Source organism: Parviterribacter multiflagellatus, assembly GCF_056863265.1.
The window spans coordinates 1-55,059 of sequence record NZ_JBXPIZ010000012.1 but is presented as its reverse complement, the minus strand read 5'-3'; the positions used below and the strand labels follow the sequence as shown (position 1 = coordinate 55,059).

Sequence of the window (55,059 nt, the reverse complement as noted above, 5' to 3'; positions counted from 1 at the left end):
CCCCACATGCCCGGCCAGTCCCGCCTCATCTTCGTCAACCTCCCCGTCGCCGACGTCAAGGCGTCGCAGGCGTACTTCGGGGAGCTCGGCTTCACGTTCAACGAGCAGTTCACGGACGAGTCGTGCGCGTGCATGGTCGTCAGCGACCAGGCGTACGTGATGCTGATCGACAAGGAGCGGTTCGCGGACTTCACGACGAAGCCGGTCGCCGACGCGACGAGCGCGACCGAGGCGATCCTCTGCGTGAGCGCCGAGTCGCGCGAGGGCGTCGACGCGTTCGCGGAGGCCGGCCTCGCCGCCGGCGGCTCGCCCGCGAACGAGCCGATGGACCACGGCTTCATGTACGGCCGCTCGTTCCACGACCTCGACGGCCACCTGTGGGAGGTCATGTGGATGAGCCAGGAGGCGGTCGAGAACGGCCCGGCCGACATGGTGGAGGGCGCCGCCTGATGGGCGTACGATGCGCCACGTGCTGACGACTCCTGACAAGACGATCGAGCAGGAGCTCGAGTCCCACCGTCGCGCCCTCACGGGCTACTGCTACCGCATGCTCGGCTCGGGCTCCGAGGCCGAGGATGCGGTGCAGGAGACGATGATCCGCGCCTGGCGCAACCTCGACAAGCTCGAGGCGCGCGGGGCGCTCAAGTCGTGGCTGTACCGGATCGCGAGCAACGTGTGCTTCGACCAGCTGCAGTCGTCGCAGCGGCGCGCGACCCCGATGGACATGGGCCCGGCGTCCGCGGCCGACGCGGCGCTGGGCGCCGGCCTGCCCGAGACGACGTTCATCCAGCCGATCGCCGACGCGCGCGTGCTGGGCGACGCGGACACGGCCGACCCGGCCGCGCTGGCGGATGCGCGGGAATCGCTCAAGCTCGCGTTCGTCGCCGCGCTCCAGCACCTGCCGCCCAAGCAGCGCGCGGTGCTGATCCTCCGCGAGGTCCTCAAGTGGCAGGCGAGCGAGGTCGCGGAGCTGCTCGAGACCTCCGTCGCGTCCGTCAACAGCGCCCTCCAGCGCGCCCGGGCGACGATCGAGCAGCTCGACCTCGACAGCGCCGACGCACGGCCGGCGGTCGACGACGCCGAGCAGCAGGAGTTGCTCACCAAGTACGTCGCCGCGTTCGAGGCGTACGACATCGCGTCGCTCGTCCAGCTCCTCCACGACGACGCGGCGTTCTCGATGCCGCCGTTCTCGCTGTGGGTGGAGGGCCCGGACGCGATCCACGACTTCATGCTCGGGACGGGCGCGAAGTGCGAGGGCTCGCGGGTCCTCGCCACCAGCGCCAACGGCGGCCCGGCGGTCGGCATCTACAACCCGACCCCCGACGGTGGCTACGCGCCGTGGGCGATCGTGGTGCTGGAGATGTCAGCCGGCCGCATCGCGGGGCTCCACCACTTCATCTACCCCGAGCTCTTCGCGGAGTTCGGGCTCCCGGCGCGCCTCGAGGCCTGAGGGGAGCCTGGCAGGACGTCTCGCCGTCCGTGAGGGACGCCTCGCGGACGTGGGCACCACGCGGTTCCTCACCGATCCAACCAGGATCGGCTTCGAAACCCCGCGGCGCCCACGACCACGATGCGGGCCTCACGGACGACGATCCGGTTCCTCCCAGACTCCCAGCGTCTCGGCGAGTCCGGCGACCTCCAGCAGGCCGCGGAGCTCGTCGGACACGTCGCGCAGCCGCAGCCGCCCGCCGCGCCGCCGCGCCTGCAGGTGGAAGCGCAGGAGCGTGTCGACGCACCGCATGTCGCAGAACGGGCCGACGCGGTCGATCACGGTCTCGCTCCCGTCCTCGGCGACGAGGACCACGGTGGCGTGGGGGGCGTCTGGAGCAGGCACGTCCCAGCCAAGACGGGCCTCACGCGGCAAACTCATCGGGACATGCGTACCCGGAGGATCGGAGACCGGACGGTCGGCGCGATCGGGCTCGGCGCGATGCCGCTGTCCCACGCGCCCGTGCCGCCCGAGGAGCGGGCCATCGCCACCATCCACGCCGCGCTCGACGCGGGCGTGACGCTGATCGACACCGCCGACGCCTACGCCGTGCGCGCCGCGGACATGGGGCACGGGGAGGAGCTGATCGCGCGTGCGCTGCGCGCGTACCCCGACCAGGCGGTCGCGCGCGACGTGCTCGTCGCGACGAAGGGCGGCCACACGCGCACGTCGCCCGGCGACGGGTGGGGCCTCGACGGCTCGCCGGCCTACCTGAAGGCCGCCGCCGAGGCGAGCGCGCGGCGGCTCGGCGTCGACGCGATCGGCCTGTACCAGTACCACCGCCCGGATCCGCGGACGCCGTGGGAGGAGTCGATCGGCGCGCTGCGCGCGCTGGTGGACGACGGTCTCGTCGTGCGCGCGGGCATCTCGAACGCGAACCCCGAGCAGATCCGCAGCGCCCACGCGATCCTCGGCGACGCGCTCGTCAGCGTGCAGAACGAGCTGTCGCCGCAGTTCCGCACGTCGCTGCCGGAGGTCGACGTGTGCGCGGAGCTGGGGCTCGCGTTCCTGCCGTGGTCGCCGTTCGGCGGCCTCGCGGACTTCCCGGCCTTCGGGGAGGTCGCGGCCGCGCGCGGCGTGTCCCCGCAGCAGGTCGTGCTCGCGTGGCTGCTCTCGCTCGCCGACGTCGTCATCCCGATCCCCGGCTCCTCCCGCCCGGAGACGATCCGCGACTCCGCGGCGGCGGCCGACCTCACGCTCACCGCCGACGAGCTCGCGCGGGTGAGCGCGATCTGACCCTAGGTGTCGGGACCCCGCCCGGCGGGGTCCCGTTCCCAGGGCATGAACATCTCCCGGAAGCTCCTCACCACCACCGCCATCGCGACCGTCGGCCTGAGCGGCGTCGCCGCCGCCGCGGACGCCCCGATCGTCTCCGAGCAGCAGTTCATCGCCGGCCACGCGCCCGTCACCATCCCCGGGACGGGCGTGCAGAAGGGCGAGTGGATGGGCGCGAAGGCGCGCTTCGTCTACCGCGACGTGACGCTCGAGGGCGAGCAGCAGACGCGCCTGACGTTGACCGCCCCGAAGGGCAAGACGATCCGCGGCCTCGCCGTCCCGGAGGGCTCGAAGGTCGGGTTCGCCGCCGCCGACCGCGACTACGTCGGCAAGCGCAAGGTCACCGTGCGCGTGTTCCTCGCCAGCAAGAGCGGCGCGGAGCAGACGGGCCGGGTCGGGGCGCTCGTCCGCTGAGCCGCTACCGCCCGGGCAGCGCGCCCGTGAGCACGTACCGGAGGAGGTCGACCACCTGCTCGGGCTCGCGCGCCGTCGCGAGCGCGGCGCGGTCGACCTCCTTCAGCGCGTGGTCGTGCTGCTCGGGGTGGAGCGTGATCAGCGGCTTGCCCAGCGCGGCCGCGTAGCCGGCGTCGAACGCCGCGTTCCACTGCTTGTACTGGTCGCCGAACCGCACGACCACGACGTCGGCCTGCTCGATCAGCGTCCGCGTGCGGATCGCGTTGACGCCGGCCCCCAGGTGGTCGCGCCAGAACGGCTCGGCGGGCTCGCCGAGGATCGCGGCGCCGCAGTCGTCGGACGCGGAGTGGTCGGTCACCGGCGCGCCGAAGACGACGTCGAGGTCCGCGTCGCGGACACCCTGCGCGATGCGCTCGCGCCAGTCGGTGTGGATCTCGCCGGACAGGTAGACGCTGAGGGGCATGCGTCGATCGTACGCACGCCTGGGTAGCGCCAAGGACCATGAAGGCACTCGCCTGGCACGGCAACCACGACGTCCGGGTCGACACCGTCCCCGACCCCACCATCGAGCACCCGACCGACGCGATCATCAAGGTGACGTCGAGCGGGCTGTGCGGCTCCGACCTCCACCTGTACGAGGTCCTCGGCGCCTTCATCGACGCCGGCGACATCCTCGGCCACGAGCCGATGGGGATCGTCCAGGAGGTCGGCTCCGAGGTGACGCACATCGCGCCCGGCGACCGGGTCGTGATCCCGTTCAACATCTCCTGCGGCTCGTGCTTCATGTGCGACAAGGGCCTGCAGACGCAGTGCGAGACGACGCAGAACCACGAGTGGGGGACCGGCGCGTCGCTCCTGGGCTACACGAAGCTCTACGGCCAGGTCGCGGGCGGCCAGGCCGAGTACCTGCGCGTCCCGCAGGCGCACTACGGGCCGATCAAGGTGCCCGAGGGCCCGCCGGACGACCGGTTCCTCTTCCTCTCCGACGTCCTGCCGACCGCGTGGCAGGCGGTCGAGTACGCCGACGTGCCCGACGGCGGCACGGTGCTCGTCCTGGGTCTCGGGCCGATCGGCGAGATGTGCACGCGCATCGCGCAGCACCGCGGCTACGAGGTGATCGGCGTCGACCTCGTGCCCGACCGGCTGGAGCGCTCGCGCGCACACGGCGTGACGACGATCGACCTCGAGGAGCACTCCGGCGACGCGCTCGTCGGCCAGGTGCAGGAGCTGACCGGTGGCCGCGGGCCCGACAGCGTGATCGACGCGGTGGGGATGGAGGCGCACGGCTCGCCGATCGGGCAGATCGCGCACAAGCTCACCGGCCTGCTGCCCGACGTGGTCGCGAAGAAGGTGATGCAGACGGCGGGGATCGACCGGCTCGCCGCGCTCCACACCGCGATCGAGCTCGTCCAGCGCGGCGGCACGGTCTCCCTTTCCGGCGTCTACGGCGGCGCGGCGAGCCCGATGCCGCTCCTGCAGATGTTCGACAAGCAGATCAACCTGCGGATGGGCCAGGCGAACGTCAAGCGGTGGATCCCGGACATCATGCCGCTGCTCACCGGCGACGGCGACCCGCTGGGCGTCGACGACTTCGCGACGCACCACGTCCCCCTCGAGGAAGCGCCCGCGGCGTACGAGCGCTTCCAGAAGAAGGAGGACGGGACGTTCAAGGTCGTCTTCAAGCCGTAGCGGGCGCTACCGCCTCGGCCGCGCGGCGGCGCTCAGCCGCCGCGCCTTCGCCTTCCCCTTGGGGTCGAACGTGACCGTCACGCGCACGGTGCGGCCGGCCCGCGCGGCGCGCCGCCCGGCCTGCGTGAGCGCCGGCCGGATGGTCGCCACCGACGCGCCCGCGATCGTCCGGCTCGTGCGCCGCACGCCCGGGCCCGAGACCGTCAGCCGCCCGGCCCCGAGGCCGCCGACCTTGATCGCCATCCGGCCGTCCGCGACCGCCGACGACACGATCCGCAGCGCGCAGTCGGTGCCGATGCGGATCGCGCGCTCGACGACGCCGCCGTTCTGACCGGTGAACACGGCCTCGGCGCCCTGCTGGGCGTCGCAGATCCGGCCGCCCGTTCCGGTCGCGCCCAGGATGCCGCGCTTGCCGCCGTTGATCTTGAGGCGGAACGAGCTGATCGGCGCGTCCGGGACGGAGCCGAACGTCGTGACGAGCTTGTCGTCCACGACGCTCGAGTCGGCCAGCAGGTCGAGGCTCACCTGCCCGCGCAGCGTCACGAGGAGCTTGGGCAGCGTCCGGCGCGTCGCGCCCGTCGCCGTCTTGCGCAGGCCCTCCACGAAGTAGACCGGCCCGGACAGCGGCTGGTCGAGGATCGGGGTGACCGCGGTCGCCGTGCCGACGATCGACGTCGCCGGGCACTGGCGCGCCTCGGCCTGCGCGGGCGTGCACAGCCCCTGCGCGTTGTCGGCCTCCAGCGCGATCGACAGCGGCAGCGTCACCGCGACCTTGTCGAGGTTCGCCTGGCGCGGGCCGCCCGGCATCGTCACCGTCGCGTCGAGCCCCGGGTGCCCGCCGGTCCGCAGCTCCTTGCGGCCGGTCAGCTTCAGCGCGAGCTTCGGCTTGAGCGGGAGCGACGCGCACTCGCCGACCTGGAAGCGGTCCTGCACCGCGATCGTCTGTCCGGCCGCGGAGCCCAGGCCGCCCGAGATGACCTTCGGCGCGCACGACGTCGGGTTCAGCATGAACCCGGGCTTGTCGATCGCGACCTCCAGCCGCTGGAGCTGCACCGGGACGCCGGAGACGATCGTCGGCAGCGGGTCGCTGACGATCGTCACGTGCGCGTCGTGCGGGTCGACGTAGATCTTCTGCCGCACCACGACCGTGCCGAGGTCGAACGGGCCGGCGACGACCGGCACCGCGACCCGGAGGGAGAACGGCGCGTCGCCGTACGCGCCCTCCAGGAAGACCGGCCCGGTGAGCCAGAACGGGCTCGCGCCCGCGCCCGACGCGATCCGCGCCGTGCCGACCTGCGTGCCGACGTTGCCCTTCAGCCGGGCGAGGAGGCCCTCGGGCAGCTCCAGCCGCAGGCCGGTCAGGTCGCTGTTGCCGTCGGGCTTGGCGACCTTCAGGACGAACGGCGAGAACGCCCCCGCGACCGGCGCGCTCGTGCCGGCGGCGAACGTCGGCGCGAACGCCCCGAGGTTCGGGGCGCAGTCGATGCGGAACGACGACGCCTGGTCGGCGCGCTGCCCCGACCACGCCGTGAACGCGGCGGTCGCCGTCTTCGTGCCGCACGTCGCCGGGGTGGTGAGCGGCGCGCGCGGGCCGCCCTTGAAGCGCAGCCGCAGCTCGGAGAACGGCAGCTGGGGGAGCGCGTCGAACGTCGTCGTCAGCTGGCCCGTGACCGGGTCCGGGACGATCGCGCCCGGGAGCTTGACGCGGACACCCGAGCCCTCGGCGACGAGGAAGAGGCGGAACAGCCGCCCCGACGCGGGGTCGGGCGACGCCTGCGTGCCGAGGTAGATCGAGCCGGTCATCGGCTCGTGCAGCAGCGGCGTGTCGATCGCGACGGTGCCGATCTTCGAGGTCTCCGGACACGCCGGCGCCGCGTCGCTGTCGACGCCGACCTGCGCGTCCGAGCAGCCCTGCAGGCCGTCGGCCGCGCCCGGCGAGATCGCGACGCCCTCGGGCATCGTCACGACCGTGCGCTTCACCGGCGGGGTTGCGAGGTCGTTCGGCCCGGTCGTCTGGGGCACCTTGACGTCGACCGCGAAGCCGGCGGGGGTGGCGGGCGCTGTGGTGTCGGGCCGCACCGAGACGCTCGGCGTGAAGCGCAGGTCCTCGCAGCCGGTGACCCGCATCGGCAGGTCGTTCGCGTCGTGGTCGAACGACGTCCGGACGTACTGGTCGCTGCCCCACGGGCGCGCGGCGACGCGGGTCGTCAGCGGCTCCTCGGTGCAGTTGGCCGGGAGCGTGAGGAACGGGCGGCGCTCGGTGGCGACCGGGCACACGTCGCTCGTCGACGGGCCGGTGAACCCGTCGAGGCACGCACCGCGCTCGGTGTCGTGCTCGGAGGCGGCCGGCACGCCCCAGAACGTGACGCGCACGCCGCTGACCGTGAGGCTGCTCGGGATGTTCTGGGCGGTCATCCGCAGGCCGTAGTCGCCGCCGGAGCGCACCGTGGCGCGCATCATCACGGTCGCCGCCGGGCCGCCGCCCCAGATGCGGCCGCCGAAGCGGGCCGGCTCACCCGGCATCGGGCTGAGGTTGTAGAGCCGGACGTACAGCGGCGCTGTGTTGATGCCGCTGCGCTCGACCACGGCCATCCCGACCTGCGTGTCGTCGGGGCAGACGCCGACCTCGACGCCCTCCTCGAAGGCGATGTCCGGACAGCGCGGGACGGCGGTGGGGTCGCCGACCAGGCCGGGCGGGAGGTCGACGACGATGTCCTTGACCTGCTGGTCGGGGACCGGCACGCCGAACACGTCCGACATCACGGTCTTGAACCGCAGCGTCGTCGTGTGGTCGAACGGGTGAGACCCCGCCTGCGTGGCGGGCGCGCTCGACCCGTCGGCGCGGATCTCGGCGGTCGCCGTCTCGAAGCCGAAGTCGGCGTGCGCGACGCTCGCCCCGGCGAGCAGCGCGACCAGCGCGGCGGCCGTCAATGCCGCGGTCCTCACAGCCCTCATCGCTGCTCCTTCATGGTGACGGCGACGGTCGTCGACGACGCCCTGCCGGTCGTGGGGGTGAACGCCACCCTCGCGCTGACGCGCAGGCGGCCGTTGCGCGTGAGCCGGCGCGCGGCCTTCGCGGTGAGGCGCACCGACACGGTCACGCTCTGCGCCTGGCGGACCGTCTTCCGCGTCGTCCGCAGCGACGCCCCGCTGACCGTCACGCGGCCGGCGCCTGGCGCCTGGATCCGCACGCGCACCCGCATGCCGCGGGCCGTCGCGCCGGCGCGCACCTTCTTGGTCGTCGCGCGCTTCTTCGCCGGCGCCGGGACGTTGCCCGGGCCGCTGAAGCTGCGCGTGGCCGGGTCGGCGAGCGTCGGCCCGCCGCCGGCCGGGCGGCCCTGGCAGGCGTCGCCCTCGCACGGCGCGGGCGACGGGGCAGCCTCGAAGCCGCCGTCAATGCGCGCGTCGTACAGGTCGACCAGGTCGTCGACGTCGCTGTCGACGAGCCGCTCGCGCGTGCTGAAGAACACGTCACGACCGCTCCGGCTGAGCCCCGCGAAGGTCGACAGGTCGCCGTCGGCGCCGGTGGAGACCAGCCGCGGTCCCGACTCCCCGAAGACGTAGACGTCGCGCACGCCGTTGCGATCGGTGGGCAGCAGCGCCTGCTCGGTCTGGAAGCCGACGTCACCGTGGTCGGACACCACCCGGAAGGCCTCTGTGCGTTCGATCTGGCGGAAGCCCGCGTCGCCCGAGGACGGGCTGCCGTCGGGGGCGCAGGACGCGCAGGCGAGCGTGCCCGCGTCCGCGTCGTGGAGGTAGACCTGCACCGTGCCAGCCGTGTCGTGCTCGGTCAGCGGCTGCGCCGAGAGGAGCGCGAGGAACCGCCCGTCACCTGAGACGGCCACGGGTGGGACCGCGTGCGAGCCGGTGGCCCAGTTCGCGGTGTCCCACGCGGTCGCCTCGGCGACGGTGCCGAGCGTCGCCACGTACCAGAGCTGGCCCTCCGGCGTGCCGTCGTCGTACCAGCCGTAGACGTTCACCTGGCCGGCCGTGCCGGCGTCGGGGTCGAGCTTCGCGGTCGCCGCGAAGTAGACCGTGGACGCGTCGTCGGAGGCGCCGATGACGCCGAGCACGCCCGCGGCCTGGCCGGTCGCGGTCACGTCGAGCAGCTCGCCGGTCTCGACGTCGTACCGGTAGAGGTCGGGCGCCGCGGTGGTTGCCTCGGAGTCGTCGGTCAGCTTCTCCTCGCTGGTGAAGAAGACGGCGTCGCCGTGCGCGCTCTCCGCCGTCCAGTAGGTCGCGGGAAGCGGGCCGTCCGGGTCAGGCGTCGTTCGCTGCGAGGCCGAGACGTGCGTCGTGTGCTCGCCGTCCTCGCGCAGGTAGAGCTGGCCGCCTGAGGCGAAGAAGACCCGGCGGCCGTCAGCGGAGAGCGTGCGCTGCGAGAGCGAGTTCGAGGGATCGGAGCCCTGACCCGCTGCCGCGCCGGCCGGCAGCGGCTGGTCGTCCGGACCGATGCCGACCAGGCGCAGCTGCCCGTGCGGCGTCCCGGTGTCGGTCCACTCGTAGAGGTTCGGGACGCCCGGCTGCGCGTCCGCGGTGTACGTCTCGAGGGAGGTCACGAGGACCTTGCGCAGATCGGCCGTGGCCCCCATCACCCGCGGGCCGGTGAGTGGCTCGCCCCCGCCGTAGGTCAGACCCGTGATCAGGCGCCGCTCGCGCGTCTCGTTGTCCTGGAGGTAGAGGTTGCCCTCCAGGCACATCGTCTGCAGCTCCACGCAGGGCCAGGCGCCCTCGACGAGCGCGGCCGGCGACATGACGATCGAGCGCGAGCCGTCCTCCGAGATGCCCTGGTTCCACGTCGCCGCCAGCAGCGCGGGGGCGGGCGGGCCGAACGGGCCGTTGACCGGAACGGAGGACCAGCCGGAGCTGCCGCGCAGCGCGCGGTAGGCGATGCCGAGCCCGTCCTGGCCTGCCGGATCGCCGACGGCGCCGCCCGCGATGTAGGAGTACCCGTCGCCGTCGCGCAGCACGGCCGAGGCGTAGGGGTAGCTGCCGTTGCCGTAGTTGGCCCCGTTCGCCGTCGTGATGCTGAAGCCGGCCTTGTCGACCGGCGACACCATCTCGTAGGCGCGGCAGTCGGGCAGGTCGGCGTGCTGCGCCGCGCGGATGGCGGCGTTGGGACAGCTGTCGGCGGCGTGCGCCGGCGGCGCTCCGGCCGCCAGCGCGCACGCAGCGGCCAAGGCGGCGCTCGGCGCGCCGCCCCAGACCCTCGATCTCATGGGAAAGGTGACTCCTCCGTGTTCGCCGCGACCTACGCACCACACACGTCTCTCGCGGAGAAATGGACCCTAGCCGTACCTTTTCCTTTCGTCAATACACGCGGGCGTACCCCGTCCCTAGATGGGCTCGATCGCCACCTCGGGGAGCGGCTGGTCGCGGCGCGTCCCGCTCACCGCCAGGGCGGAGAGCACGAGCGCGACGACCGCGAACGCGGTGGCCGCGACGAACGCGTCGGCCATCCCGCTCGCGAGCTGGTCGTTCGACGGCGTCGCGGCGCCGTCGGTCGCGGTGCCGAACACCGTCACCAGGATCGCGAGGCCGAGCGTGCCGCCGACCTGCTGCATCGCGTTGAGCAGCCCGGACGCGGCGCCGGAGTCCTCGGTCCGCGCGGCGCCGAGGATGATCGCGCTGAGCGGCATGAACGCCATGCCGGCGCCCGCGCCGAACAGGAGCATCGGGCCGAGCAGGCCGCTCACGTAGCCGGTGTCCGCCGAGACCTGCGTCAGCCACGCCATGCCGGCGACGATCAGCGCCATGCCGCCGAGCAGGAACGGCCGCGGCCCGTGCTTGGGCAGCAGCGCCGGCACGACCTGCGAGATGCCGAACAGCAGCGCCGTCAGCGGCAGGAACGCGAGGCCGGTGGTGAGCGCGCTGAAGTCGTCGACCTGCTGCAGGAACTGCGTCAGGAAGAAGAACATGCCCATCATCGCGGCGGGCAGCGCGAGCATCGCGGCGTAGCCCGAGGCGGCCGGCCGGCTCGCCAGCAGGCGGAGCGGGAGGAGCGGCTGGCGCTGGCGCGCCTCGTGGGCGACGAACCCGGCGAGCACGACGACCGCGACCGCGAACGAGACGAGCGCGACGGTGTCGCCCCAGCCGTCCTCGGCGACGCGGATGAAGCCGTAGACCAGCGCGCCCGCGCCGAGCGTCGAGCTGATCGCGCCGGCGACGTCGAAGCGGCCGGTGGTGCGCTCGCTCTCCTCGAGGAAGCGGTGGGCGAGCGGCGCGATCGCGAGGCCGATCGGCACGTTGATGAAGAGCGTCCAGCGCCACGAGGCCCAGGTCGTGAGCATGCCGCCGACGATCAGGCCGACCGACGCGCCCGCGGCGGACACGGCGGTGACGACGCCGAGCGCGCGGTTGCGCGAGGTGCCCTCGGGGAAGTTCGTCATGACGAGCGCGAAGACCGACGGCGCGGCGATCGCGGCGCCGATGCCCTGGATCGCGCGGGCGATCAGCAGCCACTCGCCGGAGGTCGCAAGACCACCGGCCAGCGAGGCGAGCGTGAAGAGGCTGACGCCGCCGATGAACACGCGGCGGCGACCGAGGATGTCGCCCATCCGGCCGCCGAGCAGGAGCAGGCCGCCGAACGTGAGCGTGTACGCGTTGAGCACCCACGAGAGCTCCGCGGAGGAGTAGTCGAGGTCGCGCTGGATCTCCGGGAGCGCGACGTTCACGACGGTCGCGTCGAGGATGATCATCAGCTGGACGGTCGCGATGATCGCGAGGGCGATGGACGCGCGGTGTCCTCCGCCGTGGGAGGTGGTCATGGACTGCTCCTTCGAGAGGTGGTGGCGAAACCGGGGACGCTCCCCGTTTCGCGAGACAGTACCATAGGCGGAGGCAGTCCCCGGTTCTAAGTGGAGATCATCCCCGTTTTCGATGGCGCCCGCAACCCGCCCCTCACCTGACCGCCCGATGCGCGCCGACGCACGGCGCAACTACGAGCGCCTCGTCGCCACCGCGCGCGAGGCGTTCCTGTGCCACGGCGCGGACGCGTCGCTCGACGACATCGCCAAGGCGGCGGGCGTCGGCAGCGGCACGCTCTACCGCCACTTCCCGACCCGTGACGCGCTGCTCGCGGCGGTCGTAGGGGAGGCCGCGCGCGAGGTCGCCGAGCGCGCCGACGCGCTGCTCGGCGAGTACGAGCCGGCCGACGCCCTGCGGTACTGGCTGCGCTCGCTGGTCGACTACTCGACCGCCGTCGCCGGCCTGCCGAAGACGCTGCTCGGCTGCTACCGCGACCCCGAGTCGGAGCTCAACCCGCCGTGCGTGCAGCTGTTCGCGGCGATGGGGAAGCTGCTCGCCGCCGCGCAGGCCGCGGGCACGATCCGCGCGGACCTGACGCCGGACGACGTCGGGATGCTCGCGCACGGCATCTCGGTCGCGACCGAGCAGAGCGAGGTGCCGGACATCGCCGACCGCCTGCTCGGCCTCGCGTTCGACGGCATGCGGCCACGCTCGTGAGCGACGCGCCGCCCACGATCTACGCCTGGGCCGGCGGGCGGGAGGCGTTCGCGCGCTGGCTCAACGCGTTCTACGACCTCGTCGAGGCCGACGAGCTGCTCGGCCCGGTGTTCGGCGGCGTGGTGAGCGAGGAGCATCGCGAGCACGTCACCGACTGGTGGTGCGAGGTGATGGGCGGGCCGCCCGTCTACACCGAGCAGCACGGCGGCTACGAGCACATGCTCGCCAAGCATCGCGGGCTGGGCATCGACGGCGAGCGGCGGCTGCGGTTCGTGACGCTGCTCTCACGCGCGGCGGACGCCGCGGGGCTGCCCGCCGACCCCGAGTTCCGCGCGGCGATCATGGGCTACGCGGAGTGGGGGACGCGCCTGGCGGTCGAGAACTCCGCGCCCGGCGCGACGCCGGTCGAGCACGCACCGGTCCCGCGCTGGGGCTGGGGCGTCGCGCCGCCCTACCAGCCCTAGCCCGCCACGAGCGAGTCGCCCAGCGCGGTGCGCGCGTAGAGGACCGTCCGCCGCTCCCGCCGCGCGCGCAGCAGGCCCGCTTCGTGGAGCACGCGCAGGTGCTGGGAGACGCCCCCGGCGGTGACGCCCAGCCGCGCGGCCAGGTCGGTCGTCGTGGCCGGCGCCTCGCAGGCGACCAGGATCCGCGCGCGCGTGGCGCCGACCAGGCGGGCGAGCGCGTCCGGGCCGGCGGCCGCGGGCGCGTCCCACAACGTCCCGATCCCGCGCGCGGGGTAGATCAGCGCCGGCTGCCACGGGCGGCGGGTGATCGTGTGGGCGCGGTGCCACGCGAAGGCGGAGGGGACGAGCAGGAGGCCGCGACCGTTGAGCCGCACGGTCGCCTCGTAGCGCTGGTCGACGTGGAGCCGGTCGCCGGCCCAGCGGACCGCGGGGTGCAGGTCGGCGAGCATCGCGGCCGGGCCGTCCTCCGCGAGGCGCCGCGCGCGGTGGTCGACGTCGGCCTGCAGCAGCGCGGCGACCTGCGGCCAGTCCGGCGCCAGCGCGCGGGTGAACGCGGTCGCCATCGCCGCGGCCAGCGCAGCCGGGTCGGGGAGGCGCGCGCCGGCGGGAGGCGGGTCGTCCATCCGCGCGAGCTCGGCCCGCACCTGCCGCGGCGTCGTCGCCTCGACGCGCGCGAGGTCCTCGTCGATCGTCGCCAGCGGCCCGCTCGGTGGGGGCGTCAGGAAGTCCGGGATGTACCCGTTCGGCGGCAGGATCGCGAGCACCGCGTCGAGGCCGGCGACACCGCGCAGCGCCTCGCGTGCCCGCGCGAGCCAGCCCAGGTGCAGACCCGCGCGGGGTGGGTCGCGGACGAGTCGCAGCGCGCTCGCCAGCTCCCACGACGGTGAGACCGCGAAGCGCAGCGCGGCCAGGTCGTCGACGGTGAAGAGGTACGTGACGATTCGCGGCACGCTAAATCGTTGGCGCCGAATGGGCAATGTCGCGAGGCTGCGGCCCATGATCACGACCTACGCGCTCGACGACTTCGCCATCAACGAGACCGCCTTCCGGTTCGAAGGGAGCCAGGCGGCGGACGGGGCCGACATCGGCTGGTTCGTCACGCGGACGCTGCCGGGCAAGGGCGCGACGCTCCACGTCCACCCGTACGCGGAGGTCTTCTGCCTCCTCGCGGGCACCGCCGCCTACACGGCCGGCGACGAGACGGTCACGGTGGAGGCCGGCACGGTCGTCGTGATCCCGCCGAACACGCCGCACCGGTTCGAGAACGTCGGCGACGAGCCGCTCCTCCAGTTCTCCGTCCACGAGCGCGGCGCGATCGTGCAGCACGAGGTGTAGGGAAACCCAACGATCACGCGGTACCGTCGATGGGTGTCCCCGACGCCCCCGACCACCACGACCGCGACCGCGCCGGCCGCGGAGGCGCTGCGCTTCGCCGGCGTCACCGTCTGGCGCGCGGCCGGGACGGAGCGCACGGTGCTCCTCGACGCGGTCGACTGGACGGTCCGGGCGGGCGAGCACTGGGTCGTGCTCGGGCCCAACGGCGCCGGCAAGTCGACGATGATGAACGTCGCCGCGGCGGTCGACCGGCCGTCGGAGGGCACGGTCCACGTCCTCGGCGAGCGGCTCGGCGGGACGGACATGCGCGCGCTGCGCGAGCGGCTCGGCCTCGTCGACGCGCGGCTGGCCCGCAGCCTGCGCGGCGCGATGCCGGCGCACCTCGTCGTGCTCACGGGCGCGCACGGCTCGATCGCGCTCCAGCGCCAGCGGCTCACCGCCGCCCACGAGGAGGAGGCCCGCGCGCTGCTCGCGCTCGTGGGCGCCGCCCACCTCGCCGAGCGCCGCTACGAGCTGTGCTCGCAGGGCGAGCGCCAGCGCATCCTGCTCGCCCGCGCGCTCATGGGGCGGCCCGAGCTTCTGCTGCTCGACGAGCCCGCGAGCGGCCTCGACCTCCCGTCGCGCGAGCGGCTGATCGAGGCGATGGTCGCCACCGCGCGCACCCGGCCCGAGCTGCCGACCGTCACGGTCACGCACCACCTCGAGGAGATCCCGCCGTCGACGACCCATGCGCTGCTGCTGTCGCACGGGCGGGTGCTGGCGCAGGGGCCGATCGCCGCGACGCTCACGAGCGCCAACGTCTCGGCCTGCTTCGGGATCGCCGTCGACGTCGGCGAGCGGCGCGGCCGGTGGACCGCGGCGGTCCGCGACGCCGCGTGACCCGGACGGACGCTCGTGCTCTCTAGCCTGCAAGCCATGGACGGACAGCTCGCCTGGTACGTCGCCGGGCCCGTGCTCGGGTTGTGCGTGGTCGCGTGCCGGGCGCTCTTCAACGGGCGCCTCGGCGTCACCGGCGGGTTCTCGGAGCTCGTCACCCAGCTGGCGCGCGGCAGCGTGCGGTTCGACTGGCGGGGCTGGTTCGCGCTGGGCATCGTCGCCGGCGGGCTGCTCTTCGCCGTGGTCCGCGGCGGCACCGACATCGACGGCTACGGCTGGCTGACGCGGACGTTCGACGGCGCCGGCGGCGCGCTGGCGACCGCCGCGATCCTGCTCGTCGCCGGGGTCGCGATCGGGTTCGGCGCGAAGACCGCCGGCGGCTGCACGTCGGGCAACGGGCTGGCCGGCACGTCGCTCCGCTCGCCCGCGGCGCTGGTCGCGACGGGGACGTTCTTCGCCACCGCGATCATCGTCACGACCCTGATCGAGGCGCTGCTGTGAGCCGCGTCGCCGGGCTCCTCGTCGGGATCGTCTTCGGGGTGACGCTCTCGTGGAGCGGGATGGCCGACCCGGACGTGATCCGCGACGCGCTGCTGTTCCACGAGGCGTACCTGTTCCTCATGTTCGGCTCCGCCGTGCTGACCGCGACGGCCGGCCTGTGGGTGCTGCGCCGGGTGCGCACGCGCGCGGTGCTCGCGCCGGAGCCGCTCACCTACGCCACCGACCGCCCCGAGCGCCGCCACGTGGTCGGCGCGCTGCTGTTCGGAACCGGCTGGGGCGTCGCGAACGTCTGCCCCGGGCCGGTCGCGGCGCAGCTCGGCCAGGGCGTGGGGTGGGCGGCGGTGACCGCGGTCGGCGTGCTGGCCGGGGTCGCGCTCCACCTGTGGCGCGACGGGCGCGAGACCGAGCCCGCGCTCGGCTGACGCTAGGCCACCGCGACCGCGACGCGCGACACCGGGATCATGTGGTCCCGCAGGCGCGCGGCGTTCACGAGCGCGCCGAAGAGCCGCATGTGGGTCGGGTCGTCGACCAGGCACTCCGCGTGCCACTGGACGCCGACGACCATGTCGCGCTCGGGGTCCTCGATCGCCTCGACGAGCCCGTCCTCCGACCGCCCCGCGACGCGCAGCCCGGTCCCCAGCCGGGCCACCGCCTGGTGGTGGAACGAGTTCACGTCCAGCTCGGTCGGCCCGCCGAGCAGCGACGACGTGGTCGAGCGCTGCTGGAGGCGGACGCGGTGCGTGGTGACGTCGCCCGCCTCCTCCTGCCGGTGCCCGGGAAGGTGCTGGTGGAGCGTTCCCCCGCGCGCCACGTTGAGCACCTGCGCCCCGCGGCAGATCCCGAGCACCGGCATCCGCCGTGCGTCCGCGCGCCGCACGAGCGACAGCTCGAAGCGGTCGAGGTCCGGCTCGGTCGGCCCCAGCTCCGGGTGGGGCTCGTGGCCGTACGCCGACGGGTGGAGGTCCGGGCCGCCGCTGAGGACGATGCCGGACAGGCGGTCGAGCAGCGCGTCCAGCGCCTGCGGCGCGATCGGCGCCAGGATGACCGGCACCCCGCCGGCCCGGTCGACGGCGTCCAGGTACTTCAGCCCGAGCGCGAGCTCGCGGCGCTGCGGGTCGCCGTGCTCCTCGTGATCTCGCTGCGGCGAGCGCCGCAGCTCCGAGGTCGAGATGCCGATGAGCGGACGGGTTGCTGACACGATCCGCACTCTGCCCGCCGACCGCGCGATGCACGTCGTCCACACGGTCCGAACATCGCGCGCGGCGTTTCACCCGGATGTCGGACCGGGCCCGCGCCGCAGGCGCTACCCGCTCACGTCAGCGGCGGCGGGTCCGACCGGCCCGCCGCCCCGGCGCTGCAGCAGGCGCAGGACCTGGTAGGCGACGATCGCGGCGACCGTGCCGAGCGCGATGCCCGCGAACGTGTAGTCGCCCCAGACGAGGCTGTAGTCGCCCGCGCCGACGATCAGCGCCACCGCCGCGGTGGTCAGGTTCACCGGGTCGCGGAAGTCCACGCCGGCCTCGATCCACACGCGCGCGCCGAGGACGGCGATCAGGCCGAACAGCGCGGTCACCGCGCCGCCGAGGACGCCGATCGGCATCGCGCTGATGATCGCGCCGAACTTCGGCAGCAGCGCCAGCGCGATCGCGCACAGCCCCGCGACGATGTAGGCGAGCGTCGAGTACACCCGCGTCAGGCCCATCACGCCGATGTTCTCCGCGTAGGTCGTGGTGCCCGAGCCGCCGAACAGGCCCGCCAGCGCCGTGCCCGCGCCGTCGCCCATCAGCGAGCGGCCGATCTCCGGATCGAGGTTGCGCTGGGTCATCGTCCCGACGGCCTTGACGTGGCCGGCGTTCTCCGCGATCAGCACGAGCAGCACCGCGGGGACGATGAGGAGGATCGCGTCGAGCTGGAAGCTCGGCGTCGTGAACTCCGGCCAGCCGACCCAGTCGGCCTCCTCCACGGCGGTCCAGTCGACCTTGCCGAGGATCGCGGCGAAGACGTAGCCGGCGGCGACGCCGAGGAAGACCGACAGCTGCGCCGCGATCCCGCGCAGGCCGACGGTGAACGCGAGGATCGCGACGAGCGTGAAGAGCGCCACGCCGGCCTGCTGCTCGAACTGGTCCTTCGCGACCGGCGCGAGGTTGAGGCCGATCAGCGCGACGATCGCGCCCGTCACGACCGGCGGCAGCAGCACCTCGATCACGCGGTAGCCGACGCGGTCGACCAGCAGGCCGACGAGGAAGAGCGCGACGCCCGCGGCCACGATGCCGCCGAGCGCCGCGGGGATGCCGCCGTCGGCCTTGGCCGCGATCACCGGCGCGATGAACGCGAACGACGAGCCGGTGTACGACGGGACGCGGTTGCGCGTGATCAGGACGAACAGCAGCGTCGCGATTCCGCTGAACAGGAGCGTGGTCGTGACCGGGAACCCGGTCAGCACCGGCACGAGCGCGGTCGAGCCGAACATCGCCAGCACGTGCTGGCCGCCCAGCCCGATCATCGCGTGCCAGGCGAGCCGCTCCTCCGGCAGGACCACCTCGCCGTCGCGCACGCCGCGCCCGTCGTCGCCGTGCAGCTTCCAGATCCCGTCGATCCACTGGTTCACGGTGCGGCATGGTGGTGCGCGGGGCGGACGGACCCGCGCGGCGCTACGGCACGCGGCCGAGCGCCTGCTCGAACGCGTCGTACGCGCGCGCGTCGAAGAGCCAGAAGCGCGCTTCGCTCACGCGCGGGTCGTTCTGCATCGCGCTCGCGGTGGCGGAGATCGCGACCTCCGCGGCGGGCTCGAGCGGGTAGCCGTAGACGCCGGTCGAGATCGCGGGGAACGCGACGCGCGTGTCGCCCGCCTCCGCGGCCAGCGCGATCGCGCGCCGGTAGCACGAGGCGAGCAGCTCGGGCTCGCCGTCCGTCCCGCCGTTCCACACCGGCCCGACGGCGTGGATGACGTGCCGCACCGGCAGCCGCCCGGCGCCGGTCAGCTTCGCGTCGCCGGTCGCACAGCCGCCGAGCGTCCGGCACTCCTCCAGCAGCGCCGGCCCCGCGGCCCGGTGGATCGCGCCGTCGACCCCGCCGCCGCCCAGCAGCGACGAGTTGGCCGCGTTGACGATCGCGTCGGCCTCGGTGTCGGTGGTGATGTCGCCGCGATGCAGGGTGATCCGCGCCATGCGACGCAGTGTCGCTCAGACCGGCGGCGGACGCCGGTTGCCCGAGCCCCGCCGCGGCGCGCAGGTGCGGTAGCGGCGGGTGCCCGTGAGCACGCGGCCGTCGTCGAGCAGCATGCGGATCGTCACCGTGTACCGCCCGCGCGGGAGGCCCGTGAGGTTCACCGGCGCGGTGACGCGGGTGCCGCGCAGCGTGCGGACGGTCTGGCCGTTCACCCGCACGATCGCCGCGGCGATGCGCGTGCCGGTGGGATGGCGCAGGCGGATGCGGAAGCTGCGGCGGCTCAGGCAGCGCCGGTTCGACGGGGCGGTGACCAGGCCGCCGCGCCCGAACACCGGCTGGCTGCGGGACGGCGCGGTCGTCGAGGTGCCCTGCGGCAGCCCGGCGGCGCCGGTGGGGGAGAAGACCGTGACGTGCGAGAACGTCGCGCGCTCGCCCGGCGCCAGCGCGTACGTCCACGAGATGCCCGCGCCGTTGTCGACCGACTCGCCGCACCGGCACGTGTTGGGGAACGGCGTCCGCGTCGCGATGTGCGCCCACACCTCGCTGTAGCCGGCCTCCATGTACCGCGCGCCGCGCGTCAGCGGGTACCACTGCTCGATCCGCGCGGCCGGCGTGTTGTTCGCGTTGAGCGAGCAGCCCGCGGCGCCGGCGGCCGGGTCGACGAAGCCGAAGCCGGTGTCGGACTCCTGCAGGTAGCAGTCGGCGGCGCGGTACAGCACGCCGCTCGCCGGCCCGCCGCCGCGGTTCTCGACGGTGACGTCGGTGCGGTACGCCTCCTGCCCGGCGATGTACGTGTCGACCTGCGTGACGCGCAGCCCGCTCGCGCCCGCGTCGGCGACGGTGCGGACCGTGCGCGGGTCGGCCGCGGTGCCCGCGCCGCTCGCAGGCGTCTGGCTGACCGGCGTGAACGGCGTCGTCGCGCCGAGCGAGCCGGTCGCCGAGCCCGCGTGGTTGGCGAAGTCGGGCGCGAACAGCGTCGTGCCCGCGGTGAGCAGCGTCCCGCAGCTCCCGGGTGCGGCGGACGGCGGGTAGACCTCCATCAGCCGGTCGGCGGCGTGCGCGACCTGGCAGCTCAGCTCGTTCCCCAGCACGATCCGCACGAGCGGCCCGGCGGGCGTCGCCATCTCCGTCGCGGGCGTCGGCACCTGCGCCCGCGCCACGGCCGGCGTGCCGCCGGCCACCGCCAACGCCGCGACCGCTGCGGCGGCCCATCCTCTCCGGGCGCTCCGTGCCCGAGCCGACATGCCGCGACGCTACTCCTCCCGCGCGCGCCCTGCCGGGGGATCTCCCACGGATCCCCCGGACCGGGCGCGTCGCGTCAGCGAGGCAGGCGCTGCTGGCGGCGGCGGAGCTCCTCGCGGGCCGCGTCGGCCGCGGTGTCGCGGGCGCGGGTGGAGGGGGCGTCGCCGGCCGGGCAGTAGCGGTCGGCCGGTGGGCTGTCGGAGACCAAGTGGGCCGTGACGGCCGCGGTCATGCAGGCGTTCGCGGTGAAGACGAAGAGCGCGTGGCCGCCCTGGTCGACGGTGACGAGGCCCGCGCGGCGGCCGAGCTTCGCGCGCATCGCCACGCCGCCGACGTACGGCGTCGCCGGGTCGCGCAGGCCCTGCACGACGAGGACGTTGCGCGGGCCGGCGGAGGAGATCCCCACCGGCGGTTCGATCGGCGGGTGGTTCCAGAACGCGCACGGCCAGACGTTCGAGCCCAGCTCGCCGAAGACGGGGAAGAGGCGCGTGTCGAACGTCAGCTCCGCGCGGTAGCGGTCGAGCGACCGCGGCCAGGCGACGTCGTCGCACAGCACCGCCAGCGCGGACGCGGCGCCGTTGTCGACCGGCACCGGCGACGGCGGTGCGGGCGACGGGGCGGGCTGGTCGACGCCCGCGCGCACCTCGCTCCACACGGTCGCGAGCGTCGGGAAGTCGGCGTCGAAGTACAGGAGCGCGAACGTCAGCTCGCGGAACCACTCGCGGTCGGCCACGATCCCGAGCGAGGTCCGCACGGGCCGCGCAGTCGCCTGCTCGAGCAGCGCGAAGTACGTCGCGCGGACGGCCTCCGGGGTCGCGCCGAAGCCCAGCTCGGCGTCGCGCGCGGCCGCCCACTCGGCGAAGTCGCGCAGGCGCGGCTGGATGCGCCGGTCCTGCCCGGCGTCCGGGTCGCCGGCGAGCCGCCAGTTGCGGAACTGCTCGCGCCACACCCAGCCCGGGTGGACGGCGCTGTCGAGCACCACGCGGTCGGTCCGGGTGGGGAACAGCGACGCGTACACCGCGCCGAGGTACGTGCCGTACGACCAGCCGAGGTACGAGATCCGCTCCTCGCCGAGCGCGGCGCGCAGCAGGTCGAAGTCGCGCGCGGTGTTCGCGGTCGTCATGTACGGCAGCCGGTCGCCGGACACCTGCGTGCAGCGGTCCGCGACGCTGCGCATGAAGGCCGCGGTCGCGCCGAACCCGCCGGGCTGGGTGAGCGGGACGAGGGCCTCGCCGGCCTCCTCCTCGCTCAGCCCGCACGAGACGGGTGCGCTGTGGCCGACGCCGCGCGGGTCGATGCCGATGACGTCGTAGCGGTCGCGGACCTCCTGGGGGAGGAGCGGGCGGATGAGCGCCGGGATGTCGATGCCCGGCCCGCCCGGGCCGCCGGGGTTGGTGAACAGGACCCCGCGGCGCAGCTCGGGGTTCTCGGCGCGCAGGCGCGACACCGCGACCGTGATCGTCCGGCCGTCCGGGTCGCGGTGGTCGAGCGGCACGGCGAGCGTGCCGCACTCCAGCCCTTCGGTCGGCGGCGTGCCTTCGGGGCACGGGCCCCAGTCCACCGCCGCGTCCGCGGGCGCTGCGCCCGCCAGTCCTGCTGCAACCGCCGCGAGCACGATCGCTCCCGCTCGCCGGCTCCGACCTACCGCACCCAGCATCTCGGCACCTCCGCGTGCTGGACCCGCAGCGGTCCCGCACCGCCGCGCCGTCCGACACCGGAACATACGCGAGGCTCCAGGCTCGGTGCTGCCCCGCGAACTACCGGAAGCCGGTGGGATGGCGCGCTGCCGCTCGTACCGGGGCAGGCATGTGCCGAGTACACGCGTGTTATGGCAAGGACGCCCCTCGCGCGAAGGATCGCGCGCCTCACACCCCTCGCCGCGGTCGCCGCCGCGGCGCTCATGGCGCCGGCAACGGCCGCCGCGGACTACCCGGACGGCGACGGCCTGGTGACGGCCTCGTTCGACGACGGCATCGTCAGCGTGTGGCCCGACGGCACGAACGCCCACGACTGGACGCTCCACGGCACCGTCGGCACGTACGACGGCTCCGGCACCAAGCTCTCGCTGAAGACCGCCGCCAACGTCGTCTCGCGGTACGACATGGCCACCCGCGCGATCGACGTGAACGTCCCGTACGACTTCGGGACGGTCGGCGCGACGGCGATGAGCCCCGACGGCACGAGCTTCGCCGCGGTCAACGGCGCGTCGCTGATGACCTACGCGGGCGCGTACGCGTGGAACGCCCCGATCGAGTACGCCGTGGGGCGGTTCGGGTGGGCGACCCAGAGCGGCAACCAGCGCAAGGTGTACGTCGCCGGGCCGGACGCGACGAACGGTGGCGGCCAGGACATCGCGGGCACCATCGAGATCGTCGAGCAGGACGGGGGGACATGGGGCGTGTCCGGCTCCGACGGGGCGCAGAACGCGACCGTCTCGCCCGATGGGCGCTATGTCGCGTTCGAGCTGTCCACCGACGGCCAGCGCGACGTCTACGCCTTCGACACGACCAGCGACGGCATGCCGTTCAAGGTCGCCGACCAGACCAGCGCCGACGAGTACCTGCCGACGTTCTCGCCGAACAGCATGCGGCTCGTGTTCGCCCGCGAGAACGGCAGCGGCACCGAGGTGCGCGAGATCCCGATCGTGCAGGTCGCGGCGTCCCGCCTCGTCCACACCTTCCCGGTCGCGCCCGCGACCGGCCTCGCCTGGCAGCCGTCGGTCGCGCCGACGGCGGGCACGCTCGAGCTCGACACGGTCGCGAGCCCGAAGGTCGGCACGTACGTCGACTGGGTCGGCAACCCCAACGGCGGCTACCAGCCGATGACGGACACGATCACCTGGCAGCGCTGCCCGGCGGTCGCCACCGACGCCGACGGCTGCGAGGACATCATCGCGGCCGACGCGTACCAGGTGGCCGCCGCGGACGTCGGTCACCGCCTGCGCATCCGCCGCGAGGTCAAGAACCCGGCGGGCTCGAGCACGATCCACTCGTCCATGACCGCGGTCGTCGCCGCGCTTCCCGCCGGCAGGCCGGTCTTCACCAAGACGCCGGGCGCGCTGACCAACGCGGAGATGCCCGCGTTCGAGTGGATCGCCGGCGAGAACGGCGGCAGCGAGTACGAGTGCCGCGTGGTCGTGGGCTTCGACGACTGGATGCCTGACACCGGCTGGGCTCCCTGCGTCTCCGGCGCGACGACGCCGCCGCTCACCACCGGCGACTACACGTTCCTCGTCCGTCACAAGGGCGCCGACAACGAGATCGCCGTCCACGAGTTCACCGTCGACCAGAACCCGCCGGCCAAGCCCCAGCTGATCATGCAGAAGGTCGACGGCCTCAGCGCGTCGGTCTCCTTCACCTCCGGCTCCAACGAGATCGTCACGTTCGAGTGCCGCCTCGACGGCATCCCGACGGAGAGCATCTCGCCGTGGACGCCGTGCCCTGGCGCGTGGAGCGGCAAGGACCTCGCCGAGGGCAAGCACAAGCTCGACATCCGCGCGATCGACAAGGCGGGCAACCGCAGCGAGATCGTGACGGCGACGTGGACGAACACGAAGCCCGTCGTCAAGCCGGAGGAGCCCAAGCCCGAGCCCGAGCCCGAGACGCCCTTCGTCCCGCAGGCGCCCGCGGTCGAGACCCCGGCTCCGGCCGCGCCGGCCGCCGCTCCTGCGGCGGAGACGCCCAAGCCGGTGGTGACCCCGGTGACTCCGAAGGCCCCGGCGCTCGCCGTGACCATCGGCGGCACGAAGACGGGCGCGCAGACGCAGGGCGGCACGTCCTCCGCGGCGACCATCGAGGTCGCCAAGGAGTCGGTCGGCGTGGGGTGCTCGATCACCGGCACCGTGCTGAAGTCGTGCAAGGTCGACCTGTACGCGCCGAAGGCCGGCGGGGCGACCGCGCGGGCCGCGGCGGCCGGTGAGGTCCTCGTCGGCACCGGCACCTACACCAAGGCGTCCGGCTCGTCGAAGATGGACGTCAAGGTGGAGCTGAACGCCACCGGCAAGGCCATGCTGCGGAAGAACCCGGGCGGCCTGGAGGTGTCGGTGAAGATCGTCGGCCAGCCGGTCTCCGGCGCCCCGCTGAAGGCGACCGGCGTGGCGAAGCTCGTCACCGACCGGGCGCGTGCGACGGTCGGCGGGTTCGCGGTCGACTCGCCGGTGCTGACCGCCGCCGCCAAGCGGCAGCTCCGCACGCTCGCGAAGTTCGGCAAGGCCCACACGATCCGCTGCGTCGGCCACACCGACGGCTCCAGCGACGACGAGTCGTACCTGAAGGACCTCGGCCTGCGCCGCGCCAAGGCGGTCTGCGCGTACCTGACCGCGCACGGCGCCAAGGGGACCCGCGTGCTCGTCTCCAAGGGCAAGGCCGTCCCGGCCGCGACGAACACCACGACGGCGGGTCGCGCGAAGAACCGCCGCGTGCAGGTGACGCTCGTCCGCTAGCCGCCCCGCGGCGACACCCCGAGCAGGATCGACGGGCCGCCCGCGAGGGCGGCCCGTCGTGCGTCGCGGACCATCCCCACCGGCGACCGGTCATGTGTCCACGGGGCTGACACGATCGGCTGATCGGCCGATGCACGGCCCGCCGGAGACGCCGACCACCGGTGCGTTATGGCTCCCAAGACCATCTCGCGCCGACTCGCGCGCATCTCCCCTCTCGCGTTCGGCGGCATGGTCGCGTTCGCCCTCGCCGTCCCCACCGCCGCCTCGGCCGCCAACCCCGCTGACAACGGCCGCATCAGCTGGACGAACGAGACCGAGACCCGTTCCGTGTGGTCCGACGGCTCGCACGACGAGGTCGAGTCGTTCCACGCCGCCGGCTGGTCGATCGTCGGCAACTGGAACGCCACCGGCACGCAGGCTGCCGCGATCGAGGTCAACAACCGGACGCCGTACATCTTCAACGACGGCGGCACGACGGTCGCCCGGACCGTCAGCGCTCCGAGCGGCGAGACGATCATCGACATCGCCATCGGCCCGGACGGCCAGCGCACGGTGATGACCTCCGACGCGTCGGTCACGATCAACAACAACGGCCTCAACACGCAGATCTTCCCGTCCACCGGCGGCCGCGTCTCCTGGTCCGCCGAGGGCACCGACGGCACGATCATCTGGGACGGCTACGAGTCCGGCGAGAGCGATCCGGGCAGCGGCGGCATCCCCGGCGGCGAGCTCCCCTTCGCGCCCGTCGAGAACGAGGGCAACGGCACGGGGATCATGATGGTCAAGCAGCTCGGTGCGCCCACCGAGATCGTGACCGACACGAACGCGAGCAACCCGTCCATCTCCAAGGACGGCAGGATCGTCGCGTACAGCTCGAACAACGACATCTACTGGATCGACCTGAGCCAGCAGAACCCGGTCCCGACGAAGCTCGCCGGCTCGACGCTCGGCGCGGACGACATGCCGACGGTGTCGCCGGACGGCACGCAGGTCGCGTTCGCGTCCGGCAACTACGGCGAGCAGGACATCATGATCGCCGACGTCAGCGGGGGCCTCGCCCGCAAGGTCGCCGACACGAACACGGTCCAGAACATGGCCTGGCAGCCGGTCACGAAGGCCGCCGCCGGCACCGTCACGGTCTCCGGCACGCCGCAGGTCGGCGAGGTCCTGACCACCGGCGGCGTCGCCGCCACGGGCACCGCTCCGCTCACCACCGGCTACCAGTGGCAGCGTTGCACGGACCTGCCGCCGGAGAGCGACGGCTGCGTCGACATCCCGGGCGCGACCGCGTCCAGCTACACCGTCACGGCCGACGACAAGGGCTACAAGCTCCGCGTGAAGCGCACCGCCACGAACGCGGGCGGCTCGCAGGTCGCGACGTCCTCGGAGACGGCCGTCGTCACCGACGCGGGCGGCAACGACCCCGATCCGCTGCCGGTCGACTCGATCAAGCCCGAGCAGCCCGTGTTCTCCAACGGCCCGGACTCGCTGGACACCGACACCACCCCGACGTTCGAGTGGGACGGCGCCGAGCAGGGCGGCAAGTTCCAGTGCCAGATCGTCGGCGACCTCGTCGTCGGCGAGGAGACCGCCACGCCGTGGGCGGACTGCACCTCCCCGTTCACCACCCCGGAGCTCGCCGCCGGCGCGCACAGCTTCCGCGTCCGCCAGGTCGACGACGCCGGCAACGTCGGCGACTACCGCCAGTACGACTGGACGATCACGGCCCCGAACACGACCCCGAACCCGGTCGACACGACCAGGCCGCTCGCGCCGAAGATCACGCTGTCGCCGAAGCAGCTCGACAACGACCCGACGCCGACGTTCGAGTGGACCGGTGCCGAGGACGGCGGCAAGTTCCAGTGCCGCGTCGTCGAGGGCGCGCTGGAGTACGTGTCCCCGTGGACCGACTGCACCTCGCCGCACACGGTCCCGGACACGCTCACCGACGGCTTCTACACGTTCCTCGTCCGCCAGATCGACGCCGCGGGCAACCTCGGCGACGTCGCCGACGTCTCGTGGCGGCTCGACGCCACGGCGCCCCCCGCGGTCGTCCTGCTCGAGGGGCCGATGCTGACGACGCCCGAGACGACGGCCACCTTCAGGTTCCAGAACGCCAAGTCCGGCCGGATGGAGTGCCGCGTCGACGCCCCCGCCGACGAGGTCGCAGCCTCCCAGTGGCACGAGTGCGGCTCGCCGGTCGTGCTGACCAACCTCACCCCGGGCAAGCACAAGTTCGAGGTGCGTGAGGTCGACGAGGCCGGCAACGCCAGCGTCCCGGCCGTGTGGAACTGGGTCGTCAAGCCCGTCGAGGTCGTCGTGCCGGAGACGCCGAAGCCGGAGGCGCCGAAGCCCGAGACCCCGGCCGCGCACGTGCCGGCCGTCGAGATCCCGGCGGCGGCCCCGGCCGCGGCGCCGGCGGAGACGCCCAAGCCCGCGACGCCGAAGGTGACCCCGAAGGCGCCGGCCCTGACCGCCACCATCGGCGGGACGAAGTCGGGCGCGCAGGTCGGCGCCAACGGCGGCACGTCGTCCGCCGCCACGATCGAGGTGGCCAAGGAGGCCGTCGGCGTCGGCTGCTCGATCACCGGCACCGTGCTGAAGTCGTGCAAGGTCGATCTGTACGCCCCGAAGGCGTCGGGCGCCAAGGCCCGCGCGGCCGCGGCCGAGCAGGTCCTGGTCGGCACCGGCACGTACGAGTCCAAGAACGGCTCGTCGAAGATGGACGTGCGGATCGAGCTCAACGCGACCGGCAAGGCGATGCTCCGGGCCAACCCCGGCGGCCTGAAGGTCACGGTCAAGATCAGCGGCCAGCCGGTCTCCGGCGCCCCGCTGAAGGCGACCGGCGTGGCGAAGCTCGTCACCGACCGCGCATCGACGACCGTCGGCGGGTTCGCGGTGAACTCCGCGGTCCTCACGCGGAAGGCCAAGGCCGAGCTGCGCGCGTTCGCGAAGTTCGGCAAGGCCGCCTCGGTCCGCTGCGTCGGCCACACCGACGGCTCCACCAGCGACGAGTCCTACCTCAAGGGGCTCGGCGAGCGGCGCGCCCAGGCCGTCTGCGGCTTCCTCGCCAAGGTCGGCGTCAAGGCGTCGAAGCGGACGCTCGTGTCGAAGGCCGACACCGTGCCCGCCGCCACGAACACGACGAAGGCCGGCCGCGCGCTCAACCGCCGCGTGGTCGTGACGCTGGTCCGCTAGGTCCGGCGGAAGGCGCGCCCGGTCACGGCGTCGAGCACGAACGGGGGCAGGTGGGAGGCGAGCTTGCCGAGAGCCGCCTTCCCACCTGGCCCGAGCGTGTGCTTGTCGCCCACGATCGCGTCGACGATCTCCGCGCCCCACTCGGCGGGCGTGTGCTGGTCCCAGCTCTCCGAGGACGGGAAGTGCTCGCGGAGCTGGGCCTTCACGTCGTCCATCATGTCCGTGTCGATCCCGCCGGTGACGACGTGCAGCACCGTCACCGGCGTGGACGCCAGCTCGCGGCGCAGCGACTCGGTGAACGCCGCGACGCCCGACTTCGCGGCCGCGTAGGTCGACACCGCCGGGAAGTTCGCGTAGGCGACGACGCTCGAGTTGTCGACGATCTTCCCGCGCCCGCGCGCGAGCATCCCGGGCAGCGCGAGCCGCGTGAGGTGGACCGGGCCGAGCAGCGTGGACTGCAGCAGCTCGTAGACGGTTCCGACGTCCTGCGTCTCCAGCTGCCCCGCCGTGAACTGGCCGGCGTTGTTGACGAGCACGTCGACCTCCGCGTCGAGGGCGGCCCAGCACTCCTCGATCAGCGCGCGCGACGAGAGGTCCATCCGCACCGGGGCGACCGACGCCGCGCCCGCGGGCGCCACCGGCTCGTAGCGGTCGAGCGACCGCACGCCGACGAGCACCCGCGCGCCCTCCTGCCGCGCGAGCGCCTCCACGATCCCGCGCCCGATGCCGCGGTTGCCGCCGGTGACCAGGCACGTCTTCCCGTTCAGGTCCATACCGGGCGTACGCAGCGCTGCGCCCGGCGGTTCAGGCCGTCAGGTGGTGAGCATCCCGCCGTCGACCGGCAGCAGCGCGCCCGTGACGTACGAGCCCGCGTCGGAGGCGAGGAAGATCGCCGCGGTGACGAGCTCGACCGCCTCGCCCTTGCGGCCGGCGGGGATGCGGAAGTTCATCTGGTCGAGGTAGCCGTCCGGGTACTGGTCGGTCATCTCGGACGCGAAGAACCCGGGCGCGAGCGCGTTGACGCGGATCTTCTTGCGGCCCGTCCACTGCTGCGCCAGGTCGCGCGTCAGGCCGATGATCGCCGCCTTGGACGCCGCGTACGCGGCCTGGGGCAGCCCGGCGGTGGTGGAGCCGAGCACGCTGCCGATGTTGACGATCGCGCCGCCGTCCTCGCCGATGTTCCGCGCGAACGCCTGCGCCATGTAGTACGAGCCGTTGAGGTTGATGTCGATCACCTGCGAGAACTGCTCGGGCGTCTCGCGCGTGGCCGGCACCGCGGTCCCGATCCCCGCGTTGTTGATCAGCACGTCGGCCTTGCCGAGCTGCGCGACGGTCTCCTCGACCACGCGCGTGCAGTCGTCGGCGCTGGAGACGTCGGCCGGGATCGCGACGCACCGCCGCCCGAGCGCCTCGACCTGCGCCTTGGTCGCCTCCAGCTTCTCCACGCGCCGCGCGCAGATCGCGATGTCGGCGCCCGCCTCCGCGAGGCCGGTGGCGAAGGCGACGCCGAGGCCCGACGAGGCCCCGGTCACGATGGCGACCTTGCCATCGAGCTTGAATCGGTCGAGGACTGCGCTCATGGCGCGCGACCTTATCCGCGGTGGACGATGCGCGTCAGCGTGAGCCGGTGGCGGTAGCGCGAGCCGCCCGCCTTCAGCACGACGGTGAGCTTCGCGCCGCGCCCGCGCTGGATGTCGCGGCGCATGCGCGCGAACTCGATGCCCAGGTTCGACTGGCCGCGCTGGCCCTCGCCGACGCCGAACCCGAACAGGATCGTCGCCGCCTTGCCGCGGCCGATCGCGTACGTGCTCGTGCCGAGGTAGGACCGGCCGTAGTACGCCTCGAGCTTGCCGCCGCACGAGTCGTCCTTCGCCGTCGCGGGGCAGGCGACGCGCAGGTTCATCCGGTGGACCGGGTAGTGCCGCGGCGTCCGCATCCATGCGCCGGTGCGCGGGACCTTCAGGTCATCTCCGGGGAGCGCCTTGCCACCCTTGACCCGTTCGCAGTCGCCCTCGATCCGGTCGCCCGCGTCGGCCTGCACGACGTCGATGCCGCCGCCGCAGGAGATGCGTCCGCCGAGGCCGTCGACGAGGTCGATCTCGTCTCGGCCGCTCCCGAAGTCGCCGTTGATCGCGATCCCCGTGACCGGCACCGGGTCGCTCCCGCGCAGCACGGAGGTGCTCAGCCCGGCGCCGACGGTCCGCTGGCCGATGACGTCGATCGTGCGCAGGCCGACGAGCGAGCACGCAGCGCGTCCGTCGAGGTAGCACTCCGGGCCGGCCGTGGCGACGCCGTCGAGCATCACGGTGGGGCGCCCGCGGTAGTTCGCTACCCATGCCATCCGTACCCGCTCCTCGCCGGTCGCGCGGTAGCTCAGCGTGTCGCCCGCGCGCGTGACGGTGCCGTTGTACGGACCCTCCTCGGGCTTCGGCGGCGCCACCGGCTGGCCCGGCTTCCAGAGGTCGGACGGCTTGTAGCCCGTCTCGCAGTCGAAGCCCCACACCGCCTTCTCCGGCGCCAGCACGCGGTCGACGCCCGCGCCGCAGGCGAGCGCCTCCGGCAGGATGCCCGAGCTCTCCGGCACCCAGATGACGTCGTCGCCGCCGCCGAGCTGCACGTCGAGCGGGACCGGGACGCGCACCGGGATGTCGGTGCCGAGCGAGTAGTAGTGCCCGAACGCGAACTCCTGCAGCTGCCCGACGAGCCGGACGAAGTCGGGCCCCTCGCTGCCGCGGATCGCCACCCGCTGCACCCCGCCGAGCGGGCACACCGCGTCGTCGCGCGGCACGGCCGTGCACCCGGCGCCGGCGTGCACCGGCACGTCGCCGGCGTTGAAGAGCAGGCACGGCCCGAAGTCCGGCGACGGCGTCTGCCTGCCGGTCGTGAAGTCGCGCAGGTTGAACTGGCACGGGACGGTCGTCATCGACGCGACCGCGAGCGCCGAGCCGGGCTCGGTCGCGACGACGAGCGTCCCGCCCTCGATCCCCACGCGGTCGGCGGACGCGGCGGCGGGGAGGAGGAGCGCGGCGAGGAGCGCGAGGGGGAGGAGGCGGAGCATGGCCGCGATGCTCGCCGCCGCCCCGCCCGCACGGCATGGGTGAAAGCCCTCCGGCGCCCCCAAAGGTCCCCCCCGACCCCAACCCGGCACAGTTTCGACTCGCATGCCGAGTCGAAGTCATGCCGCGTGGCGGCGTCAGCGCCGGCGGCGGGGCTCGAGCGCGCGCGGGGTGGTGAACCAGACGAGCGGGCGGAGCGCGGAGGTGATGCGTCCCGCGCGCCCGCCGAGCTCCTCGGCCTGCTCGGCGCGCCGGACGGCGTCGCGGACGACCATGCCGCCGAGCGTGCGGAAGGGCTCGGGTGGGAGGTAGCCGGGCGGGTCGCCGACCAGGGCGCAGGTCGTCGTCTCGTCGACGATGCCGAGCGCGCGGCGCGCGAGGATCGGGCCGACGAACGCGCTCGGCGCGACGCCGTTGCCGCTGAAGCCGGACGCGTAGTGGATCGCCTCGCGGTCGCCGATCGTGCCGACGAAGGGGAGGTGACCGGGCGCGTGGTCGACCGCGCCGCCCCACGCGTGCGTCAGGCGCACGTCGGCGAGCGACGGGAACCAGCGGCGGAAGTCGGCGGCGACGATCGCGACCGTCCGCGGGTCGTGCGCGTGGCGCGCGAGCACCCGCCCCAGCGGCCCGATCGCCCCGCCGCCACGGCCGAACGCGATCCGTCCGTCGGAGGTCGCCTGCGCGTAGTGGACGAGCATCCGCGCGTCGCCCAGCAGCTCGCCGCCCGTCCAGCCCAGCTCCTCCAGCCGCTCGGGGATCGGCTCGGTGAGCACGATGTGGGAGCCGATGGGGACGATCGCGCGCCGCAGCTCGCGCAGCCGCGCGGCCCACGCGCCGAGCGCCACGATCACGCTCTCCGCCTCGACCCGGCCGCCCGGCGTCCCGACCACGACCGGCGAGCCCGAGCGCGCGAGCGACGTCATCGGCGTGCCCTCGAAGATCCGCACGCCGCGGCGCAGCGCCAGCCGCCGCAGGCCGCGGGCGAGCAGCGCCGGCTGCACCGCGCCGGCGTCGGTCAGCCGCGCACCCGCGAGGAGCGCCTCGGTACCGGTGCGCTCGAGGATCTCCGCGCGCGTGACCGGCTCCATCTTCGCCCGCAGCCCGACCCGGCGCGCGGCGGCCAGCGGCCCGTCCCACGCGCCGAGCTGCGCGGCCGACGACGCGCCCCACAGCGCGCCGCCGCGCCGCAGATCGCAGTCGATGCCCTCCTCGCCCGCGACCTCGAACACCCGGTCGATGGCGCGCGAGGACTGCTCCGCGAGCCACGCTGCCTGCGCGTCGCCGAACTTCACGACGAGCCCGTCGAGCTCGTCGTGCCACGACGTCATCCACCCGCCGTTGCGCCCGGACGCGCCCAGGCCGCAGCCCTCGGCCTCGAGGAGGACGACCGTCGCGTCCGGCGCCTGCGCGACCGCCTCCAGCGCCGCCCACAGCCCGACGAACCCGCCGCCCACGACGCAGACGTCCGCGCGCACCGTGCCCGACAGCGGCGCGCAGAACTCCGGCACGCCGCCGGCCTCGCGCTCGGCGGCCAGCGCCTGCTGGAGCCAGAAGACCGGGCCGATGCGCTCGGGACCGGCCGCGGCGGCGGGCCGTGCGTCGGGCAGCGTCGCCGTCATGCGGGGCGGAACCCGTCGCGCTCGGCGGGCTGCGCGTGCTTGACCATCAGGTGCTGGGTGACGGAGTACTCGAGCACGGCCTCCTCCGACATGTCCTTGCCGAACCCGGACTGCTTGACGCCGCCGTGCGGGGCCTCGGACGCGATCGGGAGGTGGTCGTTGACCCACACGACGCCGAAGTCGAGCGCCGGCCCGAGCCGCATCGCGCGGCCGACGTCGCGCGTCCACACCGACGAGGCGAGCCCGAACGGGATGTCGTTGGCCAGCCGCACCGCGTCGTCCTCGTCCTCGAACGGCAGCACGACGAGCACCGGCCCGAACACCTCGCCCTGGACGATCTCCGACCGCTGCGCCGCGCCTGCGAGCAGCGTGGGGGAGTAGAACGCGCCCGGCCCGTCCGGCACCTCGCCGCCGCACACGAGCGACGCGCCGTCGGCGACCGCCCGCATCACGAACCCGTGCACGCGGTCCCGGTGCCCGACGGAGACCAGCGGCCCGATGTCGGTGTCCGGATCGCCCGGCGCCCCGACGCGGATCGCCCGCAGCTGCTCGCGCAGCGCCTCGACGACGTCGTCGTACACCGACCGGTGGGCGTACACGCGCGTGGCCGCCGTGCAGTCCTGGCCGGTGTTGTACGTCGCGCCCATCGCGGCACCGCCCGCCGCGGCCGCGACGTCGGCGTCCTCGAACACGAGCACCGGCGCCTTGCCGCCGAGCTCGAGGTGCAGGCGCTTCAGCGTCGGCGCCGCGCCGGCCATGATGCGGCGGCCGGTCTCGGTCGAGCCGGTCAGCGAGATCATCGCCACGTCCGGGTGCTCGACCAGCCGCTCGCCGACCGCGGCGTCGCCGGTCACGACCGACACCGCGCCCGCGGGAAGCCCGGCCTCGTGGAGCAGCTCCACCAGGCGGATGGTCCCGCGCGGCGTCGCCGGCGCGGGCTTGATGACGACCGTGCAGCCCGCCGCCAGCGCCGGCGCCAGCTTCCAGATGCCCATGATGAGCGGGAAGTTCCACGGCGCGATCGCGCCGACGACGCCGATCGGCTTGCGGTGCAGCACCGACGTGTAGCCCGCGGAGAACCGTCCGGCGCCGGACCCGGCCGTCGAGCGCGCGGCGCCCGCGAAGAAGCGGATGTTGTCGAGCGCGAACGGCAGCTCACCTTCGTGCGAGACGACGTACGGCTTGCCGGTCTCCTGCACCTCCAGCGCGGCCAGCTCGTCGAGCGCGGCCTCGGCGAGGTCGGCCCACTTCAGCAGCACCCGCGCGCGCTCGGCCGGCGTTGCGCCGGCCCACTCGGGCAGGGCGGCCTTGGCCGCCGCGACCGCGCGGTCCACGTCGTCCACGGTCGAGTCCGCGACGCGCGCGAACACCTCACCCGTCGCCGGGTCGATCAGCGCGCGCGGCTCAGGCATGCACGGTCTCCGGCACAGCCGACCCGGTCGCCGCGGGCTCCGCGTCGACCATCACGGCGTCGGACTTCACCCACCCGACGTGCACGGCGTCGCCGGCGGTCAGCGGCCGCGCGTCGTCGACGGACGCGATGCGCACCTGCGCGGTCCCGCCGTCCTCCAGGTCGATCACGTACTTGCGCGCGGTGCCGAGGTACGCGACCTCCGCGACGGTCCCGCGCCGCTCGCCGGGCAGGCCGAGCGGCGCGGGGGAGAGGCGCAGCCGCTCGGGCCGCACCACGATCTCCTTGCCGTCGACGCCCGCGGGGAAGAGGTTCGCGTCGCCCAGGAAGCCCGCGACGAAGCGGGTCGCGGGACGCTCGTACAGCTCGTCAGGGGCGCCGACCTGCTCGACGTGCCCGTCGCGGAGCACCGCGATCCGGTCCGCCATCGTCAGCGCCTCCTCCTGGTCGTGCGTGACGACGACGAACGTGATGCCGACCTGGTGCTGCAGGCGCTTGAGCTCGATCTGCATCTCGCCGCGGATCTGGCGGTCCAGCGCGCTCAACGGCTCGTCGAGGAGGAGCACGCGCGGCCGCTTCACGAGCGCCCGGGCCAAAGCGACCCGCTGGCGCTGCCCACCGCTCAGCTGCGCCGGACGCCGCGAAGCCGTGTGGCCGAGCTGCACCTGCTCCAGCGCCTCGCCCGCACGCGCCCGCGCCTCGTTCTTGCGAACGCCCTCCATCTTCAGCCCGTACGCGACGTTGTCGAGCACGGTCATGTGGGGGAACAGCGCGTACGACTGGAACATCATGTTCAGCGGCCGCTTGTAGGGCTTGACGCCGACGAGGTTGGACCCGTCGAGCGCGATCGCCCCGCCGTCCGGCTCCTCGAAGCCGGCGAGCATCCGCAGCAGCGTGGTCTTGCCGCAGCCCGACGGGCCGAGCAGCGCGAAGAACTCGTTCTCCGCGATCGTCAGGGACACGTCGTCCACGGCGGTCACTGCGCCGAAGCGCTTGGTGACGTGCTGGATCTCGATCACAGGGTCGTCTCCGATCGGCCGCGCAGGCGGAGGGCGACGAGCGTCAGCACGAGGCTGACGCCGACGACGACCGTCGCGGCGGCGTTGATCTCCGGGGTGACGCCGAAGCGGACCATCGAGTAGACCTGGATCGGGAAGGTCACCGACGTCCCGGCGGTGAAGAACGCGATCACGAACTCGTCGAGCGAGAGCGTGAACGCGACGAGCGCGCCGGCCACGATGCCGGGCGCGATGGCGGGGAGCGTGACGTGGCGGAACGTCCGCCACTCGTTCGCCCCGAGGTCGAGCGACGCCTCCACCATGGAGTCGTCGAAGTGGCGCAGGCGCGTGCGCACGATGATCGCCACGAACGCGATGCCGAACGTCGCGTGACCGAGGACCACCGACCACAGCCCGAGCGAGACGCCGAGCCACTGGGTGAAGACCAGGTTGTAGAAGCTCAGCAGCGCGATCGCCAGGACGATGTCCGGGATGATCATCGGGATGTAGGAGACGGCGTCCAGGCCGGTCGACTTGACCGTCTTCTCCAGCCCGAACGCCAGCAGCGTCCCCAGCACGACGGAGATCACCGTCGCCCAGAACGCGACGATCAGCGTGTTGAGGAAGGCCTTCGTCAGGCCGTCGTTGTTGATGAGCTCGCTGTACCAGCCGGTCGTGAAGCCGCCCCACGACGTCGGCAGGCCGCTCGCGTTGAACGACAGGACGACGAGGACGAGGATCGGCAGGTAGAGGAACGCGAGCGTCGCGGCGAAGCCGGCGCCGAGCAGCTTGTTCGCCATCACGCCACCTCGCGGGTCCGGTCGCGCGCGTTGATCCACGCCTGGATCAGCAGCACGACGGTCATCAGCGCGATGATCGCCAGGGCGAGCGTCGCCCCGAACGGCCAGTCGCGCGCCTTGAGGAACTGCGTCTGGATCAGGTTCCCCACCATCTGCTCGCGCCCGCCGCCGAGCAGGTCGGGCACGAGGAAGTTCCCCAGCGAGGGGACGAAGACGAAGATGCACCCGGCGGTCACGCCCGCGCGCGTCAGCGGCAGCGTCACGGTCAGGAACGCGCGCCAGCCGGACGCGCCGAGGTCGGAGGCGGCTTCGCGCAGCTCGGGCGACAGCCGCTCGATCGCCGCGTACAGCGGCAGGATCATCAGCGGCAGGTAGCCGTACGTCAGGCCGAGGACGATCGCGAACTCGTTGTAGAGCAGCGACAGCGGCTCGTCGATGACGCCCAGCGACTGCAGCGTGTTGTTGATGAGCCCCTCGTCGTTGAGGAGCACGAGCCACGCGTACGTGCGGATCAGCAGGCTCGTCCAGAACGGCAGCACGACCAGCACGAGCAGGATCGTGCGCCAGCGCTCCGGCCGCGTGGCGATGAACCACGCGGCCGGGTAGCCGATGAGGAGCGCCACGATCGTCGCCTCGCCCGCGACGCGCACCGAGAACCACAGGACGTCGAGGTACAGCGTGTCGACGACCCGCTCGAAGTTGTCGAAGCTGACCTCGTAGACCACGCCCCCGTACACCCCGCGCTGGAACACGGAGTAGGCGAGGACGAGGAGCACCGGCGCGGCGAGCAGCGCGGTCCACCACACGAGGGCGGGACCGAGCAGCGCACCGCGCCGGAGGCGCAGCTTGGCGCTCCCCTTCACAGCGTCAGGCCTCTACGACGTGACTTCGGTGACGATGCGCGACCAGGTGGGCTGCGCCTCGCCGAGGTCGCGCAGGCCCTCCTGCTGCAAGAGCTCCGCCGGATCGATCCCGAGCGACGGGTACTGCTTCTTGAGCTTCGGGTCCAGGCCGTCCATCGCCGCCTTGTTGGGCGTGTTGTACGTGAGCAGGTCGACGACGCCCTGGCCGGACTCGGGGCGGAGGACGTAGTCGATGAACTTCATCGCCGCCTCCTTGTTCTCCGACTTCTCCAGGACGACCATCGAGTCGACCCAGAGGTCCGAGCCCTCCTTGGGCACGACGAACTTGATCTTGTCGTTCTTGGCGATGCCGTAGTTGCACCAGCCGTCCCACGCCTCGACGAGCAGCGCCTCACCGGACACGAGCTTCGAGTAGAAGGTCGTGTCGTCGTAGGCGAGCAGCGTCTCCTTGGTGTCGATGAGCAGGTCGCGCGCCTTCTCCAGCTCGCCCTCGTCCTTCGTGTTCGCGCTGAAGCCCAGCGACTTCAGGGCGGGGAGGAGGAGCCAGCGGTCGGTCGCCAGCATCGTCGTCTTGCCCTTGAGCTGGTCGCTCGGCTTGAGCAGGTCGTTCCACGAGTCCGGCGTGCCGGAGACCTTGTCGGAGCGGTAGCAGAGCCCGGTCGTGCCCCACGTGTAGGGCATCGAGTGCGTGTTGCCCGGGTCGTACGGAAGCTCCTTGGCCTCCGGGTACAGGTTCTTCTCGTTGGGGATCGCGCTGTGGTCGATCTCCGCCGCCCAGCCGCGGTTCTTCAGCGCCTCCGCGAACTGGCCGGAGACGAACACGAGGTCGAAGCCACCGCCGTCGGCGGCCTCGAGCTTGCCCATGATCTCCTCGTTGGTGGCGTGCTTGGCGAGCTTGACCTTGATGCCGGTGGCCTTCTCGAAGCCCGGGATCAGGTCCTCGGGCATGTACTTGTCCCAGTTGGAGATCGTCAGCGTCTTGTTGCCGCCGGCGGGCTGCTCGGCCGACGCCGCGGCCTCCTCGCCGGCGCTCGCGTTGTCCGACTTCTCGACGTCGGCGCCGCACGCGGCCAGGCCGACGCTCACCGCGCCCGCCGTCGCCAGCGCGGCGATCCTCCGCAACTTGCTCATGGAGCTCCTCCTCCTACTACTGCGTGCCTGTCAGGCGGCCGGCGCCGGCTGCGGCGCGCGGACGACCTGCTCGATGAGATCGGCGGCCCGGACGGTGCCCGGGGTCGCCTGCAGCCGGGCCGACACCTCGGCCAGACGCGCCTTGAGGGCGTCGTCGGCGAGGAGCGTCCCGACGGCTGCGCGCAGCTCCTCGGCCGTGTGGCCGTACGTGTCGAGGCGGAGACCCCAGCCGCCCTCGTGCACGCGCTGCGCGTTGTCGTACTGGTCCCAGAACAGCGGCAGCACGATCATCGGCTTGCCGAAGTGGAAGGACTCGGTGACGGTGTTGTTGCCCCCGTGCGTGATGACGAGATCGACCATCGGGAGGATCGACGTCTGGGGCAGGAACTCGGCGCCGACCATGTTGTCCGCGAGGGTGAGCTGGTCGTGCTGCGGGCCCTTGGAGACGATGACGCGGTACTCGGTGCCCGCGAGGCTGTCGATCAGCTTCTGCATCAGCGCGACGTCGGCGGAGCCGAGCGAGCCGAGGCTGAGGTAGAGGAGCGGGCCGTCCGCGCTCGCCAGCGGCTCGGGCAGCTCCCACGCCTCGTCGGTGCTGCGGACGCTGCTGTCGAGCCGGTGCCACGTCTCGCCCAGCGGCTCGGCGCGCGCGTAGTCCGCCTCCTCCGGGAAGAGGTAGAGGTTGAGCCAGGGCGAGTCGTGGACGAACTCGCGCGGCGGGAGGGGCGGCGCGCCGCGCTCGACGCAGAACGCGCTGAACGACTCGTGCATCTCCGCGTGGACGCGGTCGTACTCGGCCCAGTAGGCGTCCCAGCCGGAGGTGTCGTCCGCCGGATAGCCGGAGAAGGTGGGCGGGACCTTCGGGTCCTTGATCTCGGCCGGGTTGCAGGAGACGCTGCGCACCCACGGGATGCCGGAGGCGGGGATGGCCGGGAACGTGAGGACGTTGTCCTCGACGATGACGTCCGGCCGGACCTCCTCGAAGATCTCCCTCAGGCGGTCGTCGACGTAGCGCGCGCCGTCGAGCAGCGCCTGGAACGTCGGGGCGATGAAGTGCTCGAGCTGCTCGATCGTGGGCGTGCGGAAGACCGGCGCGGTGTCCCGGATGAAGTCCTTCCAGAACTGGCCGGGGGCCTCCTCGACCTCGGGCTTGGGCCCGAGCCGCATCAGCCGCTCCTCGAAGCCCTTCTCCGCGAGCGTGCCGGCGAACGACTCCTCGATGACGAACACGACGCGGTGCCCGCGGTCGAGCAGCACCTTGCCGATGCCCACGCAGTTGTTCGTCGGGCCGTACGCGCCCTCCGGGAAGAACACGATCGTGCTCACGCCTCTCCTCCTCCGTTGCTGCCGTTGCCCCCGGCCGCCACGGCGACCTCGCCGACGCCCCAGCCGTAGGCCATCTTGTGGATCTCCAGCACCAGGAACGACTGCGTCGAGACGACGCCGTCCACGTGGTGCAGACGCTTGTTGAGCACCTCGGTGAAGTGCGCGGTGTCGCGGCAGATCACCTCGACGAGGAGGTCGAACGAGCCCGCGGTCGCGGCGACGTACGACGTCTCGGGGAACGTCGTGACCGCCTCGCAGACCTGCTCGACCGTCCCGGGGCGGACGTTGATGCCGATCATCGCCATGCGGTCGAAGCCGATGCGCAGCGGGTCGGCGATGCCGACGATCTGCAGCATCCCGGCCTGCTCGAGCCGCTGCACCCGGTAGCGGACCACGCTCTCGGAGATGCCGACCTCGCGGGCGATGCGGCTGTACGGCCGGCGCCCGTCGGCCTGCAGCGCGCCGATGATCTTGCGATCGACGTCGTCGAGCTGCGGCGGCAGCGCTTGCGGCGGGTGCTTTGCGTGATCTAGGGTGATGGGCGGAGAGAGTGACGGAATCCGCAGATGACTGTCAAGGAAATCCACGAATCCGCATTTCAGGACCAGCGGTGGTTCGCCGGCAAGGGGCGCGCCTTCGCATCCGCCCGCGCGGTCGCGCTCGCCGACGGGCTGCGGCTTGCGGACGTCGCGTACGCCGACGGGGGGAGCGAGCGCTACCTCCTGCTCGACGACCACGTCCGGTGGGCCGACCTCCTCGACGCACCACCTCCCTCGCTCCAGCTCGACCGCGGGCCGGCCTTCGCGCGCCTCGCGCCCTCGCGCGGCGCCGAGTCCACGCCGTCCACGGACCAGTCGAACACGCTCGTCGCGCTCGACGGGCGGCTGCTCGTCAAGGCGTACCGGCGGCTGTGGAGCGGCCCGCACCCGGAGATCGAGCTGTGCGCTGCCCTCGCCTCGACGCCCGCGCCCGTCCCGGCGTACGCGGGGTCGCTGTGGCACGGCGAGACCGCGATCGCGCTGCTGCAGGAGCTCGTGCCCGACGCGGAGAGCGGGTGGGAGGCACCGATCCTCCGCGCCGTCGCCGCGCTGCGCGGTCAGCCGGAGGACGTCGAGGGGGAGTACCGCGCCGCCGGCGCCGCCACGGCGTCCCTCCACGCCGCGCTCGCCGAGGTCTTCCCACCCGCACCGGCCGACGCCGACACCGGCGGCCTCTGGCGCGCGGAGGCGTTCGCGCTGCTCGCCCGCGCCGCCACGGTCGAGCCCGTCGTCGCCGCCGCGCGGGGCACGATCGCGGCGCGGCTCGCGGTGCTCGACGACGCCGCCGGCCTGCCGCTCACGCGCATCCACGGCGACCTGCACGTCGCGCAGCTCCTCCGCACGCCCGACCGCCTCCTCGTCATCGACTTCGAGGGCGACCCGACCCGCCCGCTCGCGGATCGCCGCCGCCCCGACACGCCGGTGCGCGACCTCGCGTGCCTGCTGCGCTCGGTCGACCACGTCGGCCAGGCCGCGGCGCGCCGCTGCGGGCTCGACCCCGAGCCGTGGATCGCGCGCGCCACCGCCGCGGTGCTCGAGGGGTACGCGGGCGGGTCCTCCGCGCCGCCGCCGCCCGCCGCGCTCCTGCACGCGCTCGAGCTCGCCAAGGCCTGCCAGGAGCTGGTGTACGCCGCGGCGGTCGTGCCCGAGTGGACCTACGCGCCCCGCGCCGGACTGCAACGCCTCCTCTCTCGAAAGGCCCCCACGTGAACCCCGACGGCTTCCTCGCCGACGTCCTGTCCGAGCCCGAGACCCTCGCCGGCGTCCTCGACGCCTACGCGGCCGATGCGCCGCTCGGCGGGCCGGACGCGCTGCGCGGCAAGCAGGTCGTGTTCATCGGGATGGGCTCGTCGCGGTTCGCGGCGCTCACGATCGCCGCGGCGCTGCGGGCCCAGGGGATCTTCGCCGTCGCCGAGTACGCCACGACCGATGCGTTCACCAGGCCCGGTCCCGACGTGGTCGCGGTCGGCATCAGCGCGTCCGGCGGGTCGGCCGAGACGGTCGAGGCGCTCGCCCGCCATCAGGGCGTGTCGCGGACGGTCGCGATCACCAACCGCCCCGACCGCGCGCTCGCGCAGCTCGCCGACGTCGTGCTGCCGCTTCACGCGGGGGAGGAGGCCGGCGGCGTCGCGTGCAAGACGTTCCAGGCGACGATGGCCGTGCTGTGGCGTCTCGCGGGCGTCCCGGCCGACGCGCTCCGTCCCGCGATCGACGCGCAGCGCGCGCTGCTCGACGCGCGCGACGAGTGGCTGCCCGCGCTCGCCGACCGCGTCGCCGACGTCCACACGCTCTACACGATCGCCCCCGCGCACCGGATCTCCTCCGCGCTGCAGTCGGCGCTCATGCTCCGCGAGGGCCCGCGCATCCCGGCCGACTCCGCCGAGACCGGCGACTGGTCCCACGTCGACGTCTACCTCTCGAAGTACCCGGGCTACACGGCGCTGCTGTTCGGCGGCTCGCGCTTCGAGCCCGCGCTGTTCGAGTGGGCGACCCCGCGCGGCTCCGACATCATCGCGGTCGGCGCGCCGGTCGCGGGCGCGACGGGCCACGTCCCGATCCCCGGCGCGGAGGACCGGGTCGTCGCGTCGCTCGTCGAGGTCAGCGTCGTCGAGCTGCTCGCCGCCACCCTCTGGCGTCGCCGCATCGACGCGGGCGTCATGCCGTAGGACGATCGACGGATATGTCTCGGTATGCGGGACAAATCCGTCGATCGTCATGATGCGGGGCGATGCCGAGCAAGGACCTCGACGCCATCGACCGCCGCATCATCGGCGCGCTCCAGGCCGACGGGCGCCGCCCGTACTCGCGGATCGCGTCGGACATCGGGGTGAGCGAGAGCGTCGTCCGCTACCGCGTGCAGCGTCTGGAGGAGTCCGGGATGCTGCAGGTCGTCGGCATCGCGGACCCGCTGCGCATCGGCTTCGACCGCATGGCGCTCATCGGCATCAAGGTCCGCCCGGGCACCGTCGAGGAGGTCTGCGCCGCGTGCACCGCGCTCCCCGAGACGTCCTACGTCGCCGCGATCGCCGGCTCGTTCGACCTCATCGTCGAGGTCATCTGCCGCGACACCGCGCACTTCACCGAGCTGCTCAACAAGCGCCTGCACCACATCGACGGCGTCGTCTCGACCGAGTCCTTCCTCGTCCTCGAGATCCACAAGATGGCCTACGGCTGGGGCGTGGGGGAGGTCGCGGTCGCCGACGAGAACGGCGACGCGCCGCCGCCTACGGACTGACCCAGGCGACCGACAGCTGCGCCGCCGCGTCGCGCCCGCCGAGGTCCGTCTTCACCGGGCCCGCGCTCGGGCCGGCACGCAGGAAGAGCCGCTCGCCGGCCGCGAACCGCCGGATCGTCGTCACGTTCTGGCCGGTCTGCGAGAGGTCGTCGGCGGGCGTGGAGTCGGACGCCAACTCGCCCTGCGCCGCCGAGTCGATCGTCAGGTACCGCGTCCCGGTGCCGTTCGGCTCCCACAGCAGCTCGGCGCTGACGACGTAGACGCCGGTCCGGCCGATGACGAGCTGGTCCGTCGCGTCGTCGAACGTGACGTCGGCTGCGAGCGGGGCGTCGTCCAGGCGCACCTTCGTCGGATAGAAGGTCAGCGACTGCGCGGACGTCTGGCGGGCGCGGGCGTGGGGCAGGACCGTGTCGAGCGACGACGCGCCCGCCGGCCCCTGCGGACCGGCCGGCCCGGTCGCGCCGATCTCGCCGCGCGGCCCCGCCGGCCCCAAGGCACCGGCCTCGCCGCGCGCCCCGGCCCCCGCCGGCAGCACCCCGCGCGCGAGGTCGGCGCGCGTGACCGACCCGTTCTTGATCTCCCCCGACCGCACCGCGCCGGCCTTGATCTCGCGCGCGCCCACGCTGTCCTTCGCCAGCTTCACCGCCGCGTACGACGTGCCGCCGAGCGCGACGAAGACGGCGATGGTCGCCATGACGTTGGCGTAGGTCAGCTGCTGGCGCATCGGCGGTACTCAAGCGGAGTGCGGCGGTTCCGGCAACCGCGTCTGCAAGGCTCCCGCGCCGATGGAGGAGATCGCACCCGGGATCTTCGGGGTCACGTCCGCGCTCGTCGCGCGCGCGATGACGCAGGTCGTGCTGCGCGGGAGCGCGCGGAGCGTGCTCGTCGACACCGGCGTGGCGGAGACGCCGCGGGACGTGCTGGCGGGCGCGATCCCCGCGCCCGACCTGATCGTCGTCTCGCACGCGGACGTCGACCACTGCGGTGGCAACCGCGCGGCGCTGGAGCTGTGGCCGGACGCGCGGATCGCGTGCCACGAGCTCGACCGCGCGTGGGTGTCGTCGACCGCCGCGCTCCTGGCGGGCAACTACCTCTGGTACGCGGACTGCGGGTTCACCGTCCCGGGCGCCACGCGCGACTTCCTCGCGCGCGAGCTCGGCGGCGACGCGCCGGTGCACGAGACGCTCGCGGACGGCGACACGATCGACCTCGGCGGGGGCTGGAGCGTCGAGGTGCTCCACCTCCCGGGCCACACGCCCGGCCACCTCGGCCTGTACGACCCGCGCTCGCGCACCGCGATCGTCATGGACGCCGTGCTCGGCCGCGGCGGCCCGATCCCGCCGCGCGTGTACGACACGCGCGCCTACCGCGCGACGATCGAGCGCCTGCGCGCCCTCGGCGCCGACCGGCTCGTCACCGCCCACGTCGGCGTCCTGGAGGGCGCGCGGGCGGCGGACTACCTCGACGTCTCGCTCGCGCACGACGTCCGGGTGGAGGCGCTCGTCCGCACCGCCCCGCGCCACCTCGACCTGGCGGCGCTCACGCACCTCGTCGACGCCGCGCTCGGCCCGTACCACGACAGCCCGCACGAGCTGGCGGCCGCGGTCCGCGACCACGTCCACCGCCTCCGCGCCGACCCGCCGGCGACGCCCACGTACGCCGCGTGGGCGGGCGGGGGCTCCTAGCGGCTGGCTACCCCGCGCAGCCCACCGATCCGGGCCCGTCGCTCGCGCCCGAGGCCGTTCCCGGCTTCGGGTCCCCGATCCAGTACCGCGGGCCGGCGCCCCGCCCGCCCGCGCGGTCGCCCGGGTTGGCGAGCTTGCAGCGGTCGAGCGAGAGGCACCCGCACCCGATGCAGTCGCTCAACCCCGCCTTCAGGCGCTCCAGCTCGGCGATGCGCTCGTCGATCCGCGACGTCCACGTCGACGACAGCTTCTCCCAGTCCTTGCGCATGGGCGCGCGGTGCGCGGGGAGCTTGGCCAGCTCGGCCCGGATCTCCTCCAGCGACAGCCCGATCCGCTGCGCGAACACGATGAACGCGATGCGGCGCAGGATCGGGCGCGGGTAGCGGCGGTGGCCCGCGCCGGTGCGCTCGGACTCGATCAGGCCTCGTTCCTCGTAGAAGCGGAGGGCGGAGGTCGCCACGCCGCTGCGCTGCGCGACCTCGCCGATCGTGAGCGGTTCCGACATGGCCTGAAGAACAGCACGTGATCGCGTTGACTTCAACCACGGTTGAAGTGGCATAGTGTGGGCCCCTACTCAACGACCAGGAGATGCGAATGCCCTACGAGGTCCCGCCGCTTCCGTACGCGTACGACGCGCTGGAGCCGCACATCGACGAGGCGACGATGAAGCTGCACCACGACAAGCATCACCAGGCGTACGTGGACAAGGCGAACGCCGCGCTGGAGGGCACCGAGTTCGACGGCAAGCCGGTGGAGGAGGTCCTCCAGAACCTCTCGTCGCTGCCGGCCGACAAGCAGGGCCCGTTCCGCAACAACGGCGGCGGCCACGCCAACCACACGCTGTTCTGGGAGTCGATGAGCCCGGATGGCGGCGGCGAGCCGACCGGCGAGCTGGCCGATGCGATCACCGCGAAGTTCGGCTCGTTCGACGAGTTCAAGTCGCAGTTCGAGGCCAACGGCGTCGCGCAGTTCGGCTCCGGCTGGACGTGGCTCGTGGTCAAGAACGGCGAGCTCGAGCTGGCCAAGACCCCGAACCAGGACTCCCCGCTGCTCGACGGCGCCACGCCGCTGCTCGGCAACGACGTGTGGGAGCACGCCTACTACCTCAAGTACCAGAACAAGCGCCCGGACTACCTGAAGGCCTGGTGGAACGTGGTCAACTGGGACAAGGTCGCCGAGCGGTACGCCGCTGCCCGCTCGTAGCGCACCCCGTCGCGACGCGCGCGCCCTTCGGGGCGCGCGGCGACGGCGGCGGGAACGAGACGCGCTCCGCGTCTGCGGTTTGGGTACGAACCAGTACCCGGTGCTTGGCTGGCCCACTTGACAGCCGACCTACCGCCGGTAGGTTACCGCCGGTAGGGCGTTCTCCAGCGCCCTCACGACGCCACGTCCCCGGCGTCGGACCCACCCCAACCGGAGGTAGAGAGAGTGCGAGTCAAGCTGTCCCCTGCGCTGGTCGCTGCTGCCTGCGCCGCCGTCGCCGCGGTGCCCGCCACGGCCCAGGCCGCGAACCAGATCCACGTCCAGGGCAAGGTCGTCAAGGCCAAGCCGGGCAAGGCCACGAAGCTCTCGATCGGCGGCGGGCAGCGGACGGACGACGGCTCGCAGCCGCCGACGGTCGAGACGCTCGAGCTCTTCTTCCCGAAGCAGCTGACGTTCACCCCGAAGGGCTTCAAGAGCTGCTCGCCCAGCATCCTCGAGGCGTCCGGCCCCGAGGGTTGCCCCGCGGGCTCGCAGATCGGCACCGGCAAGGTGCGCGCGGTCGCCAACGGCATCGTCGTGACGCCCCAGTTCCGCCTCTTCTACGGGGGCGGGATGAACATCCTTCTCGACGTCCGCGCGACGGACCCGATCGCGATCGAGTCGTACATCAACGCGAAGCTGACGAAGGCCAACACGGGCCCGTACGGCTACAAGCTCCGCATCCCGGTCCCGATGAACCTGCAGCGCCCGCTGCCGACGCTGCCGGCGGCGATCACCGACATCTCGGCGGACATCGCCGCGGTCACCGGCAAGGGCAAGAAGAAGACGAGCCTGCTGACGCTCGGCGACTGCGGGCCGACCGGCAAGCTCGCGTTCAAGGCCGTGACCACGATCGCGGGTGGCGGCGGCACGCAGGAGGCCACCGCCACGTCCTCCTGCAAGTAGCCTCCGCCGCCTGATCGACGAGGTCGCCAACTACCCCCACGGGCGCGTACCGCGCGCGGTGCGCGCCCGTCAGATCCTCGCGGTCGCGGCCGAGCTCTTCGAGGAGCACGGCTACGAGGGTGCGTCGGTCGACGAGCTGTGCCGCCGCGTCGGCGTCTCCAAGCCCGTCATCTACGACCTCGTCGGGAACAAGGCGACGCTCTTCCGCCGCTGCTTCGAGAGCGCGGCGGAAGAGCTGCGCGAGGCCGTCGTGCCGGCGGTCGTGGGGGCCGCGGACGACGGGTTGGAGGCCCAGCTGCGTGCCGGGGCGCTCGCGTTCTTCCGCTGGGTCGGCGGTCACCCGCAGGCCGGCAGCGTCCTCTTCACCGCCGGTCAGGGCGGCCGCATCGCCGCCGGGCTGGCGGGCGTGCGGGCCCGGCAGGTCGAGGTGATCGCCGCCGTCCTCACCGAGCACGCCTCGCGCGCAGGGGAGCCGCCGGCGCCGCTCCGCGTCGAGGCTGCCGCGATCGCGCTCGTCGGCGCGTTCGAGTCGCTCGCGCGCTGGGGCGCCGACCGTCCCGAGCTGACGCCCGAGCAGCTCGCGGACGAGCTGGTGGCGTTCGCGCTTCCGGGCCTGCGAGCGGTTATCGGAAACTGAAGCCACGCGCGTGTCTGGTCCGACGGTGGTCCAGGGCGTTGATCGGTCCCGTCCGCTCCGCGAGGGTTCTGCGCACCGAGGGGGCGAACTCTGCGCAGTCCGCGTCTCCTCAGTGCGCAAACCGCACGGACAGCAGGAGCACCCGACCCATGGAAGACGCCGTTCTCGACGCCCCGCCCGCGCCCGCCCCGGTGGCCCCGCCGCCGCCGCGCCGCGTGCTGCCGCGCTGGCGGCGGACCGATCCGGAGCAGCTCGTGGTGGACACGATCGCGCGGCACGCCGACTCGGTGCTGCGGATCGCGCGCCGCTACTCGACCTGCCAGGCCGACGCGGAGGACGCCTACCAGCGCGCGCTCGAGATCTTCGTCAAGCACGCGCACCGGCTCGACCCGGGTACCGCGGACCGGTGGCTGCGCACGGTCGCCAAGCACGAGGCGATGGCGGTGCGCCAGGCGCGGCGGCGTTACGTCGGCGTGCCGGACGAGGAGACGTTCGACGCGATCGCCGACGCGCGCCACCTGCCCACGATCGAGGAGCGGGCGGAGCGGTTCGACGAGCTGACGCGCACCGCCGAGGCGCTGCGGCGGCTCAAGCCGCAGGAGCAGACCGCGCTGATGCTGCGCGCGCAGGGCCTGACGTACGACGAGATCGCCGCCAAGCAGGAGTGGACGTACACGAAGGTCAACCGGTGCGTCACCGAGGGCCGCCGTGCGCTGCTCGCGCGGATCGAGGGCATCCGCTCCGGCGCCGAGTGCGAGCGCTGGGCGCCGATCCTTTCCGCGATGGCCGACGGCGAGGCGACCGCCGAGCAGCTGCTGGAGGTCCGCCCGCACCTGCGCAACTGCTCCGCGTGCCGGGCGGTGCTGGGCGGGATGGAGCGCGCGACCGCACCGGTTGCGGCGCTGCTCCCGGCCGGCCTCGTCGCGGGCGACGCGGTCCCGACCGGCTCGGGCGGCGGGCTCCTCGACCGGCTCGGCGAGCTGGCCGTCGGGCTCCAGGAGCGCGTCGTCGGTGCGCACCACGCGGTCGAGGCGATGGGCGCGGGGAAGGTGGCGGCGGTCGCGGCGTCGGCGGCGGCCGTCGCAGGCGGGGGCGTGGCGGTGGAGCGGACGGTCGCCGACCGCGCCGCCGCGCCCGCCGCGGCGGCGGAGGCCGTGGCGGAGGCGCCGGCCGCGGCGCCCGAGGTCCCGACCACGACGGCGTCCGCGCCGGCGGCCGCCCCGACGATCGCGCCGGCTGCGGTCGGCCCGGAGTTCCCGGCGGGGGAGGAGCGCGCGGACGGGAGCGCCGCACGCGAGGAGTTCGGGGGTGGGGCGGAGGACGAGTTCGGCGGCGGCGATGGTGGCAGCGGCGAGTTCGCGGCCGCGGGCGACGACGAGGACGCTGGCGACCGGGCGGACGCGCCGCGCGGCGAGACGGCGGCCGCTGGCGACGCGGGCGCCGAGGAGCGCGAGGCCGAGGCTGCGGGGGCGGGGGCCGACGACGGCGGGAGCGCGGCGCCTTCCACCGCACCGCCCGCGCCCGACTTCGAGACCGCCGCGCAGGCCGCGTCCGCTCCCTCGCAGCGCACGCAGCAGCCCGCGCCGCGCTCCTCCTCCGGCGGCCGCGAGTTCGCCCCCAGCGAGTTCGGCGGCTGACCCGTCCTGCGCCGCGGCCGTTACCTCACGAGTAGTGGTCGCGGCGCCCGCCGCCCGCGAAGGTGCTGCCCATGACGACCACCGCGCAGGACCTCACCGCCACGATCGACGCCCACCTGACCGCCTACGCCGAGCCCGACGCCGCCAAGCGCACCGCGCTGATCGAGCAGGCGTGGGCGCCGGAGGGGCGCCTGGTCGACCCGCCGCTCGTCGGCGAGGGCCACACCGGCATCGGCGAGGCTGCCGCGGCGCTGCTCACGCAGTTCCCCGGCCACACGTTCCGCCGCACCACCGACGTCGACGCCCACCACGGCCACTTCCGCTACGGGTGGGAGCTCGTCGGCCCCGACGGCGCCGTCGCGGTCGCGGGCACCGACGTCGGCCTCGTCGCCGACGACGGCCGCATCGCGCACGTCGTCGGCTTCTTCGGCGACCTCCCCGCCCGCGAGGCCGCCTGACGCGACGACGACCCGCCGGGCCCAGCCGATCGTCGCGCTCGGCACCGGCGGGTCGTCGCGGGCTCGCCCGCCGCTGTGTCGCCGTCCGCCATCTTGTCCCGCGCGCGCGAGGACGTGCGCCGCGCGGACGGACGGCTCCTGGTCGCGCTGTCGCTCGTCGCGGCGCTGACCGGGTGAACGCGTTTCCCGCAGGATGCGGGGTCGAGACGTCGTAGGAGGTCCGTTCGGCCCGTCCAGACGCTTTGCCGTCCGACGCTCCCCCTACGGTGCGCGTCGTCCCAGTCCTTCAAGCGTCAGGGAACTCACGTGCCCCTCTGCTTCATCGAACCTCAGGACGCCATCCGTGTCATCGCCGAGTCCGTCGGGCGCGAGGCGCGCCGGCAGCTGCTCGGCGAGCTCGTGCGCGCGTGGGTCGACGAGATCCCCGATGAGCAGCTGCAGACCCAGTACGCCAAGGCCGTCGCAGACCTCGACGAGCACGACCTGAACATGCTCGCCGCGTGGCACGCGTCGCTCGAGGTCGGCCAGCCGATCCCGAACCGCGAGTTCCTCGTCAACGTCTTCCCGACGCTCGGCGAGAACCGGCGCGAGGCGCTCAAGATCGCCGCGGGCTTCCGCGGCGAGGAGGCGTTCGACGCCGGCGTCACCGAGGAGCAGACGCTCGAGATGGTCCTCCCGCACCTCAGCCGCGAGCGCTCGCTCGAGCTGGCGGGCGAGTGCCTCGAGCTCTACCTCTGGGACCGGCTGGGCTCCGACAACTAGCCGTACTCGGGGCTCGCCGCCGCGCGCCGCACGTCGAGCGCGGGCAGGTCCTCCGCCGGGAGGCGGAACTGCAGCGTGTCGTGCACCGGGTGCCCCTCGACGTGGAGCAGCAGCACGGTGCCCTCCTCGGGCGGATGGCCCTGCTCGCCCGCGCGCAGTCCGCCGGCCCAGTTCGGCGACAGCTCGGGCTGTCGCCGCTCGAACAGCGCCAGCGCGTCGCCGTCCGCGCCGTGCAGCTCGTCGATCGCCGCCTCGTACGCGACCGCGTCGCCCTCGTCCAGCCCGAGCCGCTCGGCAGCGTCGTAGTCCTCGGGCAGCGTGAGGTCGAGGACGCCGACGACGCGCTGGGGCGGGACGCGCAGCTCCGCGTCGAGGTGGTCCGGCGGCGCCGCGTCGACCGGCGCGGCGGCGTCCGGGGCGAGCGCGAACACGCGCTGCGCGGCGCCCGGGACGTTCCCGTCGGGCCCGTAGGTCCCGCTCGTGTCCTCCAGGTCGCCGTAGAAGAGCAGCCAGCCCGCGCCCGGCCAGCGCGGGTCTGCGGCGGCGAGCGGCAGCTCGGCGAGGTCGAGCGCGGCGAGGAACGCGAGCGGCGTGCCCTCGTCCGTCCGGGGCCATGCCTCGCCGCGCGGCAGCAGCGCCGGACCGCCCAGGCGCGAGCGCGGCGGCGGCGCGGCGTCGGGCGGCGCGGGCTCGAGGCGGCAGCCGGGCTCCGCCGCCTCCGCCACGATCCGCGCCGCCGTCGCGCTCGGGACGCCATGGCGCTCCAGCGCCGCGCGCAGCGCGTCGCCGTCGCGCCCCGGGATCACGCGCGCGCGAGGGCGGCTTCGACGGCCGCGATCGTCGCGTCGGTGTCGGTGAACTGCACCGCGCGGATGCCGAGGTCCTTCGCGGCCGTGACGTTCGCGTCGACGTCGTCGATGAAGACCGTCGCGTCGGCGGGGAGGGCGAGGCGCTCGAGCGTCAGCTCGTAGATGCGCGGGTCGGGCTTGCGCATGCCGACGAAGGCCGAGTCGACGATCAGCTCGAACAGCTCGTCGATGCCGGGGATCATCGCCCGCCAGCGGGCCTCCCACTCGCGCACGTTGTTCGTGAGCAGCGCGAGGCGGATGCCGCGCTCGTCGCGCAGCCCGCGCAGGTAGTCGAGCATCCGGTCGTTCGTGCGCAGGTGGCCGAAGTAGCGCTCGCCGAAGCCCTCCATCTCGACTGGCCGGCCGACGACCTCGGCGAGCTGCGCGCCGACGATCCCGAGGAACTCCTTCTCGGTCATCTCCCCGCGCTCGAACGGGAAGAGCGGGTTCTCGCCGCGGGCCTCGGTCGCCTTGAACATCGCCATCCCGAAGTGCTCGAGCGTGATGCCGTCGTGCTCCTGCACCCGCGCGAACGCCTCGAACAGCGGCGTCGTCAGGACGCCCCCGAAGTCGCTGATGACCGCCTTGACCTCGCTCACGTCCCGCCCTCCGCGCGGCGCAGCACGTCGTAGCGGCCGACGCCCGTGCGGCCCTCCATGTGCCAGAGGAAGAACGCGGCGTCGAGGCGCAGCCGGCCGAGGTCGAGCGTGGTCCCGCACACCGCCTGACCGGCCGCGCGGTGCGGGTAGCCGTCGTGCTCCTCGCCGTCGAGCCACAGCTCCAGGCCCGCGTGGCGCTGGCGTCCCTCGGCGTCGAACGTCGTGCTGACGAGCGGCTCGGCGACCGGCAGCGGCTGCCCGCCGTGCACGAGCGTCGCGGCGATGGCCTCGTCCGCGTGGTGCTTGGCCGACGACGGCCGCACGCAGGTGATCGACACGGCGGTCTCGGTGTCGAGCCACGCGGAGATCGTCCGCGTCAGCGCGATCTTCTTCCAGTCCGGCGCGCCCCACGAGTGGCCACGCTGCCCGAGCGCGTCCACCTTGACGCCGTTCGCGGTCCCGCGGAAGCGGCAGAGCTGCTCGTAGCCCTCCATCCCGCCGGCCTTCGCGACCGGGTCCTTCGGGCCGACGGCGGCGGGCGGCGTGAGCGCCTCCACCTCGAGGTCGAACGTGTCGCCGAACGTCACGCGCCAGCGCTTCAGCGGCTCCAGCGTCTCGGTCGTCACGCCCGCCGGCGCGGCGCCCGCGGCGACCCCGCCCTCGGCCTCGACCGCGACCGGCTCGGCCCCCGCGAACAGCAGTCCCATGCCGCTGTAGGTCGTCTCGGCGCCGGGGACGATCCCCGCGCGCGCGAGCCCGTACAGCTCCGCGCGCGTATCGGCGAACGCGTAGGTGTAGGCGTCGGACGCGCCTGCGCCGCGGGCCTGCGGCGCCTCGTGTGCTGCGTCGATGGTCGTCATCACGGTTGGAGGCGATCCGGCCCGCGCCGGACCTCGTGCGCGGTCCCGTCGACGTCGTACTCCTGGCCGGTGGGGGAGCGCCGCGCGCTCGCGCCGCCGCCGCCGCCGGGCATCGAGCCGGCGACGGACACCATCATCCGGCGCGCGAACCGCCGCACGAGCAGCGCGCGCACGACCGCCCGGGTGGGCGGCAGCAGGAAGACGATGCCGAAGAGGTCCGTGACGAACCCGGGCGTCAGGAGCGCGACGCCGCCGGCGATCACCAGCACCCCGTCGAGCACCTCGCGCGCGGGCGGGCGGCCCGCGGCGAGCGTCTCGTTGAAGCGGCGCCACACCGCGCGGCTCTGGGTGCGCAGGAGGAACGAGCCGAGGATCGAGTCGGCGATCAGGAGCCCGAGCGTGGGCCAGAAGCCGATCCAGTCGCCGACCTGGAGGATCACCGCCAGCTCGATGATCGGGACGGCGATGAAGAGGAGCAGGAGGACGAGGAGCATCGCTCCGTCCAGCGTACGCGAGCGCGCTCAGGTCGTGGCGGGCGCGGCGACCAGCACGCCGGGCAGGCGATCGAGCCCGACGACCTCGATGAGCCGCTGCACGTTCGGCTGGGCGCCCTGGAGCACGAGCTGCCGGCCCGCCTTGCGCAGCCGCCGCGCGAGCATCGCGAGGTCGAGCATCAGCGACGAGTCGCAGAACGTCAGGTCGGTCAGGTCGACGGTGACGTCGTCGACGCAGACGGTGCAGATCGCGCGCGACAGAGGGTGGCGGCGCAGGGACTGCGTCGCTCGATCCTCGTCGCCCCAGACCCGCAGCAGGAACCGGTGCTCATCGAAGGAGACGATGCGCGGAAACCTACACAAGCCTCGCGACGTTTGGAACCCGTGTTCTGCTTTGGCGCGTCCTATCCTTCCTCCTATGGCAACCGTCGACGATGTCGAGGCCGCGCTGACGAACGTGATCGATCCCGAGCTGGGGCTGGACTTCGTCGAGCTCGGGCTCATCTACGGGATCGAGATCAACGGCGGCGACGTCCATGTCACCTTCACGCTCACCACGCCCGCGTGCCCGATCGGCCCGCAGGTGTCGGAGCAGATCGAGGAGTTCGTGGGCGAGCTGGACGGCGTCGGGGAGGTCACCTCCTCGATGGTCTTCACCCCGCCGTGGTCCCCGGACAAGATGTCCGAGGACGCGAAGTTCGCGCTGGGCTACTAGGCCCTGCAAATCGGCACAAAGGGCTAGCCCGCAGAGCCGCCTGAATCGGCGGACTGCAAACGGACTGCAAACGCGCGGCTACGCGAAGAGGGCTGCAACCTTGCCCGCGGCGTCCTCGTGCATCGATTCGATGACGTGCGAGTAGACGTCGAGGGTGATTGCGATGGATGAGTGGCCGAGCCGTTCCTGCGCGACCTTCGGATGGACGCCGGCCTGGAGTGCCAGCGTCGCCCACGAGTGCCTGACGTCGTGTAGGCGGATCGTCGGAAGGCCCGCCTCCTTGGCGTGACGGCCGAACCAGCGCGAGAACGTCCGCGGCCAGATCGGAGCCCCGTCCTCGCGACAGAAGACGAGCCCGTTGTCGGCGTAGGCGGGGCCTAGCGAGAGCTGCTCCTCGACCTGGCTCTTGCGGTGCGCGCGAAGCGCCTCCACGGTCCTGTTGTCGAGCGCGACCATCCTGGGGCGCCCGTTCTTGGGCTGGGAGACCAGCGGGCGGCCGTCGCCGTGGATGATTGTCTGCACGACGCTGAGCCGTCCAGCGTCGAGGTCGACGTCTTGCCACCGGAGGCCAAGCACCTCACCGCGGCGCATCCCCGTTGACGCGAGGACCAGCCACGCGGCGAACAGTCGGTCTTCGGCCACATGGGAGAGGAACGCGCGCAGCTCCTCACCGGTCCACGTCTTCATGGCCGGCGCCTTCGCTGCCGAGGCCGAGGGAGGGTCGGCAGCGGTTGCAGGATTGCGCGGGATCAGGCCCTTGCGCACGGCGTCGGACAGCGCCCGGTTGACGACGGTGTGGACGTACCGCACGGTGCGCGCAGAGAGTCCTTCTGAGGCGTCTTCCGTGCTCTCCTGCGGCCTGCGGCCACTGGATAGGAGGGATGCGTAGAGCGCGTCCAGGTGGGCCGGTGTGAGGCGTTGGAGGGGCAGGCTGCCGAGCGTGGGCACGACACGGCCGCAGAGGTTCAGCCGGTAGGAGTCCAAGGTACTGGGACGCAGGCGCGAGCGCTGCATCGCAAGCCACTGCTCGCACCACTCAGCCACGGTGAGGCGCGAAGGCTCGACGTAGGTACCGTCGTTGACGCCGCTGATGAGTCCGGCAACCGCGCTCTCGGCCTCTCGTTTCGTTGCGTAGCCGCTGTGCCACTTCTGCCGGCGCTTCCCGGTCACTGGGTCGCGGCCGAGTTCGATCACGACGGCCCACTTCGAACCGCGCTTGCGGACGTGTCCCCTCATGCGCCGCTCTCCTTCCGTCCTTTATGGATGCGCTGAAGCTGCTCGGTGAGGTCGCTCACGACTTCGGCCACTCTCTCGTCGTCTTCTGCGTTGGTGGCCCGAACGAGCTCCGCGACGGCGCGCGTGATGAGTGGGAGCTCAGGCAGCCGCATCGCGGCGAGCTCTTCCTCTGAGCGGTCGCCGTAGAAGATGCGGCGCTGCTGGCCGGGGAGCGGCTGACGGCCGATGATCCAGTCACGCGCTACGTGGCGGTTGACGACGAGATCGGGAGTGACCGCAACGTCGACCGGCTCCGTGAGCGGTAGGAACAGGTGCACCGGGGAGGTGTCGAGCGCGGCGGCAAACGCAAGGGCTTCGTCCAAAGTCACGCTGCGCTTGCCGTTCTCGGTGCGCGCGATCGACGGGTGGGAGATCTCGAAGCCGAGCGCTCCGAGTGCGGCGGCGAGCTGGCGCTGACTCATCCCGCGTCGCGACCTGGCTTCCGCTATCTGACGTTGTGCGATTTCGCCTGCGGATTCCGCGCGGTTGACAGCGTCGCTCATGGCCGCGGACTGTAACAGATTTGACTCAGACCATAGAAATCTGTACCATTACGGCCACCGGCGACGCAACCCGCGTTGTCACGACCAGAGGTCCCTACGTCTAAGCACGACCCCGCGGCAGCGAGCCGCACATCCGATCTCCCTCTCGTCCTGACGGTTGAGGAAGCGGGGAAGGTGCTTCGCATCTCGCGAGGTTCCGCGTACGAGGCCGTCCGCACCGGAGCGCTCCCGGCTATTCGGATCGGGCGCACCCTTCGCGTGCCGCGTCACGCGCTAGATGTAAGTCCTGAGGACGTTGTTTCGTCCGGGCCTCTTCGGAGGCTGGGTGGTGCCAACCACGCCCAGCTCTCCGAAGGAGGCACCGGATGCGGCTGCACGCTAACGCGGCGCTCAGTCTGATTCAGC

56 protein-coding genes are annotated in these 55,059 nt (G+C 73.3%); 25 read left to right on the top strand and 31 right to left on the bottom strand.

What is annotated here, in order from left to right; all coding sequences use genetic code 11:
- Positions 1-6: 6 nt before the first annotated feature.
- Together AC1UE5_RS23890 and AC1UE5_RS23885 are read left to right on the top strand one after the other, a co-directional pair.
- A complete protein-coding gene (locus AC1UE5_RS23890) occupies positions 7-450 on the top strand; it encodes a VOC family protein (RefSeq protein WP_482928378.1) in 444 nt (147 codons plus the stop codon).
- 10 nt (positions 451-460) lie between these two features.
- Positions 461-1,450 (top strand): sigma-70 family RNA polymerase sigma factor, encoded by a 990-nt coding sequence (locus AC1UE5_RS23885; protein ID WP_482928377.1) that lies wholly within the window; start codon positions 461-463, stop codon positions 1,448-1,450.
- Between the two features lie 129 nt (positions 1,451-1,579).
- Here AC1UE5_RS23885 and AC1UE5_RS23880 read toward each other — a convergent pair whose 3' ends face one another.
- Positions 1,580-1,834 (bottom strand): STAS domain-containing protein, encoded by a 255-nt coding sequence (locus tag AC1UE5_RS23880; RefSeq protein WP_482928375.1) that lies wholly within the window; start codon positions 1,832-1,834, stop codon positions 1,580-1,582.
- A 42-nt stretch (positions 1,835-1,876) separates the two neighbouring features.
- Here AC1UE5_RS23880 and AC1UE5_RS23875 point away from each other — a divergent pair, with 42 nt between their 5' ends.
- Both AC1UE5_RS23875 and AC1UE5_RS23870 read left to right on the top strand, forming a co-directional pair.
- Positions 1,877-2,725, top strand: coding sequence for an aldo/keto reductase (locus AC1UE5_RS23875; RefSeq protein ID WP_482928373.1), 849 nt, complete (start codon positions 1,877-1,879; stop codon positions 2,723-2,725).
- Between the two features lie 45 nt (positions 2,726-2,770).
- Positions 2,771-3,178, top strand: a complete 408-nt coding sequence (locus AC1UE5_RS23870; RefSeq protein WP_482928371.1) for a hypothetical protein — start codon at positions 2,771-2,773, stop codon at positions 3,176-3,178.
- A gap of 4 nt (positions 3,179-3,182) precedes the next feature.
- On the opposite strand, the gene AC1UE5_RS23865 is transcribed toward AC1UE5_RS23870, so the two are convergent.
- Entirely contained in the window at positions 3,183-3,641 is a 459-nt protein-coding gene (locus tag AC1UE5_RS23865; protein WP_482928369.1) for a YtoQ family protein, read from the bottom strand.
- Positions 3,642-3,679: 38 nt separating this feature from the next.
- Between AC1UE5_RS23865 and AC1UE5_RS23860 the strand changes: the two genes are divergently transcribed.
- A complete protein-coding gene (locus AC1UE5_RS23860) occupies positions 3,680-4,867 on the top strand; it encodes a zinc-dependent alcohol dehydrogenase (protein ID WP_482928367.1) in 1,188 nt (395 codons plus the stop codon).
- Positions 4,868-4,873: 6 nt separating this feature from the next.
- Here AC1UE5_RS23860 and AC1UE5_RS23855 read toward each other — a convergent pair whose 3' ends face one another.
- The 3 genes from AC1UE5_RS23855 to AC1UE5_RS23845 form a co-directional block, all read right to left on the bottom strand.
- A complete protein-coding gene (locus tag AC1UE5_RS23855) occupies positions 4,874-7,822 on the bottom strand; it encodes a hypothetical protein (protein WP_482928365.1) in 2,949 nt (982 codons plus the stop codon).
- Positions 7,819-10,086 (bottom strand): hypothetical protein, encoded by a 2,268-nt coding sequence (locus tag AC1UE5_RS23850; RefSeq protein ID WP_482928363.1) that lies wholly within the window; start codon positions 10,084-10,086, stop codon positions 7,819-7,821. The genes AC1UE5_RS23855 and AC1UE5_RS23850 overlap by 4 nt, the downstream gene beginning before the upstream one ends.
- A gap of 117 nt (positions 10,087-10,203) precedes the next feature.
- Positions 10,204-11,634 (bottom strand): MFS transporter, encoded by a 1,431-nt coding sequence (locus AC1UE5_RS23845; RefSeq protein ID WP_482928361.1) that lies wholly within the window; start codon positions 11,632-11,634, stop codon positions 10,204-10,206.
- Between the two features lie 148 nt (positions 11,635-11,782).
- On the opposite strand from AC1UE5_RS23845, the gene AC1UE5_RS23840 reads away from it, so the two are divergent.
- Together AC1UE5_RS23840 and AC1UE5_RS23835 are read left to right on the top strand one after the other, a co-directional pair.
- Entirely contained in the window at positions 11,783-12,331 is a 549-nt protein-coding gene (locus AC1UE5_RS23840) for a TetR/AcrR family transcriptional regulator (RefSeq protein ID WP_482928359.1), read from the top strand.
- Positions 12,328-12,795: a group II truncated hemoglobin gene (locus tag AC1UE5_RS23835; protein ID WP_482928357.1), complete on the top strand. Its 468-nt coding sequence runs from the start codon at positions 12,328-12,330 to the stop codon at positions 12,793-12,795. Before AC1UE5_RS23840 ends, AC1UE5_RS23835 begins: the two co-directional genes overlap by 4 nt.
- Here the strand turns inward: AC1UE5_RS23835 and AC1UE5_RS23830 are convergent.
- Positions 12,792-13,745, bottom strand: coding sequence for an ArsR/SmtB family transcription factor (locus AC1UE5_RS23830; protein ID WP_482928355.1), 954 nt, complete (start codon positions 13,743-13,745; stop codon positions 12,792-12,794). The two genes, AC1UE5_RS23835 and AC1UE5_RS23830, sit on opposite strands and share 4 nt — an antisense overlap.
- A 46-nt stretch (positions 13,746-13,791) precedes the next feature.
- On the opposite strand from AC1UE5_RS23830, the gene AC1UE5_RS23825 reads away from it, so the two are divergent.
- From AC1UE5_RS23825 to AC1UE5_RS23810, 4 genes are read left to right on the top strand one after another with little or no spacing between them, the layout of a single operon-like run.
- Positions 13,792-14,130 carry a cupin domain-containing protein gene (locus tag AC1UE5_RS23825; RefSeq protein WP_482928353.1) on the top strand — a complete coding sequence of 113 codons (339 nt, stop codon included), beginning with the start codon at positions 13,792-13,794 and terminating at the stop codon, positions 14,128-14,130.
- Between the two features lie 33 nt (positions 14,131-14,163).
- Positions 14,164-15,009: an ABC transporter ATP-binding protein gene (locus AC1UE5_RS23820; RefSeq protein ID WP_482928351.1), complete on the top strand. Its 846-nt coding sequence runs from the start codon at positions 14,164-14,166 to the stop codon at positions 15,007-15,009.
- 36 nt (positions 15,010-15,045) lie between these two features.
- The gene (locus tag AC1UE5_RS23815; RefSeq protein ID WP_482928349.1) at positions 15,046-15,507 is read left to right on the top strand and encodes a YeeE/YedE family protein; all 462 of its coding nucleotides are present in this window, start codon (positions 15,046-15,048) and stop codon (positions 15,505-15,507) included.
- Positions 15,504-15,929 (top strand): DUF6691 family protein, encoded by a 426-nt coding sequence (locus AC1UE5_RS23810; protein ID WP_482928347.1) that lies wholly within the window; start codon positions 15,504-15,506, stop codon positions 15,927-15,929. Before AC1UE5_RS23815 ends, AC1UE5_RS23810 begins: the two co-directional genes overlap by 4 nt.
- 2 nt (positions 15,930-15,931) lie before the next feature.
- Here the strand turns inward: AC1UE5_RS23810 and AC1UE5_RS23805 are convergent, their stop codons facing one another.
- The 5 genes from AC1UE5_RS23805 to AC1UE5_RS23785 all read right to left on the bottom strand — a co-directional run bounded on the left by AC1UE5_RS23805 (position 15,932) and on the right by AC1UE5_RS23785 (position 21,532).
- Positions 15,932-16,705 carry a gamma-glutamyl-gamma-aminobutyrate hydrolase family protein gene (locus AC1UE5_RS23805; RefSeq protein ID WP_482928345.1) on the bottom strand — a complete coding sequence of 258 codons (774 nt, stop codon included), beginning with the start codon at positions 16,703-16,705 and terminating at the stop codon, positions 15,932-15,934.
- Positions 16,706-16,810: 105 nt separating this feature from the next.
- Positions 16,811-18,115, bottom strand: a complete 1,305-nt coding sequence (locus tag AC1UE5_RS23800) for a uracil-xanthine permease family protein (protein WP_482928343.1) — start codon at positions 18,113-18,115, stop codon at positions 16,811-16,813.
- A gap of 43 nt (positions 18,116-18,158) precedes the next feature.
- Positions 18,159-18,674, bottom strand: a complete 516-nt coding sequence (locus AC1UE5_RS23795) for an O-acetyl-ADP-ribose deacetylase (RefSeq protein WP_482928341.1) — start codon at positions 18,672-18,674, stop codon at positions 18,159-18,161.
- Positions 18,675-18,689: 15 nt separating this feature from the next.
- On the bottom strand, positions 18,690-19,919 hold the full coding sequence (locus tag AC1UE5_RS23790; protein WP_482928339.1) for a hypothetical protein: 1,230 nt from the start codon (positions 19,917-19,919) through the stop codon (positions 18,690-18,692).
- A gap of 74 nt (positions 19,920-19,993) precedes the next feature.
- The gene (locus AC1UE5_RS23785; RefSeq protein WP_482928337.1) at positions 19,994-21,532 is read right to left on the bottom strand and encodes an alpha/beta hydrolase; all 1,539 of its coding nucleotides are present in this window, start codon (positions 21,530-21,532) and stop codon (positions 19,994-19,996) included.
- A 213-nt stretch (positions 21,533-21,745) separates the two neighbouring features.
- Between AC1UE5_RS23785 and AC1UE5_RS23780 the strand changes: the two genes are divergently transcribed.
- Entirely contained in the window at positions 21,746-24,358 is a 2,613-nt protein-coding gene (locus AC1UE5_RS23780; RefSeq protein ID WP_482928335.1) for an OmpA family protein, read from the top strand.
- 168 nt (positions 24,359-24,526) lie between these two features.
- Positions 24,527-27,556, top strand: a complete 3,030-nt coding sequence (locus tag AC1UE5_RS23775; RefSeq protein ID WP_482928333.1) for an OmpA family protein — start codon at positions 24,527-24,529, stop codon at positions 27,554-27,556.
- Here the strand turns inward: AC1UE5_RS23775 and AC1UE5_RS23770 are convergent.
- From AC1UE5_RS23770 to AC1UE5_RS23720, 11 genes are all read right to left on the bottom strand, one after another.
- Positions 27,553-28,329 (bottom strand): SDR family NAD(P)-dependent oxidoreductase, encoded by a 777-nt coding sequence (locus tag AC1UE5_RS23770; protein WP_482928331.1) that lies wholly within the window; start codon positions 28,327-28,329, stop codon positions 27,553-27,555. The two genes, AC1UE5_RS23775 and AC1UE5_RS23770, sit on opposite strands and share 4 nt — an antisense overlap.
- A 39-nt stretch (positions 28,330-28,368) precedes the next feature.
- Positions 28,369-29,136 (bottom strand): SDR family NAD(P)-dependent oxidoreductase, encoded by a 768-nt coding sequence (locus AC1UE5_RS23765; RefSeq protein WP_482928329.1) that lies wholly within the window; start codon positions 29,134-29,136, stop codon positions 28,369-28,371.
- A gap of 11 nt (positions 29,137-29,147) precedes the next feature.
- Complete coding sequence (locus AC1UE5_RS23760; protein WP_482928327.1) at positions 29,148-30,614, bottom strand: hypothetical protein; 1,467 nt, start codon at positions 30,612-30,614, stop codon at positions 29,148-29,150.
- Positions 30,615-30,749: 135 nt separating this feature from the next.
- Complete coding sequence (locus AC1UE5_RS23755) at positions 30,750-32,231, bottom strand: NAD(P)/FAD-dependent oxidoreductase (RefSeq protein WP_482928325.1); 1,482 nt, start codon at positions 32,229-32,231, stop codon at positions 30,750-30,752.
- On the bottom strand, positions 32,228-33,643 hold the full coding sequence (locus tag AC1UE5_RS23750) for an aminobutyraldehyde dehydrogenase (RefSeq protein WP_482928323.1): 1,416 nt from the start codon (positions 33,641-33,643) through the stop codon (positions 32,228-32,230). The genes AC1UE5_RS23755 and AC1UE5_RS23750 overlap by 4 nt, the downstream gene beginning before the upstream one ends.
- On the bottom strand, positions 33,636-34,661 hold the full coding sequence (locus AC1UE5_RS23745) for an ABC transporter ATP-binding protein (RefSeq protein ID WP_482928321.1): 1,026 nt from the start codon (positions 34,659-34,661) through the stop codon (positions 33,636-33,638). The genes AC1UE5_RS23750 and AC1UE5_RS23745 overlap by 8 nt, the downstream gene beginning before the upstream one ends.
- Positions 34,658-35,440, bottom strand: a complete 783-nt coding sequence (locus AC1UE5_RS23740; RefSeq protein WP_482928319.1) for an ABC transporter permease — start codon at positions 35,438-35,440, stop codon at positions 34,658-34,660. Before AC1UE5_RS23740 ends, AC1UE5_RS23745 begins: the two co-directional genes overlap by 4 nt.
- Positions 35,440-36,303: an ABC transporter permease gene (locus AC1UE5_RS23735; protein ID WP_482928317.1), complete on the bottom strand. Its 864-nt coding sequence runs from the start codon at positions 36,301-36,303 to the stop codon at positions 35,440-35,442. Before AC1UE5_RS23735 ends, AC1UE5_RS23740 begins: the two co-directional genes overlap by 1 nt.
- 12 nt (positions 36,304-36,315) lie before the next feature.
- Positions 36,316-37,434, bottom strand: coding sequence for a polyamine ABC transporter substrate-binding protein (locus AC1UE5_RS23730; protein ID WP_482928315.1), 1,119 nt, complete (start codon positions 37,432-37,434; stop codon positions 36,316-36,318).
- Positions 37,435-37,464: 30 nt separating this feature from the next.
- Positions 37,465-38,760 carry a glycosyltransferase gene (locus AC1UE5_RS23725; RefSeq protein WP_482928313.1) on the bottom strand — a complete coding sequence of 432 codons (1,296 nt, stop codon included), beginning with the start codon at positions 38,758-38,760 and terminating at the stop codon, positions 37,465-37,467.
- The gene (locus AC1UE5_RS23720; protein WP_482928311.1) at positions 38,757-39,347 is read right to left on the bottom strand and encodes an Lrp/AsnC family transcriptional regulator; all 591 of its coding nucleotides are present in this window, start codon (positions 39,345-39,347) and stop codon (positions 38,757-38,759) included. Before AC1UE5_RS23720 ends, AC1UE5_RS23725 begins: the two co-directional genes overlap by 4 nt.
- Here AC1UE5_RS23720 and AC1UE5_RS23715 point away from each other — a divergent pair.
- From AC1UE5_RS23715 to AC1UE5_RS23705, 3 genes are all read left to right on the top strand, one after another.
- Complete coding sequence (locus tag AC1UE5_RS23715; protein ID WP_482928309.1) at positions 39,327-40,508, top strand: phosphotransferase; 1,182 nt, start codon at positions 39,327-39,329, stop codon at positions 40,506-40,508. The genes AC1UE5_RS23720 and AC1UE5_RS23715 overlap by 21 nt on opposite strands.
- Positions 40,505-41,464 carry an SIS domain-containing protein gene (locus AC1UE5_RS23710; RefSeq protein WP_482928306.1) on the top strand — a complete coding sequence of 320 codons (960 nt, stop codon included), beginning with the start codon at positions 40,505-40,507 and terminating at the stop codon, positions 41,462-41,464. The genes AC1UE5_RS23715 and AC1UE5_RS23710 overlap by 4 nt, the downstream gene beginning before the upstream one ends.
- Before the next feature lie 62 nt (positions 41,465-41,526).
- Positions 41,527-42,033, top strand: a complete 507-nt coding sequence (locus AC1UE5_RS23705; RefSeq protein WP_482928301.1) for an Lrp/AsnC family transcriptional regulator — start codon at positions 41,527-41,529, stop codon at positions 42,031-42,033.
- On the opposite strand, the gene AC1UE5_RS23700 is transcribed toward AC1UE5_RS23705, so the two are convergent.
- A complete protein-coding gene (locus AC1UE5_RS23700; protein WP_482928295.1) occupies positions 42,023-42,757 on the bottom strand; it encodes a hypothetical protein in 735 nt (244 codons plus the stop codon). The two genes, AC1UE5_RS23705 and AC1UE5_RS23700, sit on opposite strands and share 11 nt — an antisense overlap.
- 61 nt (positions 42,758-42,818) lie before the next feature.
- Here AC1UE5_RS23700 and AC1UE5_RS23695 point away from each other — a divergent pair, with 61 nt between their 5' ends.
- The gene (locus tag AC1UE5_RS23695) at positions 42,819-43,718 is read left to right on the top strand and encodes an MBL fold metallo-hydrolase (protein WP_482928293.1); all 900 of its coding nucleotides are present in this window, start codon (positions 42,819-42,821) and stop codon (positions 43,716-43,718) included.
- A gap of 7 nt (positions 43,719-43,725) precedes the next feature.
- Here the strand turns inward: AC1UE5_RS23695 and soxR are convergent, their stop codons facing one another.
- Positions 43,726-44,223, bottom strand: a complete 498-nt coding sequence (gene soxR / locus AC1UE5_RS23690; protein ID WP_482928291.1) for a redox-sensitive transcriptional activator SoxR — start codon at positions 44,221-44,223, stop codon at positions 43,726-43,728.
- A gap of 89 nt (positions 44,224-44,312) precedes the next feature.
- On the opposite strand from soxR, the gene AC1UE5_RS23685 reads away from it, so the two are divergent.
- The 6 genes from AC1UE5_RS23685 (at position 44,313) to AC1UE5_RS23660 (ending at position 49,360) form a co-directional block, all read left to right on the top strand.
- Positions 44,313-44,921 (top strand): superoxide dismutase, encoded by a 609-nt coding sequence (locus AC1UE5_RS23685; protein ID WP_482928289.1) that lies wholly within the window; start codon positions 44,313-44,315, stop codon positions 44,919-44,921.
- A 225-nt stretch (positions 44,922-45,146) separates the two neighbouring features.
- Entirely contained in the window at positions 45,147-45,866 is a 720-nt protein-coding gene (locus AC1UE5_RS23680; protein ID WP_482928287.1) for a hypothetical protein, read from the top strand.
- Between the two features lie 58 nt (positions 45,867-45,924).
- Entirely contained in the window at positions 45,925-46,503 is a 579-nt protein-coding gene (locus tag AC1UE5_RS23675; protein WP_482928285.1) for a TetR/AcrR family transcriptional regulator, read from the top strand.
- A gap of 149 nt (positions 46,504-46,652) precedes the next feature.
- Positions 46,653-48,140 (top strand): sigma-70 family RNA polymerase sigma factor, encoded by a 1,488-nt coding sequence (locus tag AC1UE5_RS23670; protein WP_482928283.1) that lies wholly within the window; start codon positions 46,653-46,655, stop codon positions 48,138-48,140.
- A 71-nt stretch (positions 48,141-48,211) separates the two neighbouring features.
- Complete coding sequence (locus AC1UE5_RS23665; protein WP_482928281.1) at positions 48,212-48,598, top strand: nuclear transport factor 2 family protein; 387 nt, start codon at positions 48,212-48,214, stop codon at positions 48,596-48,598.
- Positions 48,599-48,904: 306 nt separating this feature from the next.
- The gene (locus tag AC1UE5_RS23660) at positions 48,905-49,360 is read left to right on the top strand and encodes a hypothetical protein (protein ID WP_482928279.1); all 456 of its coding nucleotides are present in this window, start codon (positions 48,905-48,907) and stop codon (positions 49,358-49,360) included.
- On the opposite strand, the gene AC1UE5_RS23655 is transcribed toward AC1UE5_RS23660, so the two are convergent.
- From AC1UE5_RS23655 to AC1UE5_RS23635, 5 genes are read right to left on the bottom strand one after another with little or no spacing between them, the layout of a single operon-like run.
- On the bottom strand, positions 49,357-50,166 hold the full coding sequence (locus tag AC1UE5_RS23655) for a DUF1963 domain-containing protein (protein ID WP_482928277.1): 810 nt from the start codon (positions 50,164-50,166) through the stop codon (positions 49,357-49,359). The two genes, AC1UE5_RS23660 and AC1UE5_RS23655, sit on opposite strands and share 4 nt — an antisense overlap.
- On the bottom strand, positions 50,163-50,807 hold the full coding sequence (locus AC1UE5_RS23650) for an HAD family hydrolase (RefSeq protein WP_482928275.1): 645 nt from the start codon (positions 50,805-50,807) through the stop codon (positions 50,163-50,165). The genes AC1UE5_RS23655 and AC1UE5_RS23650 overlap by 4 nt, the downstream gene beginning before the upstream one ends.
- The gene (locus AC1UE5_RS23645; RefSeq protein WP_482928273.1) at positions 50,804-51,667 is read right to left on the bottom strand and encodes a DUF7064 domain-containing protein; all 864 of its coding nucleotides are present in this window, start codon (positions 51,665-51,667) and stop codon (positions 50,804-50,806) included. The genes AC1UE5_RS23650 and AC1UE5_RS23645 overlap by 4 nt, the downstream gene beginning before the upstream one ends.
- Positions 51,667-52,161, bottom strand: coding sequence for an FxsA family protein (locus tag AC1UE5_RS23640; RefSeq protein ID WP_482928271.1), 495 nt, complete (start codon positions 52,159-52,161; stop codon positions 51,667-51,669). Before AC1UE5_RS23640 ends, AC1UE5_RS23645 begins: the two co-directional genes overlap by 1 nt.
- Before the next feature lie 27 nt (positions 52,162-52,188).
- On the bottom strand, positions 52,189-52,524 hold the full coding sequence (locus AC1UE5_RS23635) for an STAS domain-containing protein (protein ID WP_482928269.1): 336 nt from the start codon (positions 52,522-52,524) through the stop codon (positions 52,189-52,191).
- Positions 52,525-52,579: 55 nt separating this feature from the next.
- Here AC1UE5_RS23635 and AC1UE5_RS23630 point away from each other — a divergent pair, with 55 nt between their 5' ends.
- Positions 52,580-52,876 (top strand): metal-sulfur cluster assembly factor, encoded by a 297-nt coding sequence (locus tag AC1UE5_RS23630; protein ID WP_482928267.1) that lies wholly within the window; start codon positions 52,580-52,582, stop codon positions 52,874-52,876.
- Positions 52,877-52,954: 78 nt separating this feature from the next.
- On the opposite strand, the gene AC1UE5_RS23625 is transcribed toward AC1UE5_RS23630, so the two are convergent.
- The gene (locus AC1UE5_RS23625; protein ID WP_482928265.1) at positions 52,955-54,112 is read right to left on the bottom strand and encodes a site-specific integrase; all 1,158 of its coding nucleotides are present in this window, start codon (positions 54,110-54,112) and stop codon (positions 52,955-52,957) included.
- Positions 54,109-54,654, bottom strand: a complete 546-nt coding sequence (locus tag AC1UE5_RS23620) for a helix-turn-helix domain-containing protein (protein WP_482928263.1) — start codon at positions 54,652-54,654, stop codon at positions 54,109-54,111. The genes AC1UE5_RS23625 and AC1UE5_RS23620 overlap by 4 nt, the downstream gene beginning before the upstream one ends.
- Before the next feature lie 75 nt (positions 54,655-54,729).
- On the opposite strand from AC1UE5_RS23620, the gene AC1UE5_RS23615 reads away from it, so the two are divergent.
- Entirely contained in the window at positions 54,730-55,053 is a 324-nt protein-coding gene (locus AC1UE5_RS23615) for a helix-turn-helix domain-containing protein (RefSeq protein ID WP_482928261.1), read from the top strand.
- Positions 55,054-55,059 lie beyond the last annotated feature (6 nt).

Bases quoted from the DNA above. Each gene is read 5' to 3' on its own strand.
- AC1UE5_RS23790 (WP_482928339.1), bottom strand. From the start codon at position 19,919: ATGTCGGCTCGGGCACGGAGCGCCCGGAGAGGATGGGCCGCCGCAGCG.
- AC1UE5_RS23685 (WP_482928289.1), top strand. From the start codon at position 44,313: ATGCCCTACGAGGTCCCGCCGCTTCCGTACGCGTACGACGCGCTGGAG.
- AC1UE5_RS23755 (WP_482928325.1), bottom strand. From the start codon at position 32,231: ATGACGGCGACGCTGCCCGACGCACGGCCCGCCGCCGCGGCCGGTCCC.
- AC1UE5_RS23630 (WP_482928267.1), top strand. From the start codon at position 52,580: ATGGCAACCGTCGACGATGTCGAGGCCGCGCTGACGAACGTGATCGAT.
- AC1UE5_RS23750 (WP_482928323.1), bottom strand. From the start codon at position 33,643: ATGCCTGAGCCGCGCGCGCTGATCGACCCGGCGACGGGTGAGGTGTTC.
- AC1UE5_RS23865 (WP_482928369.1), bottom strand. From the start codon at position 3,641: ATGCCCCTCAGCGTCTACCTGTCCGGCGAGATCCACACCGACTGGCGC.
- AC1UE5_RS23885 (WP_482928377.1), top strand. From the start codon at position 461: ATGCGCCACGTGCTGACGACTCCTGACAAGACGATCGAGCAGGAGCTC.
- AC1UE5_RS23815 (WP_482928349.1), top strand. From the start codon at position 15,046: ATGGACGGACAGCTCGCCTGGTACGTCGCCGGGCCCGTGCTCGGGTTG.
- AC1UE5_RS23740 (WP_482928319.1), bottom strand. From the start codon at position 35,440: ATGGCGAACAAGCTGCTCGGCGCCGGCTTCGCCGCGACGCTCGCGTTC.
- AC1UE5_RS23840 (WP_482928359.1), top strand. From the start codon at position 11,783: ATGCGCGCCGACGCACGGCGCAACTACGAGCGCCTCGTCGCCACCGCG.
- AC1UE5_RS23640 (WP_482928271.1), bottom strand. From the start codon at position 52,161: ATGCTCCTCGTCCTCCTGCTCCTCTTCATCGCCGTCCCGATCATCGAG.
- AC1UE5_RS23625 (WP_482928265.1), bottom strand. From the start codon at position 54,112: ATGAGGGGACACGTCCGCAAGCGCGGTTCGAAGTGGGCCGTCGTGATC.
- AC1UE5_RS23645 (WP_482928273.1), bottom strand. From the start codon at position 51,667: ATGACGACCATCGACGCAGCACACGAGGCGCCGCAGGCCCGCGGCGCA.
- AC1UE5_RS23705 (WP_482928301.1), top strand. From the start codon at position 41,527: ATGCCGAGCAAGGACCTCGACGCCATCGACCGCCGCATCATCGGCGCG.
- AC1UE5_RS23795 (WP_482928341.1), bottom strand. From the start codon at position 18,674: ATGGCGCGGATCACCCTGCATCGCGGCGACATCACCACCGACACCGAG.
- soxR (WP_482928291.1), bottom strand. From the start codon at position 44,223: ATGTCGGAACCGCTCACGATCGGCGAGGTCGCGCAGCGCAGCGGCGTG.
- AC1UE5_RS23620 (WP_482928263.1), bottom strand. From the start codon at position 54,654: ATGAGCGACGCTGTCAACCGCGCGGAATCCGCAGGCGAAATCGCACAA.
- AC1UE5_RS23845 (WP_482928361.1), bottom strand. From the start codon at position 11,634: ATGACCACCTCCCACGGCGGAGGACACCGCGCGTCCATCGCCCTCGCG.
- AC1UE5_RS23825 (WP_482928353.1), top strand. From the start codon at position 13,792: ATGATCACGACCTACGCGCTCGACGACTTCGCCATCAACGAGACCGCC.
- AC1UE5_RS23695 (WP_482928293.1), top strand. From the start codon at position 42,819: ATGGAGGAGATCGCACCCGGGATCTTCGGGGTCACGTCCGCGCTCGTC.
- AC1UE5_RS23670 (WP_482928283.1), top strand. From the start codon at position 46,653: ATGGAAGACGCCGTTCTCGACGCCCCGCCCGCGCCCGCCCCGGTGGCC.
- AC1UE5_RS23700 (WP_482928295.1), bottom strand. From the start codon at position 42,757: ATGCGCCAGCAGCTGACCTACGCCAACGTCATGGCGACCATCGCCGTC.
- AC1UE5_RS23780 (WP_482928335.1), top strand. From the start codon at position 21,746: ATGGCAAGGACGCCCCTCGCGCGAAGGATCGCGCGCCTCACACCCCTC.
- AC1UE5_RS23850 (WP_482928363.1), bottom strand. From the start codon at position 10,086: ATGAGATCGAGGGTCTGGGGCGGCGCGCCGAGCGCCGCCTTGGCCGCT.
- AC1UE5_RS23665 (WP_482928281.1), top strand. From the start codon at position 48,212: ATGACGACCACCGCGCAGGACCTCACCGCCACGATCGACGCCCACCTG.
- AC1UE5_RS23715 (WP_482928309.1), top strand. From the start codon at position 39,327: ATGACTGTCAAGGAAATCCACGAATCCGCATTTCAGGACCAGCGGTGG.
- AC1UE5_RS23760 (WP_482928327.1), bottom strand. From the start codon at position 30,614: ATGCTCCGCCTCCTCCCCCTCGCGCTCCTCGCCGCGCTCCTCCTCCCC.
- AC1UE5_RS23875 (WP_482928373.1), top strand. From the start codon at position 1,877: ATGCGTACCCGGAGGATCGGAGACCGGACGGTCGGCGCGATCGGGCTC.
- AC1UE5_RS23730 (WP_482928315.1), bottom strand. From the start codon at position 37,434: ATGAGCAAGTTGCGGAGGATCGCCGCGCTGGCGACGGCGGGCGCGGTG.
- AC1UE5_RS23775 (WP_482928333.1), top strand. From the start codon at position 24,527: ATGGCTCCCAAGACCATCTCGCGCCGACTCGCGCGCATCTCCCCTCTC.
- AC1UE5_RS23860 (WP_482928367.1), top strand. From the start codon at position 3,680: ATGAAGGCACTCGCCTGGCACGGCAACCACGACGTCCGGGTCGACACC.
- AC1UE5_RS23765 (WP_482928329.1), bottom strand. From the start codon at position 29,136: ATGAGCGCAGTCCTCGACCGATTCAAGCTCGATGGCAAGGTCGCCATC.
- AC1UE5_RS23890 (WP_482928378.1), top strand. From the start codon at position 7: ATGCCCGGCCAGTCCCGCCTCATCTTCGTCAACCTCCCCGTCGCCGAC.
- AC1UE5_RS23870 (WP_482928371.1), top strand. From the start codon at position 2,771: ATGAACATCTCCCGGAAGCTCCTCACCACCACCGCCATCGCGACCGTC.
- AC1UE5_RS23855 (WP_482928365.1), bottom strand. From the start codon at position 7,822: ATGAGGGCTGTGAGGACCGCGGCATTGACGGCCGCCGCGCTGGTCGCG.
- AC1UE5_RS23770 (WP_482928331.1), bottom strand. From the start codon at position 28,329: ATGGACCTGAACGGGAAGACGTGCCTGGTCACCGGCGGCAACCGCGGC.